Origin of the sequence: Glycocaulis sp. (assembly GCF_050485565.1) — a bacterium.
In the GTDB taxonomy this organism is placed as follows: Bacteria; Pseudomonadota; Alphaproteobacteria; order Caulobacterales; family Maricaulaceae; genus Glycocaulis.
In genome coordinates this window covers 108,845-163,420 of sequence record NZ_JBJHBQ010000005.1, presented here as the reverse complement: position 1 = coordinate 163,420, position 54,576 = coordinate 108,845, and the positions used below count along the sequence as shown (strand labels likewise).

Sequence of the window (54,576 nt, the reverse complement as noted above, 5' to 3'; positions counted from 1 at the left end):
CGCTGAAGGGGCGGAGTTTGACCGGCTGTTCCTGGAAGGCATGATCCATCACCATGAGGGCGCGCTGATCATGGTCGACGAGCTTCTGGAACATCCAGGCGCCGCCGAGGACATCATCATGTCGGACTTCACCGGCCATATCGTGGCCGACCAGATGGCCGAGATTTTGCGCATGCAGAACCTGCTGCGTGATCTGCCACCCGCCGAAGAGCACGAGGCAGAGCCGCACGGCCACCACCATCATCACCATCACTAGACGCAAGGAAAGCTTGCGCAAATCGGGGAAACTTCACGATGAAACACTTGCTGAGATGCACTGCCGCGCTTGGTGTCCTGTCGCTGGCTCTGGGTACGGCGCAGGCCCAGGTGAACACGGTGGGCGAGGATGAACGCTCCCATCTGGCAGGCGGGCTTTTCGATGCGGAAAGCGCCAGCTGGAACATGGTGCTGGAGCACAATGTTCCGCCCATCGACGCCTTCTTTGACGAGCGCGCCCTGTTTGCGCCCGCGCAGTTCATGGCCGCGATGCAGGCAGCGCGTGAGGCCGAGGAGCGCGGCGAGGAAGCCGCCCCGCCTGCCTTCACGCCACTGGCTCTGGCCAATACAGACTTTGCCTTCCAGGGCGATCACGTCATCATGGGCAATTATCACGGCTTCCTGATCTACAACGTGGCCGGGGATGCGCCTGAGCTGGTGACGGCGGTCGTGTGTCCGGGCGGTCAGGGCGATGTGTCGGTCTATGGCGATCTGCTCTTCCTGTCGGTGGAGCATAACCGGGCGCGGCTCGATTGCGGCTCTGAGGCCGCTGAAGGCGAGGTCAATCCGGACCGTTTCCGGGGCATCCGCGTTTTTGACATTTCCGACATCACCGCGCCGCGCCAGATCGCTGCCGTGCAGACCTGCCGCGGCTCGCACACGCATACCCTGCTGCCCGATCCGAACGATGAGAACGTCCTCTATGTCTATAATTCAGGCACCCAGCCTGTGCGCTCCGGCGATGAGCTGGAGTTCTGCTCTGACGGGCAGCCGGGCGAGAACCCGGAAACCTCGCTCTATTCCATCGACATTATCCGCGTGCCGCTGGATGCGCCGGAAACGGCCGAGCTGATCGACAGCCCGCGCATTTTTGCCGACCGCGAGACCGGCGAGATTGCCGGCCTCTGGCAGGGCGGCCAGCTGGGCATTGCCAGCCAGCGCACAGCCCAGACCAATCACTGCCACGACATCACGGTCTATCCCGAGCTGGGCATTGCCGGCGGCGCGTGCAGCGGTAACGGCATATTGCTGGACATCACCGACCCGGCCAATCCGTCGCGCATAGCCGAGCTTTTCGACCCGGACATGGCCTACTGGCACTCGGCCACCTTCAACAATGCAGGCGATGTCGTAGTCTTCACCGATGAGTGGGGCGGCGGCACGGCGGCGCGCTGCCGCGCGGAAGACCCGGCCAATTGGGGTGCCAATCTGATCGCCACGATCGAAGGCAATGTGCTGCGCGGGCAGACCTTCTACAAACTGCCCTCCACGCAAGGCGCGAGCGAGAACTGCGTGGCGCATAATGGCTCGCTGGTGCCGGTGCCGGGCCGCGATATCATGGTGCAGTCCTGGTATCAGGGCGGTATCTCGGTGATGGATTTCACCGATCCGCAAAACCCCTTCGAGATCGCTTACTTTGACCGGGGTCCGGTGGATCCGGACAATCTGATCGTTGCCGGCTACTGGTCGTCCTACTGGTATAATGGCCGCATCTACGCCAGCGAGATCGCGCGCGGACTGGATGTGTTGCGCCTTGAGGCAAACGAGCATCTCTCCGAGGCGGAGCTGGCCGCCGCCGAGGCGGTGATCGAGCGTGAAGTGAACCCGCAGACCCAGACGCGTATCGTGTGGGAAGACACACCCGATGTGGCCCGTTCCTACCTCATCCAGCTGGAACGCAATGAAGCCATTGATGCGGGGCTGGCCACACGTGTCGGCGATGCCATCACGCGCTGGGAAGCCAATCCGCAGCGCAATGCGCGCGGGCTTGTTGGCTCGATCCGGCTCCTGAACAACGCTGCTGCCGAGGCCGAGGGACGGGATGCCGTGCGCCTGTCCGAGCTGGCGGCCCTGTTCACCCGCGTAGCGCGCTAGCTCTGCCGCTCATCGACTGAACTGGCCCCGCTGGCGAAAGCTGGCGGGGCTTTTTCATGGGCAAGGCGCACTGCAATCCATCCCCTTGAACCGGCGCTTCCCACCCCCCATTTCTATTTTCGAGGGCGTTGAAGAGGAGGTCCACGACATGGCTCCTGAAGAGTTTGAACAAAGTGAAACCGGTGTGCCTGCGACCGTTTATGTGCGCGAGATTGCCGCTGCAGACGTGTTCGAGCAGGTGATGCCGGGCGGCGCGATTGAAATTGATGGCGTGACGCTGGAACCCGATCAGCAGTTATACGCTATCCATGATGAAGACGGGCGCCGTGTCGGCCTGTTTGCCGACCGCGATGCGGCTTTTGCCGCCGCGCGCTGGCATGGTGCGGCCCCGGTTAGCGTGCACTAGCACGTGCAACGAAAAGCGTGTCAGTCAGTCCCTCCCCCCGGACGGCACGCTTCACTGGAACGCCTCCCGGTCCCCCGCCGGGGGGCGTTCTGCATTTCAGGGGGTGGTCAGAGCGATAAAGCTTCACCCTTGAGCAGGCGCGGCAGATCGCCCGTCTCCCCGCCCGCCGTGCGCATGAAGAAGCGGCGCGCCACGGGAATGGCATTGGTCAGGGACAGTCCCAGCCCGCGCGCATGACGCAGCGCCGTATTGTCGTTGGAAAAGAGCAGGTTGAAGGCATCGGTGCCGAGCGCAAGCCCGGCCGAATCGGTCTTGCGCCAGCGCTCATAGCGGCTCAGCACGGCCTCTGCCCCCGGATCGAGCCCGGCACGCAGGGCATCGACGATCACCTCGCACAGCGCTGCTGCGTCGCGAATGCCCAGATTAAAGCCCTGCCCGGCAATGGGGTGGATGGTGCGCGCGGCATCGCCCGCCAGCGCCAGACGCTCTGCGGTAAAGCGCTCTGCCAGCATCAGGCCCAGCGGGTAGACATGCACCTGGCTGGCTGGCTTCACCTCGCCCAGAAAATCACCAAATCGCGCTTCCAGCGCTTCCTGAAAGCCGCCGGCGTCGAGCGCGGCAATGGCACGCGCGGGTGCGTCCTTCTCGGTCCAGACAAGGCTGGAACGGTTGCCCGTCAGGGGCAGGATGGCAAATGGCCCGCCCGGCATGAAATATTCATACGCCACGCCCTCATGGGGCAGTTCATGCTCCACGGTCAGCACGATGGCCGACTGGCCGTACCGGCGTCCAAGCGAGCGGATACCGGCCCCCTCGCGCAGGCGTGACATCTTGCCATCACAGGCCACGATCAGGCCCGCCCGGAGCGTATCGCCGCCATCCAGTGTCAGCTCGGCATGACCTGAATAGGCCTGCATGGAGAGCGCCCGGCGCGGCGCAAAGACCGGCAGGCCGGTCTCATGGGCGCATTTTGCTGCCGCGATGCGGGTATGGCGGTTCTCCACCATGTATCCGAGCGGTTCGCCCTCATCGCGCGGATGGATCTCGCGCCGGTCGAAATGCAGGCTGTCGACGCCCGGCCCGCCGGGTTTCAACCCGTCCAGCGGACGCCCGTCCACGACCAGAATATCCTCGATGCGCTGGGCCTGGCCTTTCAGATGCGCGGCCACGCCGATCTGTTCGAGCATGCGCCAGGAGGTGTAGGCGAGCGCTGAAGCGCGCCCGTCAAAGGCGATATCGGCCTGTGCATCAAGCGGTAGGGCATCGATTACTGCCACTTTCACGCCTGCATGGTGCAAGGCGAGCGCCAGGGTCAGCCCGGCCAGCCCGCCGCCGGACACCACCACATCGCCGTCAAAGAGGAGTTTGCCTGTCATGGCGGCGAGACTAGCCGATCAGGCGGCCAAGGGAAGCGGGGCAAATGCCGCAGGGCGGGACTAACTCATCCCGCCGAGCGCGCGCTGTACCCAGCCCAGAGGGCCGGTAAAGGCGAGCGGACCATCAGTGACGGCGAGCGCAATGCAGACCTCGCCTGCTTCGGCCACCGGCTTGTGCTCGATCTGCGGGTCAGCGACGCTCAGATCGCCCCTGGCGTAGCGGGCAAGCCCGTCATGGTAAGCGCCGCACAGGACGAGGGTAAATTCCTTGCAGTCATGGGTGTGGCGCGGCACGCCGTGGCCCGGCTCCAGCCGGATCAGCTCGGCCTTGGCGCCGTCTTCGCGTATCAGCTCCATGACGCGTACGCCGGGGCCGGCAAATTGCCAGCTGCCGCCCGCTTCCAGCGCGAGATCACGCACGGGTTCGGGCAGGGCGATCAGCTCATCAAGCGACTGGCTGGCGAGTTTCGCCGCCTTGCGGGCGGAATCGCTATTCAGGGCATGCACCGGACCGGCCTCACCAGCTGCGGCGGCTTCGGTATCGAGAATGGCAAACAGATCATCCATGGCGCCGGGGCGCAGCGCCGCCGGAGCCAGGTCTGCCAGCAGTAATCCGCCGATACGGTCTGCGTCCTCACACAGCTGCGCGATCTGCGGGTCCAGAGCGCCTTGCGTCTCGACAAGCAGGCGCATCGGGCCGGACAGGGTGCCGGACGCGTAAGCGGAAAAGATTTCGTCGCCGAGGCTTGGATGGGTCATGGCAGTGGTCTGGTCTCGTCTGGGAAGGCACGGCGGTGGATATTGAGCGGGTCTATAAGACTTCAAGGGCGGGCCGATGGTTTTGGCAGCCGGCAGGGTTAGAGATCATCGGTGTCGAGATGTTTGCGCAGCTTGTCGAAGGCGAGGCGGAGCCGGGATTTCACCGTGCCAAGCGGCATGGCCAGCCGGTCAGCGATTTCGCTGTGCGACAGGCCGTCAAAGAAGGCCAGCTGCAGAAGCGATAATTGCTCGGCTGGCAATTCCTTCAGCGCCGCCTGCACGCGCAGATCACGCGCGCTGGCATGGGCGGCGTCATCGGGCGCTATTTCCGGCGCGGGCAATAATGATGGCTCGTCCGGGTCCAGTGCTGGCTTTGACGCGCGGCGCGCCACATCGATGCGCTTGTTACGCGCAATGCGGAATATCCAGGTGGAGGCGGCGGCTTGCGTGCGGTCGAACTGGTGGGCCTTGCGCCAGACGGTCAGCATGACCTCCTGGGCAATCTCCTCGGCCAGCGCATCATCGGCATTCAGGCGCAAGAGGTAGGACTTTACGCGTGGGGCAAAGAAGTTGAACAGGGTGGCAAAGGCGGCCCGGTCCTGCCGGGCGGTCTGTTCCACAAGAGCGTCGAGCGTCTCGCGCCCTTCGCGGGCGTCAGTCCTGGTCTTGAAGTCCGCCAAGGAGGATTATCGCTCTCGCGCTCCGGATTGCACCAAACAGGGATGCACCTTAACGCGGTTTAAACTGCTGTGCGCCTTGAAATCGCCGTTACGAGAGCAGAAACATATACCGCCTGCAGCCAGCCGCCAGTTCAGGAAACCGCCCCATGCGCCTTGCCCTTCCCGCTATAGTTCTTTGCGCCATAGCCCTTGGCGCGCCGTCCTTTGCCCAGGCCCCTGATTTTCAGGGCCAGCACAATGACTGGCGCGTCTTTACCCGCGGCAGCGGGGACGAGCGCATCTGCTACGCGGTGACGCGCCCGACCGATTCCCGACCCGGCACGGTCGATCATGGCGATGTGTATTTCTTCGTGTCCAGCTGGGCGAACGGGGCCGCGCGCGAGCAGCCGAGCTTTCTGGCCGGCTATGAGCTGCGCGCAGACAATCCGCCGCGCGCCTCTGTCGGGTCTGACCGGGTGATGATGTATGCCGATGAGCGCGAAGGCTTTGTCGAGGAACCGCGCGACGAGGCGCGGCTGGTCGATGCCATGCGCCGGGGCGCGACCATGCGCATCGAAGCGGTCTCCGCGCGCGGCACCAACACCGCCTACACCTTCTCGCTGTCAGGCGTGACGGCTGCGCTGCGCCAGACCGGCGAGCTCTGCCGCTAGGCCGTCAGGCAGCCCGGCCCTTTGCCGGGCGGGCATGGCGCTCCATGAAGGCGTTCATGCGCGGGACGATCTCTTCGCGGAAGCGCCGCCCGTTGAACACGCCGTAATGGCCGACATCGGGCTGGATGTAGTCCTCACGCAGGGCTTTTGGCAGGCCAGAGCATAGCGTGTGGGCGGCCTGCGTCTGGCCGATCCCGGAGATATCGTCGTTTTCACCCTCGACGGTGAGAAGCGCGATATCGGTAATGGCTGACGGGTCAACCCGGCGGCCCTTCACCTCGAAATTGCCTTGCGGCAAAGCGTGGGCCTGGAACACGTCGGCGATGGTTTCGAGGTAGAATTCCTCGGTCAGATCCATGACCGAGAGATACTCATCATAGAACTGGCGATGCTTGTCGGTGCTGTCGCCATCGCCCTTCACCAGATTGGCGAAATAGTCGTAATGGGCGTCGACATGGCGCTCATAGTTCATGTTGATGAAGCCGGTGAGCTGCAAGAAGCCCGGATAGACCCGGCGCAGCGCGCCTGGATACACGCTCGGTACAGTGTGGATCAGATTGTCCCGGAACCACTCAAACGGGCGCTCTTCGGCCAGCTTGTTGGGCACGGTCGGGCTTTTGCGCGCATCTATGGGCGATCCCATGAAGGTCATGGTGGCAGGGCGCGCCGGATCATTGTCCTGTGCCATCAGCGACAGGGCTGCCAGCACGGGCGGGCCAGGCTGGCAGACCGCAGCCACGTGCGCGCCGGGTCCGATGATTGTAATCATCTCGCGGACATATTCAGCGTAATCGCCAAGCCCGAACCGGCCTTCCATCATCGGCACCATGCGCGCATCGGCCCAGTCGGTAATGTAGACCTCATGGGTGGGCAGGAAGGCTTCTACCGTACCGCGCAGCAAGGTCGCGTAATGGCCGGACATGGGCGCGACCAGCAGGAGTTTGGGATCGTTGAGCGCGGTTTCCTTCGCCTTGCGCGCTGCGGCGAGGGCTGCCCGGTCACGGGAAAAGCGGACCAGATTACAGAATGGCTTTCTCCAGACCGTCTCCACCTCGACGCCGACGGGCAGGCCATTGATCTCTACGGTGCCAAAGCCCCATTCGGGCCTGCCGTAAAAGCGCGTCAGGCTTTCAAACACGTCTGCCGCCGCGGCTGCCGTACGCCCGGCCAGCGTGTCACCCATCGGGTTGAAGGGCGAGCGCAGCGAGGTGCGCGCCACATTGGCCGCTGTGCGCCAGGGCAGCATGGCTGCACGTGTCATTTCCATGAAGGTGTAAAGCATTGAAAATCAGGCCTCCGGCCCAGCAGCGGCACCAGCCGCCATGCTCAGGACGGCGATCATGCGCCCTCTTCCTGTAAAAATCGTTGCAGGGATTGCGCAATGCGTTCAGGCGCGGTGGCGTGCGGGAAAACCTCCACAAACCGGCCCTGCCTATCCATCAGGTAAATCAGTGAAGAATGGTCGATCAGATATTCGGCCATCGATGCGTCGGCATCAGAGCGGGCATAGTAGACGCGGTAGGCGCGCGCGGCCGTCTGGATCTGCTCTGCCGAGCCGGTCAGACCGACAAGGCCATCGGGGAAGACGGGCGTTTCCACATAGCTGGCCAGCGCTTCAGGCGTATCGCGCTCAGGATCAAGGCTGATCAGGAGAGGCTGGAACTCCGCGCGCTCAGCCTCATCAAGCTCTGCAAGCGCCTGCGCCATCAGCTGCAGCGACATGGGGCAGACATCAGGGCAATAGGTGAAGCCGAAATAGATCAGCATGGGCCGGCCGGCGAAGTCGGCATTGGTCATCGTCTCGCCGGTATGGGCGACCAGCTCAAAATCGCCGCCAATCAGGGCCTGCCCGCTTTCACGCACGCCGGGCGGGGCAGCAGCAGGGCGCTGGCCGGTGGTATATACAAGCGCCGCGATGGCGATAATCACGCAGACAGCGCTGGCAATGACAGGTAAAAGCCAGGCAGGACGGTTTGACCAGTTCACGTGCGCGAACTCCCCGGTATGCTTCTCAACCAATAGATAGGGCGCAAATCACCGTCCTGTCGAGGCATTACGCTGCGTCGCAGCATGAACAGGGAGGCCAGAATTGGCCCTTTTCCACACCGATGCGGATGAAAGCCGCGCCGATCCGTCCCTTACCCCGCTCTTCGGGCGGGTAAGGCTGCGCACCCTTATCGTGTTGAGATGGCTGGCGGTTACCGGCCAGACCATCACCGTGTTCGGTGTCCATTTCATACTGGGGTTTGAACTGGCTCTGGCATTGTGTCTGGCCATTATCGGAGCCAGCGCGGCTCTCAACCTTGTGATCGCCTGGACCCAGCCGGTCCAGCGCTTTGCCACAGAGCGCGAAAGCTTTGCCCAGCTCGCCTTTGACGTGATGCAGGTGATCGTTCTGGTGGCCCTGACGGGTGGCACCTCCAACCCGTTCGCCTTTGTGGTGGCAGCGCCGGTGCTGATCGGCGTGGCGGCCCTGCCTGTGCGCTGGTGGATGACGCTGGCCGCGCTGACGATTGCCGGATCGCTGGCCATGAGCGTCTGGCACCGGCCCCTGCCGTGGAATGAATGGGCCGGACCGCTGGACCTGCCGCCCCTCTATCAGGCCGGGCTGTGGCTGGCGCTGGTCATCACCATCGCCTTCACGGCTGTCTATGCGTGGCGCGTGGGCAGCGAGGCGCGGCGCATGGGAGCCGCGCTGGCGGCCACGCAGAGCGTTCTGGCACGCGAGCAGCGCCTGTCCGCGCTTGGCGCGCTGTCGGCGGCTGCCGCACATGAGCTGGGTACGCCGCTGGCCACCATCCAGTTGACGGCCAAAGAGATGGCCCGCGCCATCACCGATCCTGAATTGCGCGAGGACGCCGCCTTGCTGGTCTCCCAGGCCGAGCGTTGCCGCGACATCCTCAAACGCCTGTCTCAGGCCCCCAGCGATACCGACCAGATGCATGACCGCATGGCGCTGGGCGATGTGCTGGAGGAGGCCGCCGCGCCCTTGAAAGGGCTGGGTGCCGCCATCGTGACATCCCTGCAGGATGCAGGCGATGAACCGATGCTGCGCCGGCGGCCGGAGCTGATCTATGCGCTCGGCAATTTTGTCGAAAACGCCGTTGATTTCGCCCGCGCCGAGGTGCGCCTGACCGCAAGCTGGAGCGCGGACCGGTTTATCATCACCGTGAGTGATGACGGGCCGGGCTTTCCCGCTGATATCCTCTCCAAGCTTGGCGAGCCCTATATCACCACGCGCCGCCACGAGCCGGGGCCGGGCGGGCTGGGCCTCGGCGTCTTCATCGCCACCACGCTGATCGAGAGGCTGGGCGGGGTTGTCCGGTTTGAAAACCGGGCCGGGCGCACCGGCGCACAGGTGATAATGACCCTGCCGCGCAAGGGGCTGGAACTGCCCGCATAAGCTGGCAGCTCTTTTACTTCCCGCCCGCCTGTCCTAGATCAGGGGACAGAATATTGATGCCACGCCTGACCCTGAAAGGAACCGGGCCAGACCATGACCGAACTGCTCGACCTGCCCGCCGACCGTACGCTTCTCATCCTGGATGATGATGCGCCTTTCCGAAACCGGCTCGACCGGGCGATGACGCAGCGCGGCTTCGAGGTGACGGCAGTGGGCAGTGTGGCGGAGGCGCTGGACGTGGCCCGCAGCGCGCCGCCAGCCTTTGCGGTGGTCGACCTACGGCTGGAGGATGGCGACGGGCTGGACGTGGTGCGCGCCCTGCACCGGCATCGCCCCGATTGCCGCGCGGTCATGCTGACCGGCTATGGCAATATCGCCACGGCTGTGGCGGCGGTGAAATCGGGCGCGATCGACTATCTCTCCAAGCCCGCCGATGCTGATGATGTGGTGAAAGCCCTGCTGGCGGCACCGGGTACCAAGCCGGAACCGCCGGAAAATCCGATGAGCGCGGACCGGGTGCGCTGGGAGCATATCCAGCGCGTGTTCGAGCTGTGCGATCACAACGTGTCGGAAACCGCGCGGCGGCTGAACATGCACCGGCGCACGCTGCAGCGCATTCTGGCCAAGCGCGCGCCGCGCTAGGGTTTGGCGGTGGCCGCTTCGGCCTCCAGCGCGTCGAGAGCCGGCAAGTTCAGCACGAGCACATAGTCTCCCAGGTACCGCCGCATGCTGCGATGGTCGTCCACCATGGATTGGTCGAGCATGACTGACGGCGTGAGTGCCACCTGATCGTAGCTCACGGTCATTAGTCCGTTTTCGTACGTCATGCCATGGCTGAACTCGAAGGCTTCGTTGGCCAGTTGCGTGCTGGAATCTTGCAAGTTCCAGAAAGTGCCATCGGGGTCATCAATCCCGCCTTCGATGATATGGCGCCGATGATAGGGATAGGCGGTCACCACCGGTGTGCGCCGTTCCAGATTGGTGCTTGCCAGCATATCGCCAAGACTGTGCGGGCGCAGCCGGATCTCCCGCCGTCCGGTAGCATCGGCCGGGCCGATCAGCGGTGCGACACGCCAGCTGATGCTGACTGTCAGCGTATTGGCCTCCTCGTCATCGTCGACGCGCAGGGGCATGACCAGCTCTGCCGAGCGACGGTAACTCGCATAGAAGTTGGTATATGCCTGTTCGATCTGGCTCAGCCCTGCCTGCTGGATGAGGGAGCGCCACTCATCGGCGGCCAGCCCGCGATGGGTGATTTCCAGCGACCAGATCAGCGGGTCAGTAAGCTCCTGTTGCAGAAGCTCGAACCGCTCAAGATACACGGTCGAGGCAAGTGGCCGTTGCTCGGGCGTGGTGTCGGTCAGCTCTGTGGCAACGCCGTCAAGGACCAGAACCTGCCCATAATCGGGCTGGACGCGGTTGAAAAGGGAACCGCGCTGCTTGGTCATTGCCGGCTCAAGCCAGAAAATATTGCCGCCGAGACGGGCCTGGACGAACACATGGTCAAAAAGCTGGGGGCTGGGCGGGTAGCGGCCCAGGCTGCGTCCCGACGAGGTGTTGGCCAGCACCGGATAGGCTTCGATGCCGAGTGCATCGAGCAAGGCCAGCAAAAGCAGGGTTTTGGCCTTGCAGTCGCCCGTGCGCGTACGCAACGTATCGCTGGTGGAGGCGGGAACATAGGTGCCGTCACCGAGCAACACGGCCTGATAGAGAATTTCATCCTGTACGAATTCCAGCGCCGCCCTGAGCTGACGCGCCGGGTCGCCATGAGCCTCGCGAAAGCGCGCCGCCAGCGCTGCGATTTCGGCATCCGGTTCTGCCGGCAGCCGGTAGAAGGGCCGGCCCCATGCGGCCACGCTGGCCCAGTCCGGCCAGGATGAGATGGTCAGGGTCGGGATCTGGGGGTAATCAACCGGCGCGCCGTCTTCCACCTCCACAGCTTCGATGCGCCGGGGGCCAAAACGGTAGACCGTCCGCCCGAAGCGGTTCTCGATCGTCAGGCTGTCATCACTGGCACCGACGATGCGGTGCGATGCGCCGCGCGGCCAGCTGGTGCGGATGGAGAGCTGTTCGATATCGGTCAGGGTGGCCAGCGGAAAGCTCTCTGTGTGGTGCGGGGCAAGCAGAGGATTGGTACCCGTCACAGAGAATGACAGGTCCAGGATATCACCCTGGCGGACATCCTCGATGCGCAGGACGGCGACTTCCATTCCGGTGATGATGCCAAAGTGCAGCGCCGGTTCCTGACGCAGAAACTCTGCAGCGATGCGTCCCTCACGGCTTTCGCGTTCGCCGTCGCGGATGATAGCGGCCTCATGGATGACGATGGACTGGTAGCGGGGGTCGAGATTGATCTGGAGCCGGGAAATGGCGGTCAGTCCCGCGCCCGTCACAGCCTCAATCACATAGCGCGTATAAAGCCCCGCTTCGGGATCTCGTGCGTCATGCTGGAAATCAACGACCAGCAGGCGGGCTCCGCCCATGGCTTCGATCCCGACAGTGGCGGGATCGGGCATGGCAACCGGCTCCACAAAGTCAGGCACCGGCCCGTACCCTAGCGTGCGCGCGGAGGAGGTAGCGGGGGGCAATTGCAAAGCCTGCGCGGACGATGCCCATGTTTCAGGAGGCGTTCCCGCCCGCTCGGCCGGGCTATAATCTGGATAGTGCACGGCCCCGTAAACCAGAGCCATTACCGCGCCAAAACCCAACCCGCAAAATGCGAGCACCCGCCTCACAGTCATCGCTTACCCCCTCAAGCAAGCTGCTTCCCCTCACGATAGTATTAACGCCGGGGAAAGGTGCTACAACCTGAATCTGTGGTCAGGGCAGACGATCCAGCCGCAAGGCGCGCTCGGCCGCCGTGCGGGCAAAGCGCAGGGTGATGGATTTGCGGCGGGCGGGGGCCAGCGGATTGACCGGGCTTTCACGCACGATTGCGCCGCCAAACCCGTCCGCGATGATGAGGCCGGTATGTTCAGGCAGCATGGCGCGCGGGAAGCGTTCTGACACGGCGAAGAAATAGCGGTCGCACCAGTCGAAATATTCAGGCCATTTGCCGTCAGCGCGAAAATCTGCCGCGCCGGATTTCACCTCGACAATAACCAGCTCGCCCTTCGGCCCCAGCGCCATCAGATCTGCCCGGCGTCCGCACGGCAGGGAAAATTCCGGTATCGCGGCCAGGCCAAAGCTCGCCAGCACGCGCGCCGCGCCGCGCATCAGCCCTTGCGCATCGTCAATGGCCGGATTGGTCAGCGAGGCGATGGAGAGGGGTTCAGGCTTCATGGGGTGATAATGTTCAAACTTTGTTCCGTTTGCAAGTGCGGTTCATCCTGCATCTAGGCTGGCGCGCGCTGCCGGGCTAGGAAAAGGCATGACATCGATTTTCAAAGACCAGTTGGCCCCGTCCGAAGCCGACTTTCTCGATATGGCCGAGGCGGCGTTTGCTTCCCTGCCGGAGGCGTTTCGCCAGCTCTGCGGCAATGTGGTGATCCAGATTGCCGATTTTGCCGATGAAGAGACGCTCAAGGCGCTGGAGATGGAAAACCCTTATGAGCTGACCGGGCTCTATCACGGTGTCGATTTGACGGAAAAATCGGTCATGGATCCGGGCATGCCGGACCATGTTTTTCTCTATCGCCTGCCGATTCTGCTGGAATGGTGCGAGCGCGGGGACGTCGCTTTGGACGATCTGATCGCCCATGTGCTCGTCCACGAGATCGGCCACCATTTCGGCCTGTCGGACGATGATATGCATGCCATCGAGGACAGTGTGGATTAGGCTTTTCCCTCGTGCTTCGAGGCGGGGTGTAGAAACTGGCTGGCAACCCTTTTCTGGGCCCCCCGTCGGGGCGGGGGACCCCGGAGACGTTGGCTTTTCGATTAGTCCTGCAAGATTGATTGATGGCCTCTCCACCGGGGTCTCCCGCCCCGACGGGAGACCCAGATTGTTTCCCCGCGACTTCACCGCTTTGGTGTTGATCAACCCCCGACGGGCTTTCTGGAATGACGGCGTTGGCCGATCAAACCCTTTCCGCCCATTCGGGCACGATTTTCGTCGCCGGGCCGTAATGGCGCTCGTCAAAGAGCGTGCTGACCTCGCCGGGCTCCAGCGACAGCTCCACCGTCCAGGCGCCTGCGGCTTTGGCTTCAGTCACAAACCCTGCGGCCGGATAGACCGTGCCGGACGTGCCGATAGCGACGAAGAGATCGCAAGCCCCAAGCGCCTCATAGATCGTATCAAGGCCAAGTGGCATTTCCCCGAACCAGACGACATGAGGGCGTAGCCCGCCGGACCGTCCACAGGACGGGCAGGGCGTATCGGGCGTGATGGCATGGTCGTGCTCGAACAGATGGCCGCAATGGTTGCAGCGGCTTTTGAGCAACTCGCCATGCATGTGCAGCACTTCGTTCGAGCCGCCGCGCGCATGCAGATCATCAATGTTTTGGGTAACCAGCAGAAATTGCCCGCGCTCCTCTGCCTGCCAGAGTAGCTCCAGCGCGGCGAGCGCCCGGTGGGCATCGTTGGGCCGGGCGGCGAGAAGGTTTTCCCGGCGTGCATTGTAGAAGGCGTGGACGCTATGGGGATCAGCGGCGAAGGCTTCGGGCGTGGCCAGTTTCTGCCAGTCGAACTTTTCCCAGATGCCGCCCTTGTCGCGAAACGTGCCGAGACCGGATTCGGCGCTGATGCCGGCCCCGGTCAGGATGACGATATTGCGGACCTTCCGCGCGCTCATCCGGCCGGGCGCTGGAGGCTATAGACGGCGAGCTGGCCGGTTTCAGGCGCGTTGACTTCACCTGTCAGGACAAACCCGCTTTTCTCCAGAACACGGCGCGAGGCGGTTGCAGACGCTCTGGTGTGGGCGCGTATGCCGGTGACGCCCGGCTGGCTGAACGCCCAGCCTGCCAGGCCCTGTACAGCCTCGGTGGCAAGGCCCTGTTCACGAAAACTCGGCAGCATGGAATAGCCGATTTCGACAGTGCCATCCTTGTCAGGCGGGCCAAAAAATCCGCCATTACCGACCAGGCGGCCCGGCGCGTCGTCCGCCCAGCGCATGATGAACACCCAGCCATGCCAGCCGGCCTCTTGCGGGTTTGCGGCCAGCCGGTCGCGGATCTGCGTCATGCTTTCAGTATTGTTCAGCTCTGGCGGCCAGCTCGCTTCGGGTGAGACGTTCAGTGTACGGAAAAACTCCCGTCTGTCGTCCAGCTGCAGGCGCGCCAGATCGGCGTCCAGCGCAACAAGGCGCAGGCGCGGTGTCGCCCACATCGGGCCTCCTGATACGGTCTCGTGCGCTGTCATTTGCCGCCCTGCCGGGGAGTTGCGGATTGCGGCCAGACTACATCTGCATGGTCCAGCCTTCCACCCCCATGGCGGCCTGGCGGATGGCTTCCGACAGTGTGGGGTGGGCGTGGCTGGTGCGGGCAATGTCTTCGGATGCCGCGCGGAACTCCATGGCCAGCGCAATCTCGCCGATCATCTCGCCTGCGTGCGGACCCATAATGTGGCCGCCAAGGATTTCATCGGTCTTCGCGTCGGCCAGGATTTTCACGAAACCGTCCGTATCGTGATTGGTGCGCGCGCGGCTATTGGCCATGAAGGGGAATTTGCCCACCTTGTATTCGCGGCCCATCTCTTTGAGCTGCTCCTCGGTATAGCCGACACTGGCAATCTCGGGGCGCGTATAAACGACGCTGGGCGTGGCCAGATAGTTCACATGGCCCGGCTTGCCCGCGATCAGCTCGGCGCAGGCCGTGCCATCGTCTTCGGCCTTGTGGGCCAGCATCGGACCATGTGTCGTATCGCCGATCACCCAGATGCCATCTGCCGAGGTTTTGAAGTGCTCGTTGGGGATGAAGCCGCGTTTGTCGGCCTCGATGCCCACCGTCTCAAGCCCCAGACCGTCCGTATAAGGACGACGCCCGATGCAGACCAGCACCACATCGGCGTCCAGCACCTCTTCCTCGCCGCCGCTGGCGGCCTCGGTCGTTACTTTGAGCGCCTTGCCGTCCTTCTCGACGCCGGTCACCTTGCGCGACAGCTTGAAGATCATGCCCTGCTTTTCAAACAGGCGTTTGGCCTGTTTGGAAATCTCGCCATCCATGGTGGGCAGCACCCGGTCGAGATATTCCACCACGGTCACTTGCGACCCCAGACGCCGCCATACCGAGCCCAGTTCCAGACCGATCACGCCCGCGCCGATGAGGATCAGCTTGCCCGGAACGCTGTCCAGCTCCAGCGCTCCGGTGGAGGAGACGATCTGCTTTTCGTCGATCTCCACGCCCGGCAGCGGGGTTACTTCCGAACCCGTCGCGATGACGATGTTCTTCGTCTCCAACGTCTTTTCCGAGCCGTCTTCCAGCGCGATCACGACCTTGCCCTTGCCGGCGATGCGGCCCTTGCCGTGGAAATGATCGACCTTGTTCTTCTTCATCAGGCCGGCCACGCCCTTGGTCAGGCCCGTCACAGCGTCGGCCTTCTGCTCCATCATCTTTTCCAGATTGAGCGTGATCTTGCCGGTGCCTATACCCATGCCGGCAAACTCGCTATTGGCCATCTCGTAAAGCTCGGAGGCATGCAGCAGCGCCTTGGAGGGGATGCAGCCGACATTCAGGCAGGTGCCGCCCAGCGTCTTGCGCATCTCGATAATGGCGGTCTTCAGGCCCAGCTGTCCGGCGCGGATCGCGCAATTATAGCCACCCGGCCCGCCGCCAATGATTACAACGTCATACGTGTCAGCCATGCGATGTCCTCCGGCCCGGCGGATGGGAAGGGGGGAGGGGTCCGGGCGCGTTTAACCGCAACCTAGCCAAGCAGCGCGGCGCGTCAATCGCATCTGCCTGCATGCCTGTCATGCCGCCTCGCATGCCTTCACGCCCAGCATCAGGGCTTGATCCGCGCGCCGGTCTGGCTTTTGATCCACGAGCGGGGGGCTCTTAGCGGGCTAAAGGGACAGGACTGCTTGGAAACGTTTCTGATATCGCTGGCGTCCGGCCTCGCGGCTGCGGCCCTGTTCGAGGTGCTTCACCATCCCGAAGACCGCAAACGCGGCACGGCCAATGCCCGGCTTTCGGGGCGGCTCTTTGTCTCCGACCATAACCGCCCGCGCCATCGCGCGGCGTTGTGGGCCATGGCCGGGGTCCGCTGGACACTGGTGGCGCTTAGCGCCGGCCTGGCCGGATTTTACGGCCTCAGCCTGATGGTGACGCTGGGTGCCAATGGCGCAGACCTGCCCGCTGGCGCGCTGATCGGTCTTGCTGTCATCACGGCTTTGTTCATCGCCAATGCCACCCGCTCACAAGGCCATATTATCAGGGGGCTGATCGCGGTCATTGCCGGGCTCGGCCTTGCCGCCCTCATCATACGCGTTGGCGATGATGCCATGGTGACAGCCCTGCTGGTAACAGGGCTGTCGATAGCGTTTCTCTGGCGGGCGCTGGGGCTGGTGCCCCCGCTTCGCGGCTAGATATCCAGCAGCAGGCGTTCGGGCTTCTCAAGGCTCTCCTTCACGCGCACCAGGAAGGTGACGGCTTCCTTGCCGTCCACGATGCGGTGGTCATAGGAGAGCGCCAGATACATCATCGGGCGGATCACCACCTGGCCGTTCACGGCTACGGGGCGGTCCTGAATCTTGTGCATGCCCAGAATGCCGGACTGGGGCGCGTTAAGGATGGGCGAGCTCATCAGCGAGCCATAGACGCCGCCATTGGAGATGGTGAAGGTCGCGCCTTGCATGTCCTCAAGGCCGAGCTGGCCGTCGCGGGCGCGCTTGCCAAGGTCCATGATGCCCTTCTCGATACCGGCCAGCGATTTCTGGTCGCAATCGCGCACCACCGGCACGACAAGGCCGCGATCAGTGCCGACCGCCACGCCGATATCGTAGTAATTCTTGTAGATGATGTCGGTGCCGTCGATCTCGGCATTGACCGCCGGGATGTCCTGCAGCGCGGCGACACACGCCTTCACGAAGAAGCTCATAAAGCCGAGCTTGATGCCGTGCTTGGCGGTGAAATCGTCCTGGATTTCCTTGCGCAGCGCCATGATCGCGCTCATGTCCGCCTCGTTATACGTGGTCAGCATGGCGGCGGAGTTCTGCGCTTCCTTCAGGCGGCGCGCGATGGTCTGGCGCAGGCGGGTCATTTTCACGCGCTCTTCGCGCTCGCCGGTTTCGCGCGGGGCCGATTGCTGGGTGACAGCCGCAGGTTCCGGCGCGCGTGCGCCCTGCTCGACGGCTTTGAGCGCATCGCCCTTGGTCACGCGGCCATCCTTGCCGGTGCCTTCAATCGTCGACAGATCGACCTTGTTTTCGGCGGCTACGCGCTGGGCAGACGGCATCGCCTTCACATCGTCAGATGACTTGGCATCAGCCTTGGGGGCTTCGGCCTTGCTGTCCGATTTCGCCGCGCCGCCAGACGCGCCTTCGCGGATTTTAGCCACGACCTGGCCCGGCTCCACGCTGTCGCCTTCCTTGACGAGGGCTTCTTCCAGCACGCCAGCGACGGGTGAAGGCACTTCCACGGCCACCTTGTCGGTCTCGATCTCCATCAGCGGCTGGTCGACGCTGACGCTATCGCCGACTTTCACCAGCCAGTTGCCGACCGTGCCTTCGGCAACGCTCTCGCCCATGACCGGCACCTTGGCCTCGGTCAGCGATCCGCCCTTGCCTGACGACTTGCTGTCCTTGCTCTCAGCCTTGGCTTCGGATTTGGGCGCCTCTTCCTTCTTGTCGGCCTTTTTCGGTTCGGCAGATTTTCCGCCAGAGCTGCCGGCCTCGAACTCGGCGAGGGTAGCGCCAATCTCGACTGTATCGCCCTCTTTGGCGCTTATGGCGGTGATGACCCCGTCTTCCTCGGCGCGCACCTCGACCGACACCTTGTCGGTTTCCAGCTCCACCAGGACATCGTCTTTCTTCACGGCCTGACCTTCAGAGACCAGCCAGCTTCCAACCGTTGCTTCGGAAACGGATTCGCCAAGGGTGGGGACGGTGATTGCGCTCATGATACGGTCATCCAGATCGGGTGTGAGAGGGGTCAGTCTTTGGCGAGGGCTTCGTCAACGAGGGCTTTCTGCTGGGCCTGGTGGCGCGAGAGCAGCCCTGTCGCGGTGGAGGCGGAAGGGGAACGGCCCACATAGCGCGGGCGCTTGGATTTGCCGCCCACCTTTTCAAGGCAGAACTCCAGATAGGGTTCCACGAAGGTCCAGCCGCCCATGTTTTTCGGTTCTTCCTGGCACCAGACAATGTCGGCATCGGGGAAGCGTTTGAGCTCGTCGATGATGGATTTCGCCGGGAAGGGGTAGAACTGCTCGACACGGAGCAGATAGACATCGTTCAGCCCCTTGTTCTCGCGCGCTTCGAGCAGATCGTAATAGACCTTGCCTGAGCACAGCACGACGCGGCGGATATCCTTGTCGGCGGCCAGCGGTTTGGCGCGCGGGGCGGCGAACTCGCCGCGGTCCTTGCGCACGCTCTGATCGCCATCATCCCACAGGACGCGGTGGAAGGAGGAGCCGGGACCGAACTCGGTGAGATCGGACACGCAGCGCTTGTGACGCAGCAGGGATTTGGGCGTCATTATCACCAGCGGCTTGCGGAAGCCGCGGTGGATCTGGCGGCGCAGGATATGGAAATAGTTGGCAGGCGTGGAGCAGTTGGCGACCTGCATATTGTCTTCGGCGCATTGCTGCAGGAAGCGCTCCAGCCGGGCCGAGGAGTGTTCGGGTCCCTGACCCTCATAGCCGTGCGGCAGAAGCATGACGAGGCCGGACATGCGCAGCCATTTGCGCTCGGATGATGAAATGAACTGGTCGATGATGACCTGCGCGCCATTGGTGAAATCACCAAACTGGGCTTCCCACATGACGAGCGTGTTCGGCGCGGAGAGTGAATATCCATACTCGAAGCCAAGCACGGCCTCTTCCGACAGCATGGAATCGATCACTTCGTAGCGCGCCTGATCCTCACTCAGATGATTGAGGAAGGTATGGCGCTCCTGTGTCTCCTGATCGATCAGATGGGAGTGGCGCTGGGAAAACGTGCCGCGTCCGCAATCCTGCCCCGAAAGGCGCACAGGGAAGCCTTCGATGAGAAGCGTGCCGAAGGCGAGATGTTCGGCCGTGGCCCAGTCGATGCCTTCGCCTTTTTCAATCGCCTCGCGCCGGCCATTGATGACGCGGTTGAGGGTCTTGTGGATGTTGTAGCCGTCCGGGATGCGCGTCATCGCTGTCCCGACCGCTTTTAGCGTGTCTATATCGACAGCCGTCTGGCCGCGCCGGTCGTCCTCGTCCGGCAGGCCAAGGCCAGACCAGACGCCGTCCAGCCAGTCGGCCTTGTTGGCCTTGTAGGATTTGCCCAGCTCAAACTCGTCATCGAGGAAGGCTTCGAGCTCAGCTACCCAGCCATCGACCTCTTCAGCGGTCACCACGCCTTCGTCGGTCAGGCGGCGCGTATAGAGTTCGCGGGTGGTCGGGTGGCCGGCGATCGCCTTGTACATTTGCGGCTGGGTGAAGGACGGGTCATCGCCCTCATTGTGGCCAAAGCGGCGATAGCAGAACATGTCGATGACGACATCCTTGCCGAAGGTCTGCCGGTACTCGGCGGCCACTTTCGCCGCAAACACTACCGCTTCGGGATCGTCCCCGTTCACATGGAAAATCGGTGCCTGCACCATCAGCGCCACGTCAGACGGGTAGGGCGAGGAACGGCTGTCGCGCGGATCGGTGGTGAAGCCGATCTGGTTGTTGACGATGAAATGGACCGCCCCACCCGTGCGGTGTCCGCGCAGGCCGGACAGGCCAAAGCACTCGGCCACGATGCCCTGTCCGGCAAAGGCGGCATCGCCGTGCAGCAGAAGCGGCAGGACCTTGTGAGCGGATGGCTCTCCGGTCTGCACCTGGTATTTGGTCATCTTGGCGCGCGCCTTGCCCAGCACGACCGGATCAACCGCTTCGAGGTGGGAGGGATTGGCCGTCAGCGACAGATTGACCGTGTTGCCATCGAACTCGCGCGTGGACGACGAACCCAGATGGTATTTCACATCGCCAGAGGAGAACTCGTCCTCGCCAATGGTCGAGCCGCCCTGAAACTCGTGGAAGATGACGTGGTAGGGCTTGCCCATGACGGCGGCCAGCACGTTGAGGCGGCCGCGGTGGGGCATGCCGACAATGATGTCGCTAACCCCCATGGCGCCGCCGCGCTTGATGATCTGCTCCAGCGCCGGGACCATGGACTCGCCGCCATCAATGCCAAAGCGCTTTGTGCCGGGATAGCGCTTGTGCAGGAAGCGCTCGAACGCCTCGGTCTCGACCAGCTTGCGCAAAATGGCCTGCTTGCCGTTCTTCGAGAACGCGATTTCCTTGTCAGGGCCCTCGATACGCTCCTGCAGCCAGGCTTTCTCCTCCGGGTTGGAGATGTGCATGAACTCCACGCCGAACGTGCCGCAATAGGTGCGTTTGAGGATGTCGAGAATCTGGCGGATGGTGGCGGTCTCAAGGCCGAGATAGCCATTGATGAAGATCTCGCGGTCGAGATCGGCCTCGCCAAATCCGTAGCTTTCCGGCTCCAGCTCGGGCTGCGGTTCGCGCTCGCTCAGATTCAGCGGATCAAGATCAGCCGCCAGATGCCCGCGCATGCGGTAGGCGCGGATCAGCATGATCGCCGAAATGCTGTCCTTTACGGCTGAATGCACATCGGCGGGCGCGGCCGTATCGCCCATGCGCGCCGCTACCTTTTCAGGCAGGCTTGGCACCACGCTCTCGATATCGCCCAGCGCCTGGACCATCTCGCCATTGGTTTTGCGTGGCCAGCCATCGCGCTTCCAGCCCGGCCCTTTGGCGGCCTGTTTTGCGTTGGCCGCCTCATCGCCGACAGCATCGAAGAATTTGCGCCAGCTGGCGGGAACCGATGCCGGGTCGGTGGCATAGCGCGCAGCCATGTCCTCCAGATAGATGGCGTTGGTGCCGAACAGGAAGGAGGTGTCGAGGAAGGTCTGGTTGGTCGAGGAGCGAGCGTCGGTCATCTTGGCCCTTCAGGGCAGGTTTATCGTGAGCGCCACCACGGCACTTGCCTGGATAATCGACACTTATGCCTCTCCGGTGCAAAAGAGAAGCCCAAATGGGCGCAAAACGCCCCTGCGAACCGCAATAGGCACGAACGTACGTTCATGTCGTGCTCTCGCGCACGGTAGCAAGACGCCGCGCGCCGTCAGGTACAGCTATTGCGCGCCATCACGCCTATGAACAATGTACAAAGCATAGCGCCCGGTTAACTATCTGTTTGCTTGGAGTTTGAAGTTTGATGCCGAGAATATTCTAATTCACGTCAGGAGCGCGAACAGCCCGCGTCTCCGTGCAAGTGATGTGATGTCAGTTCTTTCTACGCTGGCCCGCTTCCGCCCCAAGCTGAAGGAAGCCGCCCAGCTGGAGACCACACAACTCCAGCTCATCAATCTGGATGTGCTTGAAGCGCAATACAAAGAGAAGTGGCCGCGTGTAAAGGAGCGCATTTTCGATACGTGCGAGCAGTTCATCTCCAAACGTATCGGGTCAGACGACCTCATATTACGCGCCGCCAATGGCTTTATCGTGCTGCCTGGTCCGTCGCGGGCAGAAGAAGCAGAAGCCTTCACCCGCCGCATAGAGATCGAGCTGAAGGCCTTTTTCCTTGGCACTGATTATCTTGCCGGCTTGGAGCTGCACGCTGAGACCATCGACATCGCTCTGTCCGATCTGCTTGGCGGCATTCAGTCCGGTCCGCTGGACGCCGCTGCACAAGCCTATGAAGCCGCTGGTGAGGACGATGGCGTTGATCTGGGTGCGGACCTTCAGCCCATACCGCCTCCCCGGCCGCGCGAACCGGTGCGGCTGCCCCCGTTTGAGCTACGCTTTGAACCGGTCTGGGCATCGGCGACGGGGTTCGCGGCCCTCAACCTCGTGCACCCGGTCGGACGGATGCGCGGGGACGGGCCGCTGGTGCGCGGACACGCCCTCTCGCCCAGCGAAGGGGGCGGGGCGATGCGCATGGAGTTTGATCGCAATGTGCTGCTGGCGGCTGCCGCAGCCTGGAAAACCGCCCGGGACAAGGGAACCCCAAGCGCCCTTGCCGTCCCTGTGCATTTCGAGACGCTGGTGACGGTCAAATATCGCCTGCCCTACTTGGCGGCGGTCAACACGCTGGACGACAAGGCGCGGTCTGCCCTGGTGTTGTATATCCTCGGTGCTGACATGGATGCGCCGATGGGCAGTCTGACCGAGGTGTGCCGGCTGGCACGCACTCTCACCCGGCATATCATGGTGCGTATCGACCCGCGCACCGTCCGCCTTGAGCGCTTTAACGACTCCCAGGTCGACATCTTCTCGATAACTGCTCCGGCCACGGCTGAGATGTTCGTGCGCCAGTGCGCAGGTATTGCCGCGCTGGCCGGAAAGATTGCTGCCCGGCGCCAGCTGCTGGCGGTTGAGGATTGCCATGACGCGGTCGCGCTGCCCGGCTGGCTGGCTATCGGTCCGGATTATCTGAGCGGGTTGATGGTCGGGGGTGAAACCAGAGAGCCCAAACCGCCATACCGCCTGGTGCCCGGCGAGAATATCCATTTGGTAGGAGCAAACGGGAAATGACACGGGAACCCTGGCGCCGCCGCTTACGCCTTGAAGGCACGCCCTGCCCGGGCGAGGCCGCAGTGCTTACCCGGCTGGTCTATATTTCCGCAGTGGCCATCGCGCGCGGGCAGGGCCATTTCCGGTCAGAGCTCGCGGACATCATGGCGGCCTGTGAGCGTTATAACCCGCGAGCCGGTATTACCGGCGTACTGGTTTATGACCGGGGGCGGTTCATCCAGATGCTGGAAGGGCCGAAAGCGGCGGTTGAGGACATATATGCGCGTATCTGCAACGATACGCGCCATGCCGAGGTCACGCTGCTGTTGAACGAACCGGCCAGCGAGCGCCTGTTTGACGACTGGGCCATGGCGTTTGCCAATGCCGGTGACGCGCCGCTGCCAGTGAAGGCAAGCAGCGGCTGGGTTGAGCTGGACCGTGATGGACTGCTCTCAAGGCTGCGGGAGATCCATGACCATCAGGCGGTCATGAATCTCCGGTCGATACAGCCTAGCCCTTGAGGACCTCGACCAGTGTCTTGCCAAGGCGCGCCGGGCTGTCGGACACGGCGATCCCGGCCGATTTCATTGCCTCGATCTTGCTTTGCGCATCGCCCTTGCCACCGGCAACAATCGCGCCGGCATGGCCCATCGTGCGGCCTTCAGGTGCGGTGCGCCCGGCAATGAAGCCGGCCATCGGCTTTTTACGGCCTTTTTTGGCTTCATCGCGCAGGAATTGAGCCGCTTCCTCTTCGGCTGAACCGCCGATTTCGCCGATCATGATGATCGACTTGGTCTCGTCATCGGCCAGGAACATCTCCAGCACGTCGATGAACTCGGTGCCTTTTACCGGATCGCCGCCAATGCCCACCGCCGTCGTCTGGCCGAGACCCTCAGCCGTGGTCTGGAACACGGCTTCATAGGTCAGTGTGCCGGAGCGCGAAACCACGCCGACCGAGCCCTTCTTGAAGATATTGCCCGGCATGATGCCGATCTTGCACTCTTCCGGGGTCAGCACGCCGGGGCAGTTCGGGCCCAGAAGGCGCGAACTGGACTTTTCGAGGCGCGCTTTCACCTTGACCATGTCCATGACCGGGATGCCCTCGGTGATGCACACGATCAGCTCCATGCCCGCATCAATCGCCTCGATGATCGCCGCGCCAGCCCCTGCGGGCGGGACATAGACGACCGATGCGGTTGCGCCGGTGCGCTCCTTGCCTTCGGCGACGGTTGAAAAGATCGGCAGCGAAGCCGCGCCGTCCATGCCGCTTGTCCAGCTTTCGCCGCCCTTTTTGGGGTGGATGCCGCCGACCATGCGGGTGCCGTAATAGGCCAGCGCCTGCTCGGTGTGGAAGGTGCCGGTCTTGCCGGTCAGGCCCTGAACGAGAACCTTGGTGTCTTTGTTGACGAGTACGGACATGGTTCTCAGCCCTTCTTCACGGCGGCTACGATTTTCTGGGCGGCGTCATCAAGATCGTCGGCGGACGTAATATCCAGCCCGCTCTCGTTGAGGATTTTTTTGCCCTGATCGACATTGGTGCCTTCAAGGCGCACGACCAGCGGCACTTTCAGGCCCACCTCCTTCACGGCGGCGACCACGCCTTCGGCGATGACATCGCAGCGCATGATGCCGCCAAAGATGTTCACGAGGATGCCTTTGACGTTCTTGTCGGCGGTGATGATCTTGAAGGCTGCCGTCACCTTCTCCTTGCTGGCGCCCCCGCCCACATCGAGGAAGTTGGCAGGCTCCGCGCCATAGAGCTTGATGATGTCCATCGTCGCCATGGCGAGACCGGCGCCATTGACCATGCAGCCGATATTGCCGTCCAGCGCCACATAGGCGAGGTCGTATTTGGATGCCTCGATTTCCTTCTCGTCCTCTTCGGTGAGGTCGCGCAGGGCCTGGATGTCCTCATGGCGGAAGAGCGCGTTGCCATCAAAGGACACTTTCGCGTCGAGCACGCGTAAGTGCCCATCCTTCATCACGATGAGCGGGTTTACTTCCAGAAGGCTCATATCCTTCTCGGTGAAGGCCCGGTAGAGGATGGGTGCCAGAGACAGCATGTCCTCGCGCGCGGAGGCTTTAAGTTCCAGCGCATCGGCGATTTTTGCCGCATCGCCTGAGGTCACGCCCGTTTCCGGGTCGATATTGATGGTGAGGATTTTCTCCGGCGTCTCTTCGGCAACCGCCTCGATATCCATGCCGCCCTCGGTGGAGACGACATAGGCCACGCGGCCTGTCTCGCGATTGACCAGAAGGGAGAGATAAAGCTCGGTCTCGATATCGGCGCCGTCCTCGATATAGAGCCGGTTCACCTGCTTGCCGGCCGGGCCGGTCTGATGGGTGACCAGCGTATTGCCCAGCATGTCCTTGGCGTGGGAGATCACTTCATCGCGGCTGAAGGCGAGGCGTACACCGCCCTTGGCATCGGCGGGCAGTTCCTTGAACTTGCCCTTGCCCCGGCCCCCGGCATGGATCTGCGATTTCACGACCCAGAGCGGTCCGGGCAGCTTGTCGGCTGCCGCGCCGGCTTCATCGGCGGAAAAGATCGCAACACCGTCAGCGACAGGCGCGCCAAACGCCTTCAGGACGGCCTTGGCCTGATGCTCGTGGATATTCATGGGGCAGCACTCACCTTGTTACCGGGGAGGGGCGGACCGGCGGATGCGGCCCGTCACAGGAGATGTTTCGCGTCGGCTTATACCATCGCCTTGCCGCAGTGCAACGCGAGGCGTGTAGCCTGTCATTATTGCCTGTGGGTCAGGCGCAGACCGGCTACGCAGGCCGCCCAGCCAATACCGGCACCCAGCCCGGTAACCAGTAGCGGAATGGCCAGCGCCGCAGCCTCTCCGGAGCTCTCCGCCAGTACCAGAAATCCCAGCTGGCCTGTCAGCACCGGCATGCCGGCGCCGACGAGCAGCCAGCCAATCCATGTCAGCCAGGGCAGCGCGTTCAGCCGTCCTCGCAGGCTGAAGGCCGCTGCCACGCCGATTATCACCCCGACAAGGATCGCTATCAGCACTAGATATCCTCCTCGCGCCTTGGCGCGTCTTCGGTTTCGGGCGGGTCAATCTCGGCCAGCTCTGCGGACGTGGCCATAAGATTGACGAAGGGTTCACGCTCTTCGCGCGGTACCGCAACGCGGGCACGCGAGCGCAGGAGGGCGAACACGCACAAGGCCAGATTGCCCGCCAGGCCGACAAGGAAGAGGCCGCGGCTGGCCAGCGGGCTTTCATAGGCAAAACCGGCAATGAGCGGCCCGACCATCGACCCGGCGGCCCAGAGCAGCAGGACGCCAGAGGCGATGGCGGGCAGTTCCTCCACCTTGGCCCGGTCAGCTGCATGGGCAACTGCCACACCATAATAGCAAAGGCTCGCCGCACCCCAGGCACCCGCCATCACCGCGCCCCAGAGAAGGCCCGGCGTGCTGAACAGCGCCAGCACGCCTGCCATGATGGCGGCAAGGCCCGCGCTGACGGCAATTACCAGCCTCCGGTCAAGCTTGTCGGAGACGCGCCCCACTGGCCACTGCACGATCATGGAGGTGCCGTAGATCACGGCCATGATGAGGGCGGCTGCGCCCGTGGCGCGGGCGGGGTCCAGACTGTCGGCCCAGATCGGTACAAACGCCAGCAGGCCGGAATTGACCAGCCCGGCGGCGAAGGCGGCCACGGCTGCGGTTGGCGCAATGGCAAATAGCCGCCAGGGCGGGGCGCGCTCGCCATCGGGGATGGAAGGCTGGGCGCGCCTTGTGACGGTCATCGGCACCAGCGCCAGCGCCAGGAATATCCCGGCCACGATGAAGCTCTGGGTCAGTTCAAGCCCGGACAGGGCGATGATAAAGGGTCCGAGGATCAGACCGGCCCTGCCGATAATCTGATAGGCGGAAATCACCGCGCCGCGCCGCTGGGACGGGGTGGCATCGGCGATCCAGCTTTCTGCAACCGCAAACAGGCCAGCGGTGCACAAGCCGAAGCCGAAGCGGGCTGCGAGCCACCAGACGACATGGGATTCCAGCGCCAGCATCAGTATCAGCGCCGCTGACAGGCCGGCAAAGGCGGCATAGGCGCGGATATGCCCGATGCGCCGGATCGATCCCGGCGCGATCCAGGCTCCGGCCATGAAGCCCGCCCCGTACGCGGCGGCGACAAGGCCGATGGTGGAGCCTGACCACCCGGCCGCGGCCATCGCCAGCGGCAGCGACACACCCAGCACGCCCACGGAAATCTGGAGCAGCAAGGCGCCGCCGAGGACAGCACCGACATTTCTGTAGATCAGCATGGGCGAGGCAGTCCGGGGCTTGTGATGCGTGACAATTGACGGATGCCAACTCATCACGCCCGGACCACAGGTTCAAGGCTGCGCCCGCAGGCAGGACCGCTTCGCGCTAAAGAAACGCCAGTGCGGGATAGGCAATCGCGTTTGTCAGGCCATGCATCAGCCAGCTGGGCGCGATGGAACCGTCAGCCCGCTTTTCATTGATCCACGCCATCACCCAGCCGCCGGTGAAGCCGACGCCTATCAGGGCTGCCGCCAGAACCGGGTCGAAGGCCGGCCCGCCCGGTGCCACGAAGATCAGAAGGTGGATGGAAGCGAAGATAAGGGCATGGATTGTGTTGCCCACACCAAAGCCCAGCCAGGCGATCAGCCGCTTGGCGATCAGGCCCCGGAACAGGATCTCCTCCGACCCTGATGTTTTGAGGAAGGCGATGATGAGGATGATGGCGATGGTTTCGGGGGTCATGCCCAGCGCCTGAACCCGCCCGGTAACCGTATCAGGGCCGGCGGCAGCATCGGCCAGGCCCGGCAGCATGAACATGGCAATGGTAAGCGGGGCAAATATCAACGCGGCAATCAGTGCTATGCCCATCGCCTTGACGGGCGCACCGTACAGGCCGGCAAATTTCAGAAAGCCGGAGCTCTTGCGTGCAAAAATCAGCCAGACCAGAAAGACAACCAGCAGCGCCAGCGCAATCTGGATGCCAGCATTCATTAATTCCTGAATCATTCCAGCCTCCCGTGTTCTTGCACAGATCGTGGAACGCTTCTGCAAAGTTGGGAAGTTAAATATAGGACAGGAATACTGGGCTTTCGTCTAGCCGAGCCGGGTCAGCCGGGCGGCACCCCAGTCGATGGAGAGAGGCCCGGCTCCGCGCAAGGCAAGATAGAGCCCCAGCGCGCCGGCGATCAGGGCAAAGCTCCATCCTTGCGGCTCGATGGCGATCACGAAGAACACCGCGCACAGGAGTATGCCAAGCCCGGCAAACCTTGTGAGAAAACCGGCCAGCAGAATGACCGGCAGAAGCGTTCCCCACAGGACGAGCTGGAAGGCGATCACTTGCGCATCGGCCATGCCTGTAAACCAGACCGACGCTGCTGCGGCCAGTCCCGGATCGGGACGAAACCAGTTCTGCCAGTCACTCCAGTCGTGTACCGGCAGGGCGTTGGCTCGTGCCCAGCTCCACAAGGCTGCGGCCAGGCCGAGCCGCACGGCCATGCCGACAATGGCATCGATAGGTGTGCTGCCGTGACGGCGCGGTGGCGGGCAGGGCGGACACCATGAATCCATGGGATGGGCACCGGGTCCGGCCGCTTCCCCGGCAGTATCCGCGTAAAGGCTCACAAACCGCGTGGTGCGTTGATCGCGCATCCATCCCCCCATGAGCCGCCATGATAAGCCCGGAGGCGGCCAGCGCAACGGGAACCCTTTGAGGCGGCGAAGCATGCCGGATAGGTATGGCTTTGACGCAACGCGGCGCTATCCGCCCATGACCACGGTGTGCATGAGGCGTCCGGGCAGGAGGGTGAATGCGCCGGGGGTGAGGAGGGCGCCTGCATATAGCGCGATTGCGGTTATGGAGTGCCCCCTCCTGTGCTTCCTGCGGGCGTAGTAGATCAGCCCTGCAAGACCGAACAGCGTTACCGGTACAAATACATGTATCCAGCTCAGCCCGCCGGTTTCCTGAATGAAGATGGCGGTTATGGCCACGACCAGCATGATGCACACCCAGACATAGCCGAGCTGGCGGTGGGGCAAAGTGCCCTTGGGCGCAATCAGCTGGAACGCGCCCAGACCCAGAGCCGCAAGGGCGGCGAGCGTGTGAAGCTGGATATGCCAGGGCGCGCTGGTGAAGGCGTCGATATTCATCGTCCCGACGCCCCTGCCAGACGGATATATTCGATATGATGCATGCCGCTTTCCAGGGTGATGGCCGCAGCGTCAAAAGAGGCCGGGCCGAAGCGGCTGCGCGCACCGGCGCTATATCCGAACCGCTCCGTGGGAATGCGCATGGGCCCGGAATTGAGCCGTCCGTCCGAGTTCTCGTCATGCCATGCGAAGACGGCGTAGACGGACGGGGCAAGCCCTTCAAATAACAGCTCTGCCGGCTCGGTACTGGCCGGGATGCGGGTGCGGGCGGCAGGATCGCGTCCCAGCCAGCTGTCCGCGTCGGCATAGACGGCCACATCCAGCTGGCCCTGAATGCTGGAAAACCCGGTCAGCCTGACGGTCAGGGTGGCGGTTTCCTGCGCGTTGGCGCGATCAAATCCGCCAAGACTGGCAGCCATCGGGATGGCGAAAAGCCCGCCTGCCGTGATGGCAGCGGCCAACTGGACAGCGGTTTTGGCAAGAATGGTCCACATCAGAGTTATTCTCCGTCTCACGGGGTCGTTGGCTGCGGCGCGCGCCGCCTGGCTTTGTGTGACCAGAGATGGCGTGAGGCGCTGCATGCAAGAAGCGGAAATTCGCGTCAGGACTGGACCTGTTCGTGAATGGCGGTAAGCCTTCCACTCCCGCTTCGTGAATGACAGGGAAGGACATAGGGCGTGACTACCGCTTCCTCGCAGACCCTGCGCAAATGGGCGGTCCGGGCGGCCTGGCTGGTCGCGCTGGGAACTTTTCTGGCCATTCTGGGGCCCTACGGAACGGGCCGGGTGGGCTGGCCGCAGGTCTGGGTCTACTGGGTCGGGCTGATTGTGATGGGTGCGGTGGTGGGCTGGACAACCGGGCCTTTGGCCCAGCGCCTGTTTCCCGCTCTTCCCGGCTGGTGCCATTACGTTATCGCCGCGTTTTGCATCTCTGTGCCGGTTACGGCGGCGGTGTTTGCCATCAATGTGTTGATGGCCGGGGCGGTGCACTGGCGCGCCCTGCCTGTAACGTGGTTTTTCGTGCTGGTTGTTTCCGGCTTTGTGGTCGCCATTGCGTGGATTGCACACCATATCGAAGATCTGCGTCAGGCAGCCCGCGCGTCCTCCTCCGGTGCCGTGCCGGCCCGCCCCTCTGACGCCCTGCTGGGCAAGCTGCCCCATCCGCTGCGCAAGGCCCGCATCCTCTCGATGAGCGCGGAGGATCATTATCTGCGGGTGCGCACCGATTCCGGTGAAGCGCTGATCCTGATGCGTCTGTCAGATGGCATCGCGGCGTGCGGGGCGCTTGACGGGGCGCAGGTGCACCGCTCCTGGTGGGTGGCCCGTGATGCGGTGCGCGATGTGAAGAAGGGTGATGGCCGCGGCACCCTCATTCTGGAGGATGGCCGCGAAGTGCCGGTCAGCCGCAGCTTCTACCCGGCCCTTCGCGATGCAGGCTGGTTCTAGGGCCTGTACTCATAAAGGTTTGGAGCGTGATATGCGCGAAAATCGATTAATATCAGGAGCAGGCCCGATGGAAGGGCCGTCCCCTTTCGAGGGACTGCGACACAAGAGTGGGCGATTTTCGCCATACCTCGAAGAGGCGCAGCAGATTTTGTGCCTGACGGCGTCGAGCCGTCCTTGTGGAGGAGTGCTCCACGGCGGCCGTCTCTTCTTGTCAGGCACCAAATCCGCTACCCGTCACGCCCGAACCCTTTATGAGTACAGGCCCTAGGCGGGCCTTGCTACTGGAACATGCCCTCGCGCAGATTGATGCCGTGCTCTGTCCATGCCTTGAGGGCGCACAGCATCTGCATCCAGCCGCTGCAGTTTCCGTAGGAGGCTTTCAGGCCGGCAGGGGTCTGACGCCAGCCTTCCTCGCGGATGGTGACGAGCGTGCGCCCGTCTTCAAGCGCCTCAAACTCCATGGTGGTCCGGACCTTATAGGGCGTGTCGGGATCATCGGAATCCCACTCGAACACGATGCGCTCATTGTCCACGACCTCGATGATATCGACCGGGAAGCGGCCCGGAAAATCGTGGAATGACCAATAGACCACCGTGCCGGTCTTCATGCGCCCCTCGGCCCCGCCGGTCGTGAAATAGCGCGAGAGCGTTTCGGGGTTCACCACCGCCTCAAACACCTCTGACACCGGCCGGGCGATGCGCCCGCCGACCGAGAATTTCAGCTCCATATCCATTTTTCACCTGTCCTGATTGCGGGCTTGCCTTGATGGCACCAAATCATGTTATAAATTTATAACATGTCAAGCACAGATAAAATGGATCGTATTTTCAAGGCTCTGGCCTCGCCTGTCCGGCGGGAATTGCTCGATTGCCTGAAGGATGATCCGCAGACCACAGGCGCGCTGTGCGAGCGCTTTCCTGCGCTGGACCGCTGCACGGTGATGCAGCATCTCAAAGTGCTGGAGAAGGCCGATCTGGTGATCTTCCAGCGCAAGGGCCGCGAGCGCTGGAACCATCTCAACCCGCTGCCGATCCGTCATATCCATGACCGCTGGATCGGACCGCATGCAGAGCGTGCGGTTACCATGCTGGACCGGCTGAAATCGGACTTGGAAGGATAGGGGGCGGGCGTTAGCGCTTGCGCCAGAGGATCAGGGCGCAAGCACCGATCACGGCGATAATGGCGAGAAGCTCCAGAATGGACGCGCCAAGCAGGCGTGGCTCTGCCAGCGGACCCAGCCGCGCCAGTACACCGCCCACCCCGCGTGCGGTTTCTTCTCCGCGAAAGCCCGCAGCGACGGCCAGTGCCACCAGAACCAGGGCGACCAGAACGGCCAGGCGCATCGTGCCGCCAGGATCGCCCGAAGCGTTCTGGCGCGCGCGCGCGGCGCGGGCGCGATGGGTGCGTGAAAGGAAGGGGCGGCGGGTCATGGCGGCACGCTAGCATCCCTGTGGCCGGGTTCAACGCCGGAACGCTTTACTGACTTGCCTTGCCGTGCGGCCGATTTTGAGGCATAACAGGTGGGCACGGGCGGCCGTTTCGGCCCGGCGGAATACTGGAAGACCTCGCGTGAGAACACGCCTACCCCTTCAGCCTTCCCCGCATTGCAAGTCCGTTCGCCGCGACCGGGACGCCGGACGCGACTGAACTCCTGCGCCGGACGCGGCGCGGTACTACGGGAAAGGTTACCCCGAAAATGACGACCGGTACTGTCAAATTCTTCAACACCACCAAAGGCTTTGGCTTCATCACCCCGGATGATGGCGGCAAGGACGTGTTCGTACACATCACCGCTGTCCAGGCCGCCGGCCTGACCGGCCTCAATGATGGCCAGCGCGTGTCTTTCGAGACCGAGCCGGACACTCGCGGCAAAGGCCCCAAGGCCGTTGACCTGCAACTGGCCGACTAGTTTTCAGCCTGCTCCCTGATCAGGGGCAGGGTCTGAGACGCCAGACGAGAAACGCGGAAGGGCAACCTTCCGCGTTTTTTTATGGTCCTGGGGGCAGGGCGAGCGTTATATAATCACAGTTTCGTGGGGAAACCGCGCCAGCACCTTTAATTGTCGGTGTGCGGCGTTAGGATGCCTCCAGAACTTCCTGCCCAATAGAAACACGCACCAAAGGTGAGGATATGATCGACCGTCTGATGTATGGCGCAGCTGCAGCTGCGCTTCTGCTGGCTGCCTGCGAGCAGCCGGCCACCGCGCCGGCCCCGGAGGAAAACGGGGCTGTGGAGTCCCCGGATGCAGCGTCTGAACCGGCTGCTTCGGATGCGGTAGCCGAGCCTGTGGCGCAGGGCGGCGCGATGGCCGCGCTGGAAGGCAATCCGTTCGCCGCCGAGTGGACCGAGAATTTCGGCGCCCCGCCGCTCGACCAGATCCGCGAAGAGCATTTCATGCCGGCCTTCGAGGCGGCCATGGCAGACCATGCGGCCGAGATTGACGCCATCGCGACCAACCCCGAAGCCCCGACCTTTGAAAACACCCTGCTGGCCATGGAGCTGGCCGGGCGCGATCTGTCGCGTATCGGCGCTGTATTTAGCAATCTGGCTGGCTCTGCCTCCAATGACGAGCTGCGCGCCATCCAGCGCGAGGTGAGCCCGATGTTCGCGCGTCACTCTGCCTCGATCACGCTCAATGCCCAGCTGTTCGAGCGTATCGACACGCTGTACCAGACCCGCGCCGAGCTGGGCCTGACCGACCAGCAGGCGCGCCTTCTGGAAGTGACGCACGACAATTTCGTACGCGCCGGCGCCCAGCTTTCCGAAGAGCAGCGTGAGCGCTATGCGGAAATCCGCACCGAGCTCTCCTCGCTCTACACCCAGTTCTCCCAGAACGAGCTGGGCGACCGTGAGCTGTGGACACTGGAACTGCCGCAGGAAGCGCTCGACAATTTGCCCTCCTCCATGGTGAGCGCGGCGCGCTCTGCGGCCCGTGCCCGTGACATGGAAGGTCATATCATCACGCTGGACCGCTCCAGCGTGGAGCCCTTCCTGCAGACCTCGCCGGACCGTGATCTGCGCGAGATCGCCTGGAACGGCTTTTATGAGCGCGGCAATAACGGCAATGAGTTCGATAATAACCAGCTGATCCGTGACATTCTGGTCCTGCGCCGCGAGCAGGCCCAGATGCTGGGCTTTGAAAGCTGGGCCCATTACCGCACCGCCGGCACGATGGCCGAAACGCCGGAAGCCGCAACCGACCTTATGGAGCAGGTCTGGTGGCCGGCCCGCCAGCGCGCGCTGGAAGAGCTGGCTGACATTCAGGCCATGATCGATGCCGAGGGCGGCGAGTACGAGGCCGAGGGCTGGGACTGGCGCTATTACACCGAGCGCGTACGTGCCGAGCGCTATGATCTCGATCCGGCTGAAGTTGCCCAGTATCTCGATCTCAACCGCATGATCGACGCGATGTTCTATACCTCCGAGCGTCTGTTCGGGCTGAGTTTCCACGAGCGTCACGACATTCCGGTCTATCACCCCGATGTGCGGGTGTGGGAAGTCCACAATGCGGATGGCGAGACCATTGCCCTGTTCTACGGCGATTATTTTGCCCGTCCGGGCAAGCGCTCAGGCGCATGGATGAGCGCATTCCGGGCCCAGAACGGCATTACCGGCGAAATCCCGCTGATCCTGAATAACTGCAACTATAACAAGCCGGATGAGGGCGAACCGGCTCTCATCAGCTTCATTGATGCGTCCACGCTCTTCCATGAGATGGGCCACGGCCTGCACGGCATTCTGTCCAATACCGACTTCCCGTCACTTGCGGGTACGTCGGTGGACCGCGATTTCGTGGAGTTCCCGGCCCAGATCCTCGAACACTGGCTGGAGCAGCCGGAAATCCTGCAGCAATTCGCCGTGCACCACGAGACCGGCGAACCCATGCCTATGGAGCTTCTGGAGCGTGTGCTGGCGGCGTCCACCTTCAATGCCGGTTTCGAGAATGTGGAATTCCTCAATTCCGGCTTCATGGACATGGCCTTCCACCTGCACGAAGACCCGGCGAATATCGACGTTCAGGCGTTCGAGCAGGAGATTCTGGAAAGCCGCCAGAATCTGCGCCAGATCCCGATGCGTCACCGTTCCACCCACTTCCTGCACAGCTTCTCCGGCGAGGGCTATGCGGCGGGCTATTACAGCTATCTGTGGGCTGGCGTGCTCGACAATGACGGCTTTGCCGCCTTTGAAGAGGCCGGTGACATCTTCGATCCGGAAACCGCGCAGCGCCTCTACGAGGTGTTCTCCGGCGGGAATACGCGTCCTGCGATGGACATGTATACCGGCTTCCGCGGGCGTGAGCCTTCGGTGGAGCCGCTGCTGCGCAACCGGGGCCTGCTGACCGAGGTTGAAGGCTAGTCTTTCCGGCCAGCTGAGCATGAAAGAGGCGCGCTTCCAGCCGGGAGCGCGCCTTTTTCTCGCGGCCGTCCCGGCGGTCAGGTACCGAAATAACCTTTCAGATTGCGCGCCGCCTGGCGGATGCGCTGCTCGTTCTCGACCAGTGCCAGGCGGATATGGGTATCACCGCGCTCGCCAAAGCCGAGACCGGGGGCCACCGCCACGCCGGTCTTCTCCATCAGGTCCTTGGCAAACTCCACCGAACCCATATGGGCAAAGCGCTCCGGGATGGGCGCCCAGGCAAACATGGTGGCAGGAGGGGAGGGAATGTCGAAGCCCGCCCGGCCAAAGCTTTCCACCAGCACATCGCGGCGCTTTTTATAGGTTTCGCGTGCGACAGCGACATGATCCTGCGGACCATCGAGCGCGGCGACAGCCGCGATCTGGACGGGCGTGAAGGCGCCGTAATCGAGATAGGATTTGACCCGTTTGAGCGCCGCGATAAGGCGCGCCGACCCGGCGGCGAAGCCGATGCGCCAGCCGGGCATGGAATAGGTTTTCGACATGGAGGTGAACTCCACCGCCACGTCGCGCGCGCCCTCGATCTGCAGGATGGAAGGCGGCGGGTTGCCGTCGAAATAAATCTCCGAGTAGGCAAGGTCGGAGATGAGGACGATATCGTTGGCTTTGGCGACCTTCACCGCCTCGCGGTAAAAATCGAGATCGACAACCTGCGCTGTCGGGTTGGACGGGAAGTTCAGCACCATGGCGCTGGGTGCTGGCACCGAGCGTTTGCAGGCCGTTACCGCGTCAGCCAGGAATTGTTCAGGGCTGGCGAAGCTGACGGCTCTGACCGCCGCGCCCGCAATGATGAAGCCGAACATGTGGATGGGGTAGGAGGGGTCCGGCACGATGATGACATCGCCCGGCGCGGTAATGGCTTGTGCGAGATTGGCCAGCCCCTCCTTGGAGCCGAGCGTGACGCACACTTCGGTTTCCGGGTTGAGGCACACATCAAAACGGCGCTCATAGTAGCGGGTAAAGGCCCGGCGCAGGGCCGGCACGCCCTGGCTCGCCGAATAGCGGTGGGCGCGCGGGTCGGCGGCGACCTCTTTGAGCTTCTCGATGATGTGCGGCGCCGGCGCGAGATCAGGATTGCCCATGCCGAAATCGATGATGTCGCGCCCATCCTTGCGCCAGGCTGCCTTCATCCGGTTGACCTCGGCGAAGACGTAAGGCGGCAGGCGGCGTTCGCGGTAAAACGGGTCGTTGCCGGGCTGGCTCATGGCTGTCTATTCCTCGTCCCTGACAGGCTTTTTACGCGAGAAAATACGTTTGACGGAATCGGCATTGGCGTGACCCAGCGCGCCCTGCTGGAATACAGATGCCGCGCCCCAGAGCACCAATACCAGCGTGAGGAGCATCACCGCGCTGGTGCCGGCAATCTCCCACAAGGGCGGATTTGATGGCAGGCGCGCAATCATGATGAAGGGCGTCCAGATTGGCACCCATGACACGATCTGCACCGCCACCGAGTCGATGGAACGCATGGCGAAGACGAGGATCATCAGGGGCAGCATGAGCACGAGGATGAGCGGGCTCATCAGGGTCTGGGCATCGTGCAAGGTTTCGCACAGCGAACCCAGCGCCAGGAAGATGGCGCCGTACATGAGATAGCCAACGAGGAAATAGCCCAGTGCCGCCAGGAAGAGACCCGGCTGTATTGCCTCGCCGATGAAGCCGGCAATCTCCGGATCCATGCCCTGCAGGAAGGTGCCGGCGATCAGCATGACGCTGGTGCCGATAAGCCCCCAGACGGCAAATAGGGTGAAGGAGACGGCGGCTACGCCCAGGAGCTTGCCGATCAGCAGATCACGCACCCGCACGGTGGACAGCAGCAGCTCGATGATCTTGCCGCCCTTTTCCTCGATCAGGCTGGTCAGCAGCATGTTGGCGACCGAGAAAATTGCCGTCCACAACATGATGGCCAGGATCACGGCGACCACAAACGGTGCCCAGTCGGCGGCGCCCACCTCGCTATCATCGACCGTAGCCGGGTTGAGGCTGCGCATTTCCGGTTCGAGTGAGGAGAGCTGGCGTATCTCGGCCGGGTCCAGCCCGCGTGCGGCCAGCGCCTGCTCGCGCACATGATCGCGAAGGGCGCGCCGGGCCGCTCCGGCCAGGCTCTGCTCGGTCACATTGGTGGAGTAGTAGTTTATCAGCGGGAGCTCCGAACCGGCTTCCCGGCTGATAAACACCGCTGCAAAAAGACTGCGCGGTCCCTCAGGGGTGTCCACGCGCTGATCCCCGGTCAGATAGGGGCGCAGCGCGTCAATCGTGCGTGCCGGAGCCTCCAGCCGGATCAGCCGTCCGGTGCTGGCAGCGATCATGTCGGCACTGCCTTCCATGCCGAGGATTTCCAGCGCGCCGTCCAGCCCGTCCAGTCCCACCGGGTCGGCGTCGAAGGCGGCCAGCGCGCGTTCACGCGTGCGGGTATCCACCGAGACGGCCGCGGCAGCCTCCAGCGCAGCGCGGGTCTGCTCGCGGCGTTCGCGCTCGATGGACGCCTGGATCACGCCATCCAGCCCGCTATTGGTGTCGTCGATAATGACGTAATGGCGTACAGGCTCGGCTGACTGGATCAGCGCGGGAATGGATGCGCCCACCAGCATGAAAAGCGGGACCGACGCCAGCGACAGCCAGAAGCCCCATGTCGCGACATAGGAGAGATATTCGCGGCAGGCGATGAGGTAGATGGCGCGCATGGCTTACTGGCCTTCCACGGGCTGGAGAGGGTCGCCGGCCGATACCAGCCGGACAAAGGCGTCGTGAAGATGGGGCCGAACAGGCTCAAAGCGTGTAAGGCGTACACCCGCTTCGACGCAGGTTCGAAGCACGTGCTGCGGGTCGATGCCGGGTTTCAGGGCGATCTGCCAGAGCGCGGCCCCGTCGGCGTCATTATCCAGCCGCTCAACCTCACCAAATTTCGAGAGCAGGGCGCTGATATCATCGTCAGAATCAACGCCGATCGTGACAAGGCGCGGTACGACGCCAAGCGCCTCATCGACCTTGCCGTCGAAAATCTTCTCTCCGCGCGCCATCAGCACGATGCGGTCGCAGATACGCTCGGCCTGCGCCATGACATGGGTGGAGAATAATATGGTGCGCCCGGCGGCAGCCTGTTCGAGGATCACATCCTCCAGCATGGCCTGATTGACCGGATCAAGCCCCGAGAAGGGCTCATCAAGGATGATGAAATCAGGCTCGTGAATGATGGCCGCGATGATCTGGACCTTCTGGGCCATGCCCTTGGAGAGTTCCTTGATCTTCTTGCCTGCGCTGGCGGCAAGGCCGAAGCGCTCCAGCGAGGCGGCTGCCCTGCGGCGCGCTTCGGCGGCGGGAACGCCCTTCAGGCGCGCAAACAGCGCGATCACCTGCTCGGCGGTCATCTTGCGGTAGACGCCGCGCTCCTCAGGCAGGAAGCCGACCCGGTCGAGCGTCTTCAGCGTGGGAGGCGCGCCGAAGAGCAGGGCCTCTCCAGCGTCCGGGCGGATAATGCCCAGCGCCATGCGCAGCGTCGTCGTCTTGCCCGCGCCGTTGGGGCCGAGAAAGCCGGTTATGGATCCGGCCGGCACGGAGAAGCTGACATCCCTGACGGCAGGAAAGCCGGAAAAGGTCTTGGTCAGGCCGCTGACATCGAGGGCGGGCGTTGTCATGGTCAAAAATCCGTTGGTCTGGCAGGAATTCGTACTATGTCCGGGCTGTGTTTAGGGCGCGTGTCAGGGCCTGTCATCCCGGACCCGGTTGAAATAGCGTCACCTGACCAGGATTTAATCTCAGGAGCTGCCATCCATGCCGCGAAATGAGCCCGTCCCGCTGGATTTTGCAACGCTGCGCCCGCCGCGCAAGCCGCGCTGGTTCCTGGTTCTGCCTGAAGGGTATGAAAGCCTTGCGCAGCCACACTTGCGCAGCACACCCGTAGCGATGGCACCTGTGGACGCACTGGCGCGCTTCAAGGCGATTGCCCTTCATGCACCGCGCACGCGCCTCGTCCACGAGGCTGGTCTGCAGATCGAGCTGGAGCAGAAAAGCGCGGTCTGGCGCTTTACGGACAAGATTACGGTCGAGGCCATCGAAGCGGGGCCGGGCTTTAGCGCCCTTGCCATCTATTCGCGCGCGCTTCTGGGCTTTTATGATTTTGGCGTGAACCGCAAACGCGTCACGCGCTGGCTGGATGCCTTCTACGCGGCGGGCAGCGCGAAATAGAGCAGGTCCAGCGAGGGCGGCTCGGTGACGCCCAGCTGGCGTAATATGTGACTGGCCTGGCCGCGATGATGGGTCTGGTGATTGAACAAATGGGCGAGGATCACGCCCAGCGGCAATTCCTTGGCCTCACCGCGCGTATTGCCGTACTGGATAACCGTGTTGAAGCTCGCCGGGTCAAGGCCCGCGACATAGGCGATCAGGCGCTGATCCTCGGCTTCGCGCGCGGCGCGCAGCTCACCGAAATTTTCATAGAGAATGGTGTCGAGGCGGGCGGGCGCCTCGCCTTCGCCGGTCAGCCGGTAGAGCCATATCCGGTCGGCCACCAGCAGATGATTGAGCGTGCCGTGAAGGCTGCGGAAATAGGCTTTCACTTCTTTCTTGCGCTCGGTGTCTTTGAGCGCGGTCGCCGCATCATAGAGCCGGGCATTGGCCCAGGCATTATAGGCTGCAAAGCGGCGGAAATGGTCGTGCACGGCTCTGTTATCCCTCGCTGATGGCGGGTCTGGCTGATATCAGGTGTAGAGCACGCGGCGGCCAGGGCAAATCCCGGCCCGCATATGCCCCGCCGGAATAGTGGCCTTTAGCGCTAGCGGCGCGCAATGGCGGGCTGGACGGCAAATTGCGGCGCGATCTTCAGATCACTGGCCCATTTTAGCTTTTCAAACAGCAAGAGCAGCGTGCCGTTATAGTCCACGACGCGGTTGATGAGCCCTTTGCGCGGCAGGTGCAGGGCGCTTTGGGGATGCTCGTGGTGATGATCGTGAATGGCCTCGCCGCCGGTCAGCAGGGCCAGCGTCCAGTCCAGCCAGGCCGGGGTCTTGAGATGGCCGAACACGTTCACGCCCAGCGTGGTGGCGTGGAACTGCACCCCGCGCGCCGTGACGGCAGCGGCATGGAGCAGGAAGGCCAGAAGGAGTGAACCGCCTGACAGGAAGACTGCCAGATAGATCAGGGCCGGGATCACCAGATGCACCACCAGCGACAGCCAGTTATAGTGATGGTCCACCCATTTCACGCCCGGCATGTCGCGCAGCCACATGGCCAGCGGGCGCTCCAGATCGTTGGGGTCGCGGAAGATGATCCAGCCGAACCACGCCCACACCTTGCTTTCATGCGGGTTGTGCGGATCGCCGGGCTTGTCCGACAGGCGGTGATGCTGGGAGTGGTAATTGATCCAGTCCTTGAACCGGCCCTGCATGGCGATCACGCAATTGAGCGCGGTCAGCATCTGGGCAGGCCAGTTCAGCTCGCCGGAGCGGTGCTGCCAGATACGGTGCAGGACGCCGATACCGAAATTGCAGATTACCAGCGTGACCGCGCCGACAGCCATGGTCAGCGGCACATACCACCAGTGGAAAGTGAGGCTCTCAAGCGCGAGGCCGAGCGTGATGGCGCCGATCATGCCGATGACACCAATGGCCGGATAGATCAGGGCGGCAAACACGCTGGTCCAGTCCAGATTGCCCCAGCTTTTCTCAATGGCTTCCGAGCGGGGGCGGGCAATGATTTTCGTCAAACTCAAACCTCAGGCTTCAGCAGGGAACGGATCGCACCCGGATGAGCGCGTGACCCAAAAGCTGGCATGATCTGGCGGGTCTGACCAGACGGTTTGGCTATCATAGCCTCATCAAATTGACGTCATTATGACCGCCAAGTTCATACGCGTACGGCTCGACGCCGCAGCCCCTATCGGCTATGCGACGGGAAACACTTGCGCGCCGGGCCGGAATCGCCGCCCGGCGCAGACAACCAATCCGGGAGGGACTACCCCATGAGCGACAGCGTGTATCCGGCCGGCAATCTGATGAAGGGCAAGCGCGGGCTTGTCATGGGTGTGGCCAACAAGAACTCGATTGCCTGGGGCATTGCCCAGCAGCTCGCCGCCCAGGGCGCAGAACTGGCTTTCTCCTATCAGGGTGAAGAGCTGGAAAAGCGTGTGCGCCCGCTGGTGGAAAGCCTGCCTGGCGAACCCTTCATGGTCACGGCTGATGTCACCGATGATGCCTCCATGGACGCGTGCTTTGCCGCGCTGGAGAAAAAGTGGGGCAAGATGGACTTCCTCGTCCACGCCATTGCCTTTGCCGGCAAGGACGAGCTGAAAGGCTCCTTTACCCACAACACGACGCGCGAGGGCTTCAAGCGCGCGATGGACGTGTCGGCCTTCTCGTTTGTGGATGCGGCCAAGCGCGCCAGCGCGCTGATGCCGGACGGGGGCGCGATGGTCTCCATGACCTATCTGGGGTCAGAGCGCGTGGTGCCGAACTACAATGTGATGGGCGTGGCCAAGGCGGCGCTGGAAGCCTCCACCCGCTATATTGCACGGGATCTCGGTCCGCAGGGCATCCGTGTGAACGCCATTTCGGCCGGTCCGATGCGTACCCTCGCCATGGCGGGCATTTCGGGCGGACGCACGCTGATGAAGACCGGCAAGGACTGGTCGATGCTCAAAGAAGACACCCGCATGGAAGGCGTGGCCGGGTCCGCGCTCTACCTCCTGTCCGACCTTGGCCATTCGTGCACGGGTGAAGTGCTCCACGTCGATGCCGGCTTCCACGCGGTCGGCGTGCCGGACCTCGGCGAAGACGACTGAATATCAAGTATTTCTTTCGCGCCGGTTGAGGCGGGTATGATGGTCTGATAGTCTCCGTAGCTCGCAGAAGCTGCGGGGACGCCCCATCATGCTCGACAATAAAGAACCTGTCTCTATAGATGAGACGGGGAAAACCTCTTTTGACGATATATATACATCGCCTGATCCACGCCAGTATTTCCACCGGCTCTGCAGGCATAACTATCTGATCGCGGAGTGCGCGGCACCTGTATTTCGCGAATGTTATGAGCGCATTCGCGCTGCCCGGCGGCTCAAGCGGCTGCAAGTGACCGATGTGGGCTGTTCCTACGGGATCAACGCGGCCCTGCATAAATTCCCGCTATCGGTATCGCGCCTTCACGCCCACTACACCGCCCGTCTTGTTGGCGGGCTGGATGCTGATGCCCTGCTGGCCGAGGATCAGGCCTGGTATCGTGCCCTGCCGCTCATCGATGATCTGGTCTTTACGGGGCTGGACAGCTCCGGCCCGGCGATCAGCTATGCCCGCGCTGCCGGGCTGCTGGATTTTGGCCTGGCCTGTGATCTGGAGACTGACGATGGCAGCCTGCCGCCCGAGCATGACGAGGCGCGGGTCTTTGCCCATAGCGATATCGTCATATCAACCGGGGCGGTGGGCTATGTCGGAGCGCCGACCTTTACCCGTATCGCCGAGGCGGCAGCAGGCAAGCAGCCCTGGATGGCGCTGTTCGTGCTGCGCCAGTTTCCCATGGACGATATCAGCGCCGCCATGCGCGGGTTTGGCTATGTCACCGAAAAGCTGGATGGGTTTGCCTTTCCGCAGCGCCAGTTCACCGGCGCGGAGGAGCGGGCCGGTGCCATCTCGCGGTTGAAGAAAGTCGGCCGCAAGCCCCTTCCTATGGAGGAGGCAGGCTGGTTCGCGGCCGAATTTTTCCTGCTCAGGCCAGAGGCGGAAGCGGCGAAGGCACCGCTCAACGGCCTTCTGGGTCCGGCGGCCCTGTCCTGCGCGGTGCGGGTCTAGATCCGGTATTTCATCCCCATCAGGGGCCGCGCTCTGGCTCCTTTCATATCCTCGCCATTCCTGCACCAGCGACGCGCTCTACGTAGACGCCGTCTTCTAAGCAGTTGGCGGGCTGGACATCGCCGAAGAAGGTTAGAAATTTCAAACGAATCTCAAAGAGCAGAGGTTAGTTATTTTGATTTCTGAAAATTAATCTGTATCCCCGCAAAGAGAATGGTAGGGAAATTTGTTGCTGGAGAATTGGAGTCACAGGATGAAGCACCCAATCACAGTCGTTTTGCTATTCATCTTCCTTGCAGGATTGCTATTTGCCGGGTCAGCATCTCAGGGTCAGGAGGAGACCGCTGCTGAGCACCGACTGCGCATCATCGATCTGACGCCACGCTTTGTTGCGTTCTATGACGCCGCCGAGGGGCTCGATCCCGACGAGCGTTGGGCTTTGTGGGAAGAGATGTACCGGTTTGCTGCCGTTCCTCCCACACCTGAAGGCCAAACCATGGCGCGTTCGCTGCTGGATCAGGCCTGGCCACACTATGAGGGTGTCATTGACGCGTTGCGGCTAGGCGCAGAGGAACTGGGTTACGATGCCGAAGAGAGTTTTCTCCGCGTCGCTGAGCTGTTTGATGCCGCAGACACACCCTTGGAGGTACAGGTTCTTTATTTCGTTGGCGGATTTGAACGCAATGCCTTCATGGCGGGCAACGCGCCTCCCATGGTAGCCCTGCCGGTGGAGAACGGCGTTGAGTATCTGGAGATAACCGGCCCGCATGAACTAATCCATGCGGTTCATGTCCAGCTTTCCGGATCGTCCGGCGGGTGGGAACGTTCAGTGGCCAACGCCATCCTCTCCGAAGGTCTAGCCATGCGCGGTACACAAGCGCTCTATCCTGACCTCCCGGCCACACGCCATCTGGCCGCTAGTGAGGAGTGGATCGCAGAGATGGCAGCTAACGAGACCGGTATACTGGAAGGTTTGCGTCCCCTCCTCACTCAGTCAGACTCCCAGACCATTGGCGCAGTATTGATGGGGCCCGGTCCTTCAGGACAGCACCGGGAGGCGTACTACGCAGGTTGGGTTCTGACCGCACAACTGCTCGACGAGGGCTGGACCTTTAGTCGCCTTGCACGGATCCCCGACGAGGACATGCCAGACCTGCTGGACGGGGCCATAGCACGGCGTCTTGATCAGGATCGCTAGCCCGAAGTTCACATCCTGAACTTCATACCCATCAGGGGCCGCAATATCGCGATGCGTGATGCGGCCTCTGACAGGGCCCAGCTGCCTAACAGCGTGATCGCGGCGACGATCAGGAACTCCCCCGGACCCGTCAGGCGCCAGCCCCACGCCGTGATCAGATAGATCGCGCTGACCGTGATCGTCTGATGCAGGATGAAGACCGGGAAGATCAGCACGTTGAGCCGCGAAAGCAGGGCTGAGCCTGAGCGGATCAGCCGCCGGGCGAGCCAGATCAGCGTGACGATCATCCACCAGGCATAGGCAAGGCGCATTACGCGCCAGAGCGTCGCCTCCGCAGGATTGGCAAAGCGCGCATCGAAATCGAGATAGGCAAAGACCAGAAGCGCGCCGCCTGCGACCGTCAGGCCGAGCGCCAGCCTGCCCACCCTGTCCACCACCTGCCAGAAACCTTCTGATCTGGCGGCCAGCGCCCCGAAGATCACGAAGCTCAGCGAGTAGGCGTGGGTCGCCCAGTCGCGGGTGAGATTGTGTGTGGTCGGGAAGCTGTCAGCGAGCGTGAAGCGGATCAGCAATAGAGGCAGGACGGGCAGGATGAGGAAGGCGATGAGGCCTGCATTCCCCTGCCACACCCGCTCCAGCCGCAAGCGCGCCAGCTTGCCCGTATGGGGCAGGAAGGGCGCGAGGATCAGCGCGTAGACGAAGATGTAGGCGACATACCAGAGATGGTTCCAGGTCGGCGTGACGATCGAGAACGCGCTGCCAAAATCGAGATATTGCGGCCAGAAGGCGAGCAAGCCGGGTTCGATCTCGCCATTGGTACGCAGCTCGAAATAGGCTTGCGGCATCACGATCACGGCCATGCCAAAGACGAGCGGCACGAAGAGCCGCCAGACACGCTCCAGCATGAACCGGCCTGAGCCAAGCTTTGCTGCCAGCATCGCCATTGCGACGCCGGAGATGAAGAAGAGCAAAGGCAGACGCCACGGGCTCATCAGCATCATGGGTAGTTCCAGCGTGTCGCCCGCATAGGCGCTTTTGACGTGCCAGCCCCACGTCACATAACCCATGCCGGTGTGATAGAGGATCAGCATGGCGAAGGCGAAGACGCGCAAGGCGTCGAGATCCGGGCGGCGGGCGGAAGGCGGTGTATCGATCATGGTGCAGGTCCGAAAGCTGAAGGAAACTCGCCTGCCGTTCTGTGTCTGATCGGAACCTTCGTCGCGCGGTATGTGATGAAACCTGCCCCTCGCGTGATGGCGGTATGCAGTGCAGGGGCGGGCGGCGCCTGATCGGGGACAGGCGGCATTGCCGGAATCGCCATGTGCCGCCATGCTTCGCGCCATGACGGCACACAATACCGCCCTTGATCCACAGCGCCGCGCCGAACGCCGGGCCGGTCTTCAGGCCGGGCTGATCTTCGCTGCCTTTGCCAGCGCCTCGGTGACGGTGAATGCGCTGTCGATCAATAGCGAGCTGGCGCGCGGCGCGACCGCCTTCAACCCGGCGCAAGCCTGGCTGTTGGAGCTGACGAGCCTTGTCGTGCTGCTGGCGCTGGTACCGGCGGTGATTGCGCTCGACCGGCGTATTCCGCTGGCGCTGGGCTGGCGGGTCGCCCTGCCCTTGCACCTCATCGCCGCGCTCGCCTTCACCACCGCCCATGTCTGGGGGATGATGCTGCTGCGCGAATGGCTGTGGCCGTTCGTCATCGGGGGGAGCTATTCGTATTTCGATCTTCTGGTGCGCGATTTCATCTATGAGGCGCGCAAGGATTTCCTCGCCTATGCGACGCTGGTGCTGGTGCTGCGCCTGGCCCGGCGGATCGAGGATTACCGGCTGGAACTGGCTGAGGGCCATGCGCGGGCCAAGGACGAGGCGCTGATCGTTCTCAAATGCGGCGGGCGCGAGCTGCGCCTGCCTGCCGCTGAGATCATCTCGGCGGAAGCGGCAGGCAATTATGTCGAGGTCGCCACCCCCACCGGCTCCCATCTGGCGCGCATCACGCTGGGCGGGCTGGAGACGCTGCTGAAGGAGGCCGGGGCCGATCCTGTGCGGGTGCATCGCTCCCGCCTCGTCGCCCGCCCCGCCGTGCGCGAAATCATCCCCGGCGAGAGCGGGGACGCGATTGCCGTGCTTTCCAGCGGTGCGCGCATACCTGTCAGCCGCCGCTACCGGGCGGGTCTGAGCGGGGGCTAACCCTCCATTCTTTGCCGTCAGACGCAATCTGTGTTACATGTAACACTTGGAGGGCGTCATGGGCGTCAATGAACGGGTCAGTAAACATCGCGAGTCCCTGCGGGCAGCGGGCCTGCGCCCCTTGCAGATATGGGTGCCTGATACCCGCCAGCCGGGCTTTGAAGACGCCTGCCGTGAACAGGCCGCACGCACCGCAGAGGCCGACCGCGCCGATACCGGACTGACGGCCTTTGCTGACGCGGCGCTTGCCGATCTGGACGAGCACTAGGGCGGTGAAACGCGGCGATATCGTCACCGTCGCCATGCCCGGCGGCTTCTCCAAGCCACGCCTGGCGCTTGTGTTGCAGGCCGATTATTTCGCGCAGACCTCCACCGCTACCATCGCGCTCATCTCTTCGACGCTGGTGGAGGCGCCTCTATTGCGGATCACGCTGGAACCGTCGGAGGAGAACGGGCTGCGCGCCCGTTCGCAGATCATGGTGGACAAGGTGATGAGTGTGCGCCGCGAGCGCGTCGGCAAAATCATCGGCAAGGCCGATTCCGACGCGCTATTGAGCGTGAACAGGTCGCTCGCGGTGTTTCTCGGTTTCGCCTAAAAGCGCCGCTTCAGCCAGTCGATCAGATGGGCGTTGAGCGCGTCCGGTGCCTCGTACTGGGTCCAGTGGCCGATATCGGGGATGACATGCATCTCCAGATCCTTGCACAGGGCTGGCATCCAGGCCGTGAGCTTGGGTGGCAGCATGTAATCGCATTCGGCAGAGATCATCAGGCAGGGCATGGAGAGCCGGTGATCGACACCGCCCAGGCGCTGCCAGTTCGCGTCGAAATTGCGGTACCAGTTGATCCCGCCCCTGAAGCCTGTCTCTGCATAAATGCGCGTATACTCGGCGCGCGCGTCTTTTGGCACCACCACATCGTCTTCCGATTTCAGCCCGCCGCGTTCGATGAAGCGCTCGAACCGCTTGGGCAGATGGGTGACAGAGGGCGGCAGTTTCTCGATATCAGCGGACGGAAAGGAGGCACCGAAGACGAAATCGAAGAAGTCGGCTTCCCGGCCTTTGAAAATCCCGTCCGCCGCCTCGTCCTGGAAGCGCACGATATAGTGCTCCTCCCCGCCCATATCGCGGAAGACGTCTGTGGGCGGTTTGGAGCCACGCGGCAGGTGGGGCGTGTTCACGCCCACGGCGCCCAGAAAGCGCTCCGGGATCAGGCAGGCTGCGTGCCACATGAGGATGCCGCCCCAGTCATGACCGACGATGACCGCTTTTTCGATGCCCAGCGCATCGAGCAGACCCGCAATATCCCCGGTCAGCCGGTCGACATGGTAGGCGCTTACCTCGTGGGGAGCATCGGAGGCACCAAAGCCGCGATTATCCGGCGCGATGACGCGGTAGCCTGCGTTCGCCAGCGCCTCGATCTGCGCCGCCCAGGAGAGCGCCAGTTCCGGCCAGCCATGCAGCAGCAGGACCGGCAGGCCATCGGCAGGCCCTGCCTCGTGAACGGAGAGCGTAACCTCGCCCGCATTGACACGGCGGGCGGGCGGCATGGGCGGATGGGACATGGATCAGCTCTGCGGTTGTTTGAGGGCGCGTTTTCGCGAGCTTAGAAGATCGAAGGTGAAGACGGCCAGCCCCGCCCAGATAAAGGCGAAGGTTATCGCGTGGGCGAAGGTGAAAATCTCGCCCCAGACAATCGCCACCGCGAATTGCAGGGTGGGGGCGACAAACTGCAAAAGGCCGATCGTGGCAAAGTGCAGCCCCCTTGCCCCGATGATGAAGAGCAGCAAAGGCGCAACGGTCATCGGGCCAGTGAGGATCAGGAGGATGGCCTGCCACGGGCTTTCAAGGAAGCTGCCGCCATTACCGGATGCCTCAAGGAAGAACAGAGCGACCAGTGAGGGCAGGGAGATAATCAGCGTTTCCCAGAACAGGCCCACCCGGCCATCGGTTGCGATGGTTTTCCTGATATAGCCATAGGCGGTGAAGGAGGCGGCCAGGAACAGCCCGATCCACGGGACTTCGCCTACAGCCACGATCTGGTTGATCACGCCGATCACGGCAAGGCCCACTGCGATCATCCGCAGCCGTCCGAAGCGCTCGCCCGCGATGAACACACCGACCGCCACATTCATCAGCGGGTTGATGAAATAGCCCAGCGACACGTCGAGCACCCGGTCGGCATTGATCGCCCAGACAAAGACCCACCAGTTGGAGGCGATGAGAATGGCGCTGAGGAGCAGGGTCGCCATGGCGCGCCGGTCGAGTATCAGCCGCCAGGCCGAGGGCGCGCGCCCTGCCATCCAGACCAGCAGTGCCAGCAGCGGCACCGACCAGATGGCCCGGTGCAGCACGATCTCGGTGGCGCTGGCAAAATCGAGAAATTTGTAGAAGGCCGCTGACAGGCCCCAGATCACATAGGCGGAGAGGGCTGCCATGCCTGCCCGGCCTGCATCCAGCCGCCCGCTCCCGGGCGCTGGTGGGGCTACAGGGGCGGCGGATGGGTCGGCAGGTGTGGCCATGGCCCGGCTCTTACTCCTGCCAGTGCCCCAAAGTCATTCTGTTTCTTGCGTTAAATGCAGCTGGACATGCAAAGGCCCCGCCCGGAGGGGCGGGGCCGGTTGCACGACACGCGTTGTGGTGGACCTAGCGGCTTTCCATCATGGCATCGCGAAGGCTGCGGAATTCGTTGCCTTCATACCAGTTGGGCCATTCATCGCTATCGGCGATCCGGCGCGCCACCGTGTAGAGCAGGCGCGCGTCCTCCTCGAGGCCGGACAGATCCCAGCCCGGATTATACTCGTCGGCGGGCTGGTGATAGCGGTTCATCCGGTAGGCGAGGGCTGCCCGCTCCACGAACTCCCGGCCATGTTCGATATGCACCGAACCGCCGCCGGCATAGAGCATGGGTACGCCGACGCGCGCCAGGCTCACATGGTCAGAGCGGTAGAAATAGCCCGCCTCCGGGTTGGGATCGGGCGTCAGATAGCGCCCGCGTGCCTCGGCCTCCTCGCGCAGAATGTCCTCGATCTGCGACGCGCCATAACCGACCACCACTACATCCTCGGTGCGGCCAACGGGCAACTCGCCATCAATATTGAGGCCCGCCACGATGGAATTGAGCGGCACGGTCGGGTTGGCCCCGAACCAGGCTGAACCCAAGAGGCCCTGCTCTTCCGCCGTTACAGCGACAAACAGCACCGAGCGGCGGGGTTGCTCGCCGCGCGCGAAGGCTTCGGCCATTTCCATGATGGCGGCGGTGCCGGTCGCGTTATCCACCGCGCCATTATAGATATCGTTGTCAGCGGCAAAGTTCAGCCGCACGCCGAGATGGTCCCAGTGCGCCATCAGAAGCACATATTCATCCGGCGCTTCCGATCCCTCGATCACGCCGACGACATTGTTCGATGTCAGGCGGCGCAGATCGGTGTGCAGCTCGGCGCTCATCGTGGCGCCCTCCAGCGCGACCGGGGTGAAGCCGGGCTCGGCGGCCGCCTCTGCCAGCGCGTCAAAATCCTGGCCAGTCGCTTCAAACAGGCGCCGCGCGACGTCCAGCTGCACCCAGCCCTGCACCGGCACCAGATCAGAGGGCGGCATGTCGAGCGTGAACTGCGGACCCGACCAGGAAGACGCGACGACATCCCAGCCATAGCTCGCCGGCTCGGTCTGGTGGACGATGATCGCCCCGGCTGCGCCCTGACGGCCAGCCTCCTCATACTTGTAGGTCCAGCGGCCGTAATAGGTCATCGCCTCGCCATTGAAGCGGCCGGCATCGGGATCGGCATAGCCGGGATCATTAACGAGGATGACCACCGTCTTGCCCTCGACATCAATGCCGTCATAGTCGTTCCAGCCATATTCGGGCGCGACGACGCCATAGCCGACAAAGACCAGCTCCGTATCGGCTATGGAGACATGTTCTTCCGGGTTCTCCGTCCAGTAGACGGCATCCCGGCGCATGCCGAGGCCCATCGGCTCCCCGTTTATGGATATGTCGAGAGTGGAGCGCTCTTCGTCGAGCGTCGCTTCGATCAGCGGCACAGGCTGGTACCAGCCCTCGGTTCCGGCAGGCTGGACGCCAACCCGCGCCAGCTCGTCTGCGATCCACTGGGCGGAGCGTTCACCGCTTTCAGTGCCCGGAGCGCGGCCTTCAAAGCGATCATCGGCGAGAACCGAGATGCGAAAATGCAGATCGTCCGCCGTGATCTCGGCGCTGGTCTCACCGACAGGCGGCCACTCGCCGCCATTGCCGGCCTCATCGGCAGATGATTCCGGTGCGGGTGCCTCTGCCGGGGCGGCCGGCTCATTGGCAGCCGGTTCGCCGCAGGCAGCCAGCAGAGCAGCGGCGGCTGTCAGGGTCCAAAAACGTAACATTATAACGCCCTCCCAAGGGTTTAGCCGATTTTTGGCCAGCATGCCCTGTCCGGCGCAAAGGTCAAAGCCCGTATGCGCACCACTCGACAGCGGGGCTCGTGTCCGTCCAAGGTGGCGGCTTCGTCCTTCGCCGCCGCGAGCCCCCGATGACCGACCCTGCCAGCCTTGATGCGGTCCAGCTCAGCCTCGGCCCTGTCTTCCAGAGCGTTCTTCCCGTCAGTCTTGCCGTCATCATGTTTACGGTGGCGCTGTCGCTGCGGGTGGATGATTTCGTTCAGGTGATACGCGCGCCGGTGCGTTTTGGCGGGGCTGCCCTGACGCAGATCCTGCTGCTGCCGATGGCGACGCTGGCTCTGGTCATGGTGCTGCAGCCCCAGCCCTCGATAGCGCTCGGCATGATCGTGGTGGCGTGCTGCCCGGGCGGGAACATGTCGAACTTCTTTACCCATCTGGGGCGGGGCGACACCGCGCTGTCAGTGTCGCTGACGGCAACGTCGAGCCTTATGGCGGCGCTGGCCACGCCGGTCTCCATCCTTTTCTGGAGCGGGCTTTACGGCCCCACGCGCGCGCTGATGGACGCGCTGGAGGTCGATGCCGTGCCGTTTGTCCTGCAGACCATGGTGATCCTTGCCGTGCCGCTGGCTGCGGGCATGTATCTGGCGTCCCGGCATGCAGGGCTTGCCCGGCGGCTGCGGCCCTTCATGTCGATGCTGGCCATGGTGATCCTGGTCCTCATCATTCTTGGCAGCCTTGCGGGCAATGCCGATCTGTTGCTGATGGGGGCTATTGCCATCCTGCCGACCGTCATCGTGCACAACGCCATGGCGCTGCTGCTGGGCTATGCGGCCGGATGGGCGCTGCGCTTTGATGCGCGCGGGCGGCGCGCCATGACGATAGAGGTCGGTATCCAGAATTCCGGGCTTGGCCTTGTCATCCTGCTGGGCGCGCTTGGCGGGTTGGGCGGCGCGGCGGCCATTATCGCCGTCTGGGGTGTGTGGCATCTGATTTCGGGCGTGGGGCTTGCCTATGGCTTCCGTCTGACCGACCATTTGCGGCAGAAAAAGCTCGCCGGAGGAACGCCATGACCCATCAGCTGAAAATCGTGAACGGCCTCGTTTATGACGGATCGGGAGCCGAGCCGGTCAAGGCCGATATCGCCATCGATAATGGCCGTATCAGCGCGGTCGGCAGCGGCCTTGGCGAGGCGCGTGAGACGATAGACGCGGCGGGCTGCATCGTGACGCCGGGCTTTATCGACATCCACACCCATTATGACGGGCAGGCGACCTGGGATGACCGCATGGAGCCGTCCATCAATCATGGCATCACCACGGCCATTGTCGGCAATTGCGGGGTTGGCTTTGCGCCGGTGCGCCCGTCCGACCATGACCGGCTGGTGCGCCTGATGGAGGGGGTGGAGGATATTCCCGGCACCGCGCTTCACGAGGGCCTGAAATGGAACTGGGAGAGCTTTCCCGATTATCTCGATGCGCTGGACGCCATGGCGCGCACCATCGATATCGCCGCCATGATTACGCACGATCCCTTACGCGTCTATGTGATGGATGAGCGGGCCAGCTTTGATGCGCAAGCTTCTGACGAGGACATCGCCAGAATGCGCAAGCTGGTGCGCGAGGCGCTGGAGGCGGGCGCTATCGGCTTCTCGACGGGGCGTTCTGACCTGCACCGTACGGCAGATGGTGAGTGGACGCCTGCCTCTGAAGCCACCGCAAAGGAGCTAACCGGCATAGCCGAAGCGTTCCACGGCCTCACCCATGGCGTATTGCAGGCGGTCTCCGATTTTGACCTGCAACGCTCGGAGGAAGCCTTTCCCAAGGAGTGGGAAGTGGTGGAGAAATATGTGAAGGCGGGCGGCGGACGCCCGGCCTCCATCTCCCTCATGCAGCGTGATCTCGCCCCCAATCAGTGGCGCGACATTCTCAAAGGCGTTGAGAAACTGAACGCGGAAGGCGTTGATATGCGCGTGCAGGTCGCCCCGCGCGCCATCGGCGTGTTCCTGGGCCTGCAATGCACCTTCCATCCCTTCATGGGCCACCCCTCCTATAAAGCCATCGCCCATCTGCCGCTGGAGGAACGGGTCGCGCGGATGAAAGATCCGGCTGTGAAAACACAGATCCTCTCCGAGAAGCCCGACAAGGTGTCGGTTGAAGGCTCGTCCGTGCCGCCGATCGCCGATGTGATGCTCGAAGCGATGGAGTTCGTCGCCGAGAAGCTCTTCATGCTGAGCGATGATCCCGATTATGAGCAGTCCGGCGAGCAATCCATCGCGGCGAAGGCCCGTGCGCGCGGCGTCTCCGTGTGGGAAGAACTGTACGACATCGTCATCGCCCGCGACGGCAAGGAGCTGATCTATCTGCCGATCTATAACTATACCGAGATGAGCTATGAGAATGTGCTGACCATGATGCGCCACCCGCAGGCGCTCATCGGGCTTTCCGATGGCGGCGCGCATGTCGGCACGGTCTGCGATGCGAGCTTCCCGAGCTATCTTCTGAAATACTGGACGCAGGAGCGCACGCGCGGGAAACGCATCGCGCTTCCCCGCGCCGTGCAGATGCTCACCAGCGATATTGCAGACTTCCTGGGCCTCAATGACCGGGGCCGGATCAAGCCGGGCCTGAAGGCCGATATCAATGTGATTGATCTCGATAATCTCAAGCTCGAAGCCCCGCACATGGTGGCCGACCTGCCTGCGGGCGGTCAGCGCCTCCTGCAGGGCGCAACCGGCTACCGGGCCACAATCGTTTCTGGCCAGGTGGTGGTGCGCGACGACCGTGTGACCGAGGCACGCCCCGGCCGCCTCATCCGCGCGGGACAGCAAATGGCGATGGCGGCGGAGTAATTCCCGTCGACAAGGCGTGCGGACAGGCGCAAGACTGATCCCCACAGGGATCAGCGCGCCATCCGCCAATGGGACGGATGGCAGACCGGCGCGCCCTGCCCGCACCGGCATGGGCCGGAGCTTTGCGGGTCAGCCGGCGGAGTGATGCCCATGGCCAAAGGTCAGATGCGGGGCAATAAAGAAGCCAAGAAGCCGAAGAAGGAAAAGCCGAAGGTGACGGCCGCCGCGCCGCCGCGTACGGCTATCGACCGGATGAAGGAGTCGCAGGACCGCTCCAAGGCCCGCAAGCCGAGCTAGGGGGTGCATCGGCTGGCCGGGGCGGCTTTGGTGGTTGAATCTACCCTCGTCCTTCGAGACGTTCGCTTCGCTTACCCTCAGGATGAGGGTAGATGAGGAGCGCTTTCAAGAGCGCGCCTCGAAGCACGTCAAGCCTTCGCTTTCGCCACGCCGCCGCTCTCCACATAGCCGGCCTCGAAGGGCCGGACATGGCGGATGGCGCGCTTGCGGCGTTCCCAGCCGGCCAGGATCGCCGCGCCGTGGCGTGAGCCGGTGGCAGCGACATGGGCTTCGATCAGGGAGCGGCAGCGCGCCTCCGCGTCGCCGTCCAGATCGCTGACAAAGACGGTCTCGGCATTGAGGCGCGGCTCCAGCCGGTCATCCTCGTCCAGCACGAAGGCTTCCCCGCCTGTCATGCCGGCGGCGAAATTATCGCCCACCTTGCCCAAGATCACGGCAATGCCGCCGGTCATGTACTCGCAGCCATTGGCCCCGCAGCCCTCGACCACGACCGTGGCCCCGGAGTTTCTCACGGCAAAGCGCTGGCCTGCGCCGCCTGCGGCATAAAGCGCGCCGGAGCTTGCCCCGTAGAGCACGGTATTGCCGATGATCGCATCGCCCGGTGCCTCGACTGTGCAGCCGCCAAAGGGGCGGATGACGATCACCGCGCCGGAGAGGCCCTTGCCGACATAGTCATTGGCATCGCCTTCCAGCTCGATACGCAGACCCTTGGCGGCAAAGGCGCCGAGCGATTGCCCGGCAGAGCCGTTCAGATGAAGCGTGAGCTGGCCATCGCTCAGCCCATCGGGGCCGAACTTGCGCACGATGGCGGACGATACTCGCGTGCCGACCGCGCGGTCAGTGTTCCGGACATCATAGACGAGCTGCATCTTCTCAGC

Annotated in this window: 56 protein-coding genes (2 of these 56 only partly in view); 24 read left to right on the top strand and 32 right to left on the bottom strand. The window is 63.1% G+C overall.

Annotated elements, in window-relative coordinates:
- The 3 genes from ACQ5ID_RS07525 to ACQ5ID_RS07515 all read left to right on the top strand — a co-directional run.
- Positions 1-256 carry the final stretch of a DUF305 domain-containing protein gene (locus ACQ5ID_RS07525; RefSeq protein WP_429911835.1) on the top strand. 494 nt of this gene lie to the left of the window's left edge, so only the last 256 of its 750 coding nucleotides appear in the window; its start codon lies off the left edge, out of view; it ends in the stop codon at positions 254-256.
- Between the two features lie 38 nt (positions 257-294).
- Positions 295-2,130 (top strand): LVIVD repeat-containing protein, encoded by a 1,836-nt coding sequence (locus tag ACQ5ID_RS07520; RefSeq protein WP_429911834.1) that lies wholly within the window; start codon positions 295-297, stop codon positions 2,128-2,130.
- Positions 2,131-2,278: 148 nt separating this feature from the next.
- Positions 2,279-2,536: a DUF1150 family protein gene (locus ACQ5ID_RS07515; protein WP_371392795.1), complete on the top strand. Its 258-nt coding sequence runs from the start codon at positions 2,279-2,281 to the stop codon at positions 2,534-2,536.
- Between the two features lie 107 nt (positions 2,537-2,643).
- On the opposite strand, the gene ACQ5ID_RS07510 is transcribed toward ACQ5ID_RS07515, so the two are convergent.
- The 3 genes from ACQ5ID_RS07510 to ACQ5ID_RS07500 form a co-directional block, all read right to left on the bottom strand.
- Positions 2,644-3,912 (bottom strand): FAD-dependent monooxygenase, encoded by a 1,269-nt coding sequence (locus ACQ5ID_RS07510; protein ID WP_429911833.1) that lies wholly within the window; start codon positions 3,910-3,912, stop codon positions 2,644-2,646.
- 60 nt (positions 3,913-3,972) lie between these two features.
- The gene (locus tag ACQ5ID_RS07505) at positions 3,973-4,671 is read right to left on the bottom strand and encodes a ChrR family anti-sigma-E factor (protein WP_429911832.1); all 699 of its coding nucleotides are present in this window, start codon (positions 4,669-4,671) and stop codon (positions 3,973-3,975) included.
- 98 nt (positions 4,672-4,769) lie between these two features.
- Complete coding sequence (locus tag ACQ5ID_RS07500) at positions 4,770-5,351, bottom strand: sigma-70 family RNA polymerase sigma factor (RefSeq protein ID WP_429911831.1); 582 nt, start codon at positions 5,349-5,351, stop codon at positions 4,770-4,772.
- 146 nt (positions 5,352-5,497) lie between these two features.
- On the opposite strand from ACQ5ID_RS07500, the gene ACQ5ID_RS07495 reads away from it, so the two are divergent.
- A complete protein-coding gene (locus ACQ5ID_RS07495; RefSeq protein WP_429911830.1) occupies positions 5,498-6,001 on the top strand; it encodes an invasion associated locus B family protein in 504 nt (167 codons plus the stop codon).
- A gap of 4 nt (positions 6,002-6,005) precedes the next feature.
- Here ACQ5ID_RS07495 and ACQ5ID_RS07490 read toward each other — a convergent pair whose 3' ends face one another.
- Both ACQ5ID_RS07490 and ACQ5ID_RS07485 read right to left on the bottom strand, forming a co-directional pair.
- A complete protein-coding gene (locus tag ACQ5ID_RS07490) occupies positions 6,006-7,283 on the bottom strand; it encodes a polyhydroxyalkanoate depolymerase (protein WP_429911829.1) in 1,278 nt (425 codons plus the stop codon).
- Between the two features lie 56 nt (positions 7,284-7,339).
- On the bottom strand, positions 7,340-7,987 hold the full coding sequence (locus tag ACQ5ID_RS07485) for an SCO family protein (protein WP_429911828.1): 648 nt from the start codon (positions 7,985-7,987) through the stop codon (positions 7,340-7,342).
- Between the two features lie 103 nt (positions 7,988-8,090).
- On the opposite strand from ACQ5ID_RS07485, the gene ACQ5ID_RS07480 reads away from it, so the two are divergent.
- Positions 8,091-9,404 carry an ActS/PrrB/RegB family redox-sensitive histidine kinase gene (locus ACQ5ID_RS07480; RefSeq protein WP_429911827.1) on the top strand — a complete coding sequence of 438 codons (1,314 nt, stop codon included), beginning with the start codon at positions 8,091-8,093 and terminating at the stop codon, positions 9,402-9,404.
- A 93-nt stretch (positions 9,405-9,497) separates the two neighbouring features.
- Positions 9,498-10,046, top strand: a complete 549-nt coding sequence (locus ACQ5ID_RS07475) for an ActR/PrrA/RegA family redox response regulator transcription factor (RefSeq protein ID WP_371392787.1) — start codon at positions 9,498-9,500, stop codon at positions 10,044-10,046.
- Here ACQ5ID_RS07475 and ACQ5ID_RS07470 read toward each other — a convergent pair.
- Complete coding sequence (locus tag ACQ5ID_RS07470) at positions 10,043-12,145, bottom strand: DUF3857 domain-containing protein (protein ID WP_429911826.1); 2,103 nt, start codon at positions 12,143-12,145, stop codon at positions 10,043-10,045. The two genes, ACQ5ID_RS07475 and ACQ5ID_RS07470, sit on opposite strands and share 4 nt — an antisense overlap.
- 79 nt (positions 12,146-12,224) lie before the next feature.
- On the bottom strand, positions 12,225-12,686 hold the full coding sequence (gene mmcB, locus ACQ5ID_RS07465; protein ID WP_429911825.1) for a DNA repair putative endonuclease MmcB: 462 nt from the start codon (positions 12,684-12,686) through the stop codon (positions 12,225-12,227).
- Between the two features lie 88 nt (positions 12,687-12,774).
- Between mmcB and ACQ5ID_RS07460 the strand changes: the two genes are divergently transcribed.
- Entirely contained in the window at positions 12,775-13,182 is a 408-nt protein-coding gene (locus tag ACQ5ID_RS07460) for a metallopeptidase family protein (RefSeq protein WP_429911824.1), read from the top strand.
- A gap of 241 nt (positions 13,183-13,423) precedes the next feature.
- Here ACQ5ID_RS07460 and ACQ5ID_RS07455 read toward each other — a convergent pair whose 3' ends face one another.
- The 3 genes from ACQ5ID_RS07455 to lpdA form a co-directional block, all read right to left on the bottom strand.
- A complete protein-coding gene (locus ACQ5ID_RS07455) occupies positions 13,424-14,137 on the bottom strand; it encodes an NAD-dependent deacylase (protein ID WP_429911823.1) in 714 nt (237 codons plus the stop codon).
- The gene (locus ACQ5ID_RS07450) at positions 14,134-14,670 is read right to left on the bottom strand and encodes a GNAT family N-acetyltransferase (RefSeq protein WP_429911822.1); all 537 of its coding nucleotides are present in this window, start codon (positions 14,668-14,670) and stop codon (positions 14,134-14,136) included. The genes ACQ5ID_RS07455 and ACQ5ID_RS07450 overlap by 4 nt, the downstream gene beginning before the upstream one ends.
- 70 nt (positions 14,671-14,740) lie before the next feature.
- Entirely contained in the window at positions 14,741-16,144 is a 1,404-nt protein-coding gene (lpdA, locus tag ACQ5ID_RS07445; RefSeq protein ID WP_429911821.1) for a dihydrolipoyl dehydrogenase, read from the bottom strand.
- 219 nt (positions 16,145-16,363) lie between these two features.
- On the opposite strand from lpdA, the gene ACQ5ID_RS07440 reads away from it, so the two are divergent.
- Positions 16,364-16,867: a hypothetical protein gene (locus ACQ5ID_RS07440; protein ID WP_429911820.1), complete on the top strand. Its 504-nt coding sequence runs from the start codon at positions 16,364-16,366 to the stop codon at positions 16,865-16,867.
- On the opposite strand, the gene odhB is transcribed toward ACQ5ID_RS07440, so the two are convergent.
- Complete coding sequence (odhB, locus tag ACQ5ID_RS07435; protein ID WP_429911819.1) at positions 16,864-18,399, bottom strand: 2-oxoglutarate dehydrogenase complex dihydrolipoyllysine-residue succinyltransferase; 1,536 nt, start codon at positions 18,397-18,399, stop codon at positions 16,864-16,866. The two genes, ACQ5ID_RS07440 and odhB, sit on opposite strands and share 4 nt — an antisense overlap.
- A 32-nt stretch (positions 18,400-18,431) precedes the next feature.
- Entirely contained in the window at positions 18,432-21,416 is a 2,985-nt protein-coding gene (locus tag ACQ5ID_RS07430; protein WP_429911818.1) for a 2-oxoglutarate dehydrogenase E1 component, read from the bottom strand.
- Between the two features lie 343 nt (positions 21,417-21,759).
- Between ACQ5ID_RS07430 and ACQ5ID_RS07425 the strand changes: the two genes are divergently transcribed.
- Both ACQ5ID_RS07425 and ACQ5ID_RS07420 read left to right on the top strand, forming a co-directional pair.
- The gene (locus ACQ5ID_RS07425) at positions 21,760-23,013 is read left to right on the top strand and encodes a hypothetical protein (RefSeq protein ID WP_429911817.1); all 1,254 of its coding nucleotides are present in this window, start codon (positions 21,760-21,762) and stop codon (positions 23,011-23,013) included.
- Positions 23,010-23,513, top strand: coding sequence for a BLUF domain-containing protein (locus ACQ5ID_RS07420; RefSeq protein ID WP_429911816.1), 504 nt, complete (start codon positions 23,010-23,012; stop codon positions 23,511-23,513). Before ACQ5ID_RS07425 ends, ACQ5ID_RS07420 begins: the two co-directional genes overlap by 4 nt.
- Here ACQ5ID_RS07420 and sucD read toward each other — a convergent pair.
- From sucD to ACQ5ID_RS07380, 8 genes are all read right to left on the bottom strand, one after another.
- The gene (gene sucD, locus ACQ5ID_RS07415) at positions 23,503-24,411 is read right to left on the bottom strand and encodes a succinate--CoA ligase subunit alpha (protein WP_429911815.1); all 909 of its coding nucleotides are present in this window, start codon (positions 24,409-24,411) and stop codon (positions 23,503-23,505) included. The two genes, ACQ5ID_RS07420 and sucD, sit on opposite strands and share 11 nt — an antisense overlap.
- A 5-nt stretch (positions 24,412-24,416) precedes the next feature.
- Positions 24,417-25,613, bottom strand: a complete 1,197-nt coding sequence (sucC, locus tag ACQ5ID_RS07410; protein ID WP_429911814.1) for an ADP-forming succinate--CoA ligase subunit beta — start codon at positions 25,611-25,613, stop codon at positions 24,417-24,419.
- A gap of 125 nt (positions 25,614-25,738) precedes the next feature.
- Positions 25,739-26,014: a hypothetical protein gene (locus ACQ5ID_RS07405; RefSeq protein WP_429911813.1), complete on the bottom strand. Its 276-nt coding sequence runs from the start codon at positions 26,012-26,014 to the stop codon at positions 25,739-25,741.
- Positions 26,014-27,273: an MFS transporter gene (locus ACQ5ID_RS07400; RefSeq protein WP_429911812.1), complete on the bottom strand. Its 1,260-nt coding sequence runs from the start codon at positions 27,271-27,273 to the stop codon at positions 26,014-26,016. The genes ACQ5ID_RS07405 and ACQ5ID_RS07400 overlap by 1 nt, the downstream gene beginning before the upstream one ends.
- A gap of 106 nt (positions 27,274-27,379) precedes the next feature.
- Positions 27,380-28,000 carry a CPBP family glutamic-type intramembrane protease gene (locus tag ACQ5ID_RS07395; protein ID WP_429911811.1) on the bottom strand — a complete coding sequence of 207 codons (621 nt, stop codon included), beginning with the start codon at positions 27,998-28,000 and terminating at the stop codon, positions 27,380-27,382.
- Between the two features lie 87 nt (positions 28,001-28,087).
- On the bottom strand, positions 28,088-28,642 hold the full coding sequence (locus tag ACQ5ID_RS07390; RefSeq protein ID WP_429911810.1) for a hypothetical protein: 555 nt from the start codon (positions 28,640-28,642) through the stop codon (positions 28,088-28,090).
- A gap of 108 nt (positions 28,643-28,750) precedes the next feature.
- Positions 28,751-29,140: a DUF2306 domain-containing protein gene (locus ACQ5ID_RS07385; protein WP_429911809.1), complete on the bottom strand. Its 390-nt coding sequence runs from the start codon at positions 29,138-29,140 to the stop codon at positions 28,751-28,753.
- On the bottom strand, positions 29,137-29,634 hold the full coding sequence (locus ACQ5ID_RS07380; RefSeq protein ID WP_429911808.1) for a DUF2141 domain-containing protein: 498 nt from the start codon (positions 29,632-29,634) through the stop codon (positions 29,137-29,139). The genes ACQ5ID_RS07385 and ACQ5ID_RS07380 overlap by 4 nt, the downstream gene beginning before the upstream one ends.
- 183 nt (positions 29,635-29,817) lie before the next feature.
- Here ACQ5ID_RS07380 and ACQ5ID_RS07375 point away from each other — a divergent pair, with 183 nt between their 5' ends.
- Positions 29,818-30,585 (top strand): LytTR family DNA-binding domain-containing protein, encoded by a 768-nt coding sequence (locus tag ACQ5ID_RS07375; protein ID WP_429911807.1) that lies wholly within the window; start codon positions 29,818-29,820, stop codon positions 30,583-30,585.
- A 278-nt stretch (positions 30,586-30,863) separates the two neighbouring features.
- Here ACQ5ID_RS07375 and ACQ5ID_RS07370 read toward each other — a convergent pair whose 3' ends face one another.
- Positions 30,864-31,313: an SRPBCC family protein gene (locus ACQ5ID_RS07370; RefSeq protein ID WP_429911892.1), complete on the bottom strand. Its 450-nt coding sequence runs from the start codon at positions 31,311-31,313 to the stop codon at positions 30,864-30,866.
- 69 nt (positions 31,314-31,382) lie between these two features.
- Here ACQ5ID_RS07370 and ACQ5ID_RS07365 point away from each other — a divergent pair, with 69 nt between their 5' ends.
- The gene (locus ACQ5ID_RS07365) at positions 31,383-31,706 is read left to right on the top strand and encodes an ArsR/SmtB family transcription factor (RefSeq protein ID WP_429911806.1); all 324 of its coding nucleotides are present in this window, start codon (positions 31,383-31,385) and stop codon (positions 31,704-31,706) included.
- A 10-nt stretch (positions 31,707-31,716) separates the two neighbouring features.
- Here the strand turns inward: ACQ5ID_RS07365 and ACQ5ID_RS07360 are convergent, their stop codons facing one another.
- Positions 31,717-32,016 (bottom strand): hypothetical protein, encoded by a 300-nt coding sequence (locus ACQ5ID_RS07360; protein WP_429911805.1) that lies wholly within the window; start codon positions 32,014-32,016, stop codon positions 31,717-31,719.
- Between the two features lie 266 nt (positions 32,017-32,282).
- On the opposite strand from ACQ5ID_RS07360, the gene ACQ5ID_RS07355 reads away from it, so the two are divergent.
- Both ACQ5ID_RS07355 and ACQ5ID_RS07350 read left to right on the top strand, forming a co-directional pair.
- A complete protein-coding gene (locus ACQ5ID_RS07355; RefSeq protein WP_127568954.1) occupies positions 32,283-32,495 on the top strand; it encodes a cold-shock protein in 213 nt (70 codons plus the stop codon).
- Between the two features lie 221 nt (positions 32,496-32,716).
- Complete coding sequence (locus tag ACQ5ID_RS07350; protein ID WP_429911804.1) at positions 32,717-34,942, top strand: M3 family metallopeptidase; 2,226 nt, start codon at positions 32,717-32,719, stop codon at positions 34,940-34,942.
- A 77-nt stretch (positions 34,943-35,019) separates the two neighbouring features.
- Here ACQ5ID_RS07350 and ACQ5ID_RS07345 read toward each other — a convergent pair whose 3' ends face one another.
- Genes ACQ5ID_RS07345 through ACQ5ID_RS07335 form a run of 3 tightly spaced genes read right to left on the bottom strand, consistent with a single transcriptional unit; the run spans position 35,020 to position 38,637 of the window.
- Positions 35,020-36,207, bottom strand: coding sequence for an LL-diaminopimelate aminotransferase (locus ACQ5ID_RS07345; protein ID WP_429911803.1), 1,188 nt, complete (start codon positions 36,205-36,207; stop codon positions 35,020-35,022).
- A 6-nt stretch (positions 36,208-36,213) separates the two neighbouring features.
- Complete coding sequence (locus ACQ5ID_RS07340) at positions 36,214-37,686, bottom strand: ABC transporter permease (RefSeq protein ID WP_429911802.1); 1,473 nt, start codon at positions 37,684-37,686, stop codon at positions 36,214-36,216.
- A gap of 3 nt (positions 37,687-37,689) precedes the next feature.
- The gene (locus tag ACQ5ID_RS07335) at positions 37,690-38,637 is read right to left on the bottom strand and encodes an ABC transporter ATP-binding protein (protein WP_429911801.1); all 948 of its coding nucleotides are present in this window, start codon (positions 38,635-38,637) and stop codon (positions 37,690-37,692) included.
- Positions 38,638-38,773: 136 nt separating this feature from the next.
- Between ACQ5ID_RS07335 and ACQ5ID_RS07330 the strand changes: the two genes are divergently transcribed.
- Positions 38,774-39,187, top strand: coding sequence for a DUF1499 domain-containing protein (locus ACQ5ID_RS07330; protein ID WP_429911800.1), 414 nt, complete (start codon positions 38,774-38,776; stop codon positions 39,185-39,187).
- Here the strand turns inward: ACQ5ID_RS07330 and ACQ5ID_RS07325 are convergent.
- Together ACQ5ID_RS07325 and ACQ5ID_RS07320 are read right to left on the bottom strand one after the other, a co-directional pair.
- Positions 39,163-39,660 (bottom strand): DinB family protein, encoded by a 498-nt coding sequence (locus ACQ5ID_RS07325; protein ID WP_429911799.1) that lies wholly within the window; start codon positions 39,658-39,660, stop codon positions 39,163-39,165. The genes ACQ5ID_RS07330 and ACQ5ID_RS07325 overlap by 25 nt on opposite strands.
- Positions 39,661-39,773: 113 nt before the next feature.
- Positions 39,774-40,703, bottom strand: a complete 930-nt coding sequence (locus tag ACQ5ID_RS07320) for an acyl-CoA desaturase (RefSeq protein WP_429911798.1) — start codon at positions 40,701-40,703, stop codon at positions 39,774-39,776.
- Between the two features lie 255 nt (positions 40,704-40,958).
- On the opposite strand from ACQ5ID_RS07320, the gene ACQ5ID_RS07315 reads away from it, so the two are divergent.
- From ACQ5ID_RS07315 to ACQ5ID_RS07305, 3 genes are all read left to right on the top strand, one after another.
- The gene (locus ACQ5ID_RS07315; RefSeq protein ID WP_429911797.1) at positions 40,959-41,777 is read left to right on the top strand and encodes an enoyl-ACP reductase FabI; all 819 of its coding nucleotides are present in this window, start codon (positions 40,959-40,961) and stop codon (positions 41,775-41,777) included.
- Between the two features lie 88 nt (positions 41,778-41,865).
- Complete coding sequence (locus tag ACQ5ID_RS07310) at positions 41,866-42,777, top strand: class I SAM-dependent methyltransferase (RefSeq protein ID WP_429911796.1); 912 nt, start codon at positions 41,866-41,868, stop codon at positions 42,775-42,777.
- Between the two features lie 253 nt (positions 42,778-43,030).
- A complete protein-coding gene (locus ACQ5ID_RS07305) occupies positions 43,031-43,975 on the top strand; it encodes a hypothetical protein (protein ID WP_429911795.1) in 945 nt (314 codons plus the stop codon).
- A gap of 8 nt (positions 43,976-43,983) precedes the next feature.
- Here the strand turns inward: ACQ5ID_RS07305 and ACQ5ID_RS07300 are convergent, their stop codons facing one another.
- Entirely contained in the window at positions 43,984-45,132 is a 1,149-nt protein-coding gene (locus ACQ5ID_RS07300; RefSeq protein WP_429911794.1) for an acyltransferase family protein, read from the bottom strand.
- A 184-nt stretch (positions 45,133-45,316) separates the two neighbouring features.
- Here ACQ5ID_RS07300 and ACQ5ID_RS07295 point away from each other — a divergent pair, with 184 nt between their 5' ends.
- Genes ACQ5ID_RS07295 through ACQ5ID_RS07285 form a run of 3 tightly spaced genes read left to right on the top strand, consistent with a single transcriptional unit; the run spans position 45,317 to position 46,764 of the window.
- Complete coding sequence (locus tag ACQ5ID_RS07295) at positions 45,317-46,168, top strand: LytTR family DNA-binding domain-containing protein (RefSeq protein WP_429911793.1); 852 nt, start codon at positions 45,317-45,319, stop codon at positions 46,166-46,168.
- A gap of 58 nt (positions 46,169-46,226) precedes the next feature.
- Positions 46,227-46,436 (top strand): antitoxin MazE family protein, encoded by a 210-nt coding sequence (locus ACQ5ID_RS07290; RefSeq protein ID WP_429911792.1) that lies wholly within the window; start codon positions 46,227-46,229, stop codon positions 46,434-46,436.
- A gap of 4 nt (positions 46,437-46,440) precedes the next feature.
- Positions 46,441-46,764 carry a type II toxin-antitoxin system PemK/MazF family toxin gene (locus ACQ5ID_RS07285; protein ID WP_429911791.1) on the top strand — a complete coding sequence of 108 codons (324 nt, stop codon included), beginning with the start codon at positions 46,441-46,443 and terminating at the stop codon, positions 46,762-46,764.
- On the opposite strand, the gene ACQ5ID_RS07280 is transcribed toward ACQ5ID_RS07285, so the two are convergent.
- From ACQ5ID_RS07280 to ACQ5ID_RS07270, 3 genes are all read right to left on the bottom strand, one after another.
- The gene (locus ACQ5ID_RS07280) at positions 46,761-47,729 is read right to left on the bottom strand and encodes an alpha/beta fold hydrolase (RefSeq protein WP_429911790.1); all 969 of its coding nucleotides are present in this window, start codon (positions 47,727-47,729) and stop codon (positions 46,761-46,763) included. The two genes, ACQ5ID_RS07285 and ACQ5ID_RS07280, sit on opposite strands and share 4 nt — an antisense overlap.
- A 3-nt stretch (positions 47,730-47,732) precedes the next feature.
- Positions 47,733-48,686 carry an EamA family transporter RarD gene (gene rarD, locus ACQ5ID_RS07275; protein WP_429911789.1) on the bottom strand — a complete coding sequence of 318 codons (954 nt, stop codon included), beginning with the start codon at positions 48,684-48,686 and terminating at the stop codon, positions 47,733-47,735.
- A gap of 124 nt (positions 48,687-48,810) precedes the next feature.
- The gene (locus ACQ5ID_RS07270; protein ID WP_429911788.1) at positions 48,811-50,538 is read right to left on the bottom strand and encodes a M28 family metallopeptidase; all 1,728 of its coding nucleotides are present in this window, start codon (positions 50,536-50,538) and stop codon (positions 48,811-48,813) included.
- Positions 50,539-50,684: 146 nt separating this feature from the next.
- Here ACQ5ID_RS07270 and ACQ5ID_RS07265 point away from each other — a divergent pair, with 146 nt between their 5' ends.
- The 3 genes from ACQ5ID_RS07265 to ACQ5ID_RS07255 all read left to right on the top strand — a co-directional run bounded on the left by ACQ5ID_RS07265 (position 50,685) and on the right by ACQ5ID_RS07255 (position 53,698).
- The gene (locus ACQ5ID_RS07265) at positions 50,685-51,623 is read left to right on the top strand and encodes a bile acid:sodium symporter family protein (RefSeq protein ID WP_429911787.1); all 939 of its coding nucleotides are present in this window, start codon (positions 50,685-50,687) and stop codon (positions 51,621-51,623) included.
- Positions 51,620-53,401, top strand: coding sequence for an N-acyl-D-amino-acid deacylase family protein (locus ACQ5ID_RS07260; RefSeq protein WP_429911786.1), 1,782 nt, complete (start codon positions 51,620-51,622; stop codon positions 53,399-53,401). Before ACQ5ID_RS07265 ends, ACQ5ID_RS07260 begins: the two co-directional genes overlap by 4 nt.
- A 150-nt stretch (positions 53,402-53,551) precedes the next feature.
- Entirely contained in the window at positions 53,552-53,698 is a 147-nt protein-coding gene (locus ACQ5ID_RS07255) for a hypothetical protein (protein ID WP_188450635.1), read from the top strand.
- A 128-nt stretch (positions 53,699-53,826) separates the two neighbouring features.
- On the opposite strand, the gene gltB is transcribed toward ACQ5ID_RS07255, so the two are convergent.
- Positions 53,827-54,576, bottom strand: the 3' end of a protein-coding gene (gene gltB, locus ACQ5ID_RS07250) for a glutamate synthase large subunit (protein WP_429911785.1). Its footprint extends 3,765 nt past the window's final position; the window shows 750 of its 4,515 coding nt (coding positions 3,766-4,515); its start codon lies beyond the right edge, outside the window; the stop codon is at positions 53,827-53,829.

What these genes read in the sequence shown, in the direction of transcription:
- ACQ5ID_RS07365 (WP_429911806.1), top strand. Translation starts at nt 31,383, where the DNA reads ATGTCAAGCACAGATAAAATGGATCGTATTTTCAAGGCTCTGGCCTCG.
- ACQ5ID_RS07460 (WP_429911824.1), top strand. Translation starts at nt 12,775, where the DNA reads ATGACATCGATTTTCAAAGACCAGTTGGCCCCGTCCGAAGCCGACTTT.
- lpdA (WP_429911821.1), bottom strand. Translation starts at nt 16,144, where the DNA reads ATGGCTGACACGTATGACGTTGTAATCATTGGCGGCGGGCCGGGTGGC.
- ACQ5ID_RS07475 (WP_371392787.1), top strand. Translation starts at nt 9,498, where the DNA reads ATGACCGAACTGCTCGACCTGCCCGCCGACCGTACGCTTCTCATCCTG.
- ACQ5ID_RS07520 (WP_429911834.1), top strand. Translation starts at nt 295, where the DNA reads ATGAAACACTTGCTGAGATGCACTGCCGCGCTTGGTGTCCTGTCGCTG.
- ACQ5ID_RS07380 (WP_429911808.1), bottom strand. Translation starts at nt 29,634, where the DNA reads ATGTGGACCATTCTTGCCAAAACCGCTGTCCAGTTGGCCGCTGCCATC.
- ACQ5ID_RS07490 (WP_429911829.1), bottom strand. Translation starts at nt 7,283, where the DNA reads ATGCTTTACACCTTCATGGAAATGACACGTGCAGCCATGCTGCCCTGG.
- ACQ5ID_RS07265 (WP_429911787.1), top strand. Translation starts at nt 50,685, where the DNA reads ATGACCGACCCTGCCAGCCTTGATGCGGTCCAGCTCAGCCTCGGCCCT.
- rarD (WP_429911789.1), bottom strand. Translation starts at nt 48,686, where the DNA reads ATGGCCACACCTGCCGACCCATCCGCCGCCCCTGTAGCCCCACCAGCG.
- ACQ5ID_RS07400 (WP_429911812.1), bottom strand. Translation starts at nt 27,273, where the DNA reads ATGCTGATCTACAGAAATGTCGGTGCTGTCCTCGGCGGCGCCTTGCTG.
- ACQ5ID_RS07315 (WP_429911797.1), top strand. Translation starts at nt 40,959, where the DNA reads ATGAGCGACAGCGTGTATCCGGCCGGCAATCTGATGAAGGGCAAGCGC.
- sucD (WP_429911815.1), bottom strand. Translation starts at nt 24,411, where the DNA reads ATGTCCGTACTCGTCAACAAAGACACCAAGGTTCTCGTTCAGGGCCTG.
- ACQ5ID_RS07330 (WP_429911800.1), top strand. Translation starts at nt 38,774, where the DNA reads ATGCCGCGAAATGAGCCCGTCCCGCTGGATTTTGCAACGCTGCGCCCG.
- ACQ5ID_RS07370 (WP_429911892.1), bottom strand. Translation starts at nt 31,313, where the DNA reads ATGGAGCTGAAATTCTCGGTCGGCGGGCGCATCGCCCGGCCGGTGTCA.
- ACQ5ID_RS07450 (WP_429911822.1), bottom strand. Translation starts at nt 14,670, where the DNA reads ATGTGGGCGACACCGCGCCTGCGCCTTGTTGCGCTGGACGCCGATCTG.
- mmcB (WP_429911825.1), bottom strand. Translation starts at nt 12,686, where the DNA reads ATGAAGCCTGAACCCCTCTCCATCGCCTCGCTGACCAATCCGGCCATT.
- odhB (WP_429911819.1), bottom strand. Translation starts at nt 18,399, where the DNA reads ATGAGCGCAATCACCGTCCCCACCCTTGGCGAATCCGTTTCCGAAGCA.
- ACQ5ID_RS07255 (WP_188450635.1), top strand. Translation starts at nt 53,552, where the DNA reads ATGGCCAAAGGTCAGATGCGGGGCAATAAAGAAGCCAAGAAGCCGAAG.
- ACQ5ID_RS07340 (WP_429911802.1), bottom strand. Translation starts at nt 37,686, where the DNA reads ATGCGCGCCATCTACCTCATCGCCTGCCGCGAATATCTCTCCTATGTC.
- ACQ5ID_RS07495 (WP_429911830.1), top strand. Translation starts at nt 5,498, where the DNA reads ATGCGCCTTGCCCTTCCCGCTATAGTTCTTTGCGCCATAGCCCTTGGC.
- ACQ5ID_RS07355 (WP_127568954.1), top strand. Translation starts at nt 32,283, where the DNA reads ATGACGACCGGTACTGTCAAATTCTTCAACACCACCAAAGGCTTTGGC.
- ACQ5ID_RS07390 (WP_429911810.1), bottom strand. Translation starts at nt 28,642, where the DNA reads ATGCGCGATCAACGCACCACGCGGTTTGTGAGCCTTTACGCGGATACT.
- ACQ5ID_RS07385 (WP_429911809.1), bottom strand. Translation starts at nt 29,140, where the DNA reads ATGAATATCGACGCCTTCACCAGCGCGCCCTGGCATATCCAGCTTCAC.
- ACQ5ID_RS07305 (WP_429911795.1), top strand. Translation starts at nt 43,031, where the DNA reads ATGAAGCACCCAATCACAGTCGTTTTGCTATTCATCTTCCTTGCAGGA.
- ACQ5ID_RS07295 (WP_429911793.1), top strand. Translation starts at nt 45,317, where the DNA reads ATGACGGCACACAATACCGCCCTTGATCCACAGCGCCGCGCCGAACGC.
- ACQ5ID_RS07260 (WP_429911786.1), top strand. Translation starts at nt 51,620, where the DNA reads ATGACCCATCAGCTGAAAATCGTGAACGGCCTCGTTTATGACGGATCG.
- ACQ5ID_RS07360 (WP_429911805.1), bottom strand. Translation starts at nt 32,016, where the DNA reads ATGACCCGCCGCCCCTTCCTTTCACGCACCCATCGCGCCCGCGCCGCG.
- ACQ5ID_RS07515 (WP_371392795.1), top strand. Translation starts at nt 2,279, where the DNA reads ATGGCTCCTGAAGAGTTTGAACAAAGTGAAACCGGTGTGCCTGCGACC.
- ACQ5ID_RS07425 (WP_429911817.1), top strand. Translation starts at nt 21,760, where the DNA reads ATGTCAGTTCTTTCTACGCTGGCCCGCTTCCGCCCCAAGCTGAAGGAA.
- ACQ5ID_RS07335 (WP_429911801.1), bottom strand. Translation starts at nt 38,637, where the DNA reads ATGACAACGCCCGCCCTCGATGTCAGCGGCCTGACCAAGACCTTTTCC.
- ACQ5ID_RS07280 (WP_429911790.1), bottom strand. Translation starts at nt 47,729, where the DNA reads ATGTCCCATCCGCCCATGCCGCCCGCCCGCCGTGTCAATGCGGGCGAG.
- ACQ5ID_RS07505 (WP_429911832.1), bottom strand. Translation starts at nt 4,671, where the DNA reads ATGACCCATCCAAGCCTCGGCGACGAAATCTTTTCCGCTTACGCGTCC.
- ACQ5ID_RS07345 (WP_429911803.1), bottom strand. Translation starts at nt 36,207, where the DNA reads ATGAGCCAGCCCGGCAACGACCCGTTTTACCGCGAACGCCGCCTGCCG.
- ACQ5ID_RS07510 (WP_429911833.1), bottom strand. Translation starts at nt 3,912, where the DNA reads ATGACAGGCAAACTCCTCTTTGACGGCGATGTGGTGGTGTCCGGCGGC.
- ACQ5ID_RS07310 (WP_429911796.1), top strand. Translation starts at nt 41,866, where the DNA reads ATGCTCGACAATAAAGAACCTGTCTCTATAGATGAGACGGGGAAAACC.
- ACQ5ID_RS07350 (WP_429911804.1), top strand. Translation starts at nt 32,717, where the DNA reads ATGATCGACCGTCTGATGTATGGCGCAGCTGCAGCTGCGCTTCTGCTG.
- ACQ5ID_RS07300 (WP_429911794.1), bottom strand. Translation starts at nt 45,132, where the DNA reads ATGATCGATACACCGCCTTCCGCCCGCCGCCCGGATCTCGACGCCTTG.
- ACQ5ID_RS07455 (WP_429911823.1), bottom strand. Translation starts at nt 14,137, where the DNA reads ATGAGCGCGCGGAAGGTCCGCAATATCGTCATCCTGACCGGGGCCGGC.
- ACQ5ID_RS07270 (WP_429911788.1), bottom strand. Translation starts at nt 50,538, where the DNA reads ATGTTACGTTTTTGGACCCTGACAGCCGCCGCTGCTCTGCTGGCTGCC.
- ACQ5ID_RS07420 (WP_429911816.1), top strand. Translation starts at nt 23,010, where the DNA reads ATGACACGGGAACCCTGGCGCCGCCGCTTACGCCTTGAAGGCACGCCC.
- ACQ5ID_RS07430 (WP_429911818.1), bottom strand. Translation starts at nt 21,416, where the DNA reads ATGACCGACGCTCGCTCCTCGACCAACCAGACCTTCCTCGACACCTCC.
- ACQ5ID_RS07470 (WP_429911826.1), bottom strand. Translation starts at nt 12,145, where the DNA reads ATGACTGTGAGGCGGGTGCTCGCATTTTGCGGGTTGGGTTTTGGCGCG.
- sucC (WP_429911814.1), bottom strand. Translation starts at nt 25,613, where the DNA reads ATGAATATCCACGAGCATCAGGCCAAGGCCGTCCTGAAGGCGTTTGGC.
- ACQ5ID_RS07290 (WP_429911792.1), top strand. Translation starts at nt 46,227, where the DNA reads ATGGGCGTCAATGAACGGGTCAGTAAACATCGCGAGTCCCTGCGGGCA.
- ACQ5ID_RS07395 (WP_429911811.1), bottom strand. Translation starts at nt 28,000, where the DNA reads ATGATTCAGGAATTAATGAATGCTGGCATCCAGATTGCGCTGGCGCTG.